The sequence below is a fragment of the Paenibacillus sp. FJAT-26967 genome (genome assembly GCF_001541095.1).
Classification (GTDB): Bacteria; Bacillota; Bacilli; order Paenibacillales; family NBRC-103111; genus Paenibacillus_F.
Genome location: NZ_LMXH01000001.1, coordinates 807,319 through 864,989, shown reverse-complemented (window position 1 = coordinate 864,989; position 57,671 = coordinate 807,319). Strand labels below are relative to the sequence as shown.

Below are 57,671 nucleotides of genomic sequence, written 5' to 3'. Positions count from 1 at the left end.
GCGGCAGGGCCGCCCTTCTTAGTCTCTATTTCCGTTTTGGATATCACCGCATCACCGCGTTTCTTGCTCCGTTTGGATTCCTCATCCAACCAGTTGAGTTCGTTCATGCTGGCGTTATATTTACCTGAAGCGGAACGCTTGCCGCTCCCCGCCGCATTTTTCTGCTTCTTCATCTACATCTTCCTTTCCGGATCATCTCACTTCTATATCATATGCAGGCATCTACTCCGGTGTTTACGCCTGTTATTGAAAAATACCGCAGATTTCTCTCTTCCCCCTGGACCTACAGCCGATAATGACATTTGTTAAGCTCCTGCAAATACATTTTTCGGACCATCCAAGAGATCGGTTACGCGCATAAAAAAGAACCGCACGCATGTTGAACTGCTCCTCCAATTGTTAGACATCACCTAACAATTGGAGGTCAGTTCACATGTGCGGCCCTTTTCCTGTAGAACGCATTCCTTCAAAATAACTGACTTTCCGTTTCGTTTAGTTCAAAAGCTCATACAGAGCACGCTGCCGCTCCGCCATCCGCTCCCACGTATACAGCTCCGAGGCGCGCAGAAAGGCCTGCTCGCCCATCCTGCGTCTAAGTTCTTCATCCGCCAGTATACGGCTGATCGATTCCGCAAGGCCCGCTTCCACTGCATGAGCCGGCACGAGAAGTCCTGTCGCTTCGTGCATGACAATCTCGGGAATCCCCCCGATCTCCGTAGCTACCACAGGCACTCCGCAGGACATCGCCTCTACGTTTACGAGGCCGAAAGCCTCGCTGCCCAGCGAAGGAACCGCCACGACATCTGCCAGCCGGAACCAGGCCGGAATCTGATCGTGGGATACATAAGGGATGAAGCGGATCCGGCCCGGATACCCCGATGCAAGCCGCTTTAACCGCTTCACATAGGCCGTTTGCCTGGAACTGCCGTACCCTGCGCCGCCGATCACGAGCAGCACCGCATCCGGGTGGGCGGCGAACACGGCAGGCATCGACCGCAGCAGCGGCTCGACGCCTTTCATCGGAAGCAGTCTCCCGGCGAACACGATGATTTTGTGCCCGGCAAGTCCCAGGGAAGCCAGCATCTCCTGCCGGGCTTCTTCCTGGCTCCAGCGGGGAACGAAGCTGGCCGGGTCTGCTCCCAGAGGGTTGACCACCACCCGGTCTGCAACGGAGGGTACACGCGAAATGACCTGCTGCCGCAAAAATTCGCTGTTTACGAAGATGAGATCGGCGCACCGCAGGCATTCCCCCACTTCCCTGCGCCCGATGTGCGGCTTCGAAATAAACGTGATCGAATGCAGACCCAGGCAGATCTTGGCCCGCTTCATCCGTTTACGCAAGTACCGGACAAAACGGGGACGATTCTCAACCTGAATGACGTCCGGCTTCAGCTTCATCAGCTTGCGGCAGACGGCAGCGATGTAAGGCTGCCCCCCCTTGAAGCTCGGCCTCACGTAAGCGACCCCGCCTATTTGTTCACGGGCGGGCCTTAGTCTTGTTCTCCTGCCAAGAACGGTTACCCTGGCAGCTGAACTAAGCCTGTCTGCGAGCCGTTCCACAACATGTTCAACCGAGCTGCTCGTTCCCGAAGGAAGTGCAAACGAACCCGGCGACACAATAGCGATTGATGTCCCGTTCATTACACACCTTCCTTCCCTCCTACGGATGAATGTTTACGACCGTACCGATCGGCACTACTTTCGCCAATGCGAGCACATCGGGATTCTTCATCCGGATGCACCCGTGCGATGATCTTTTGCCGATTGAAGACGGATCGTTCGTCCCGTGAATGCCGTAATGCCTCTTGGAAAGACCCATCCAGAAAGCTCCGAAAGGCCCTCCCGGATTCGGCTGTTTGTTGATAACCGTGTACGTCCCGACCGGTGTCTGCGTTACGAGTTTCCCGACCCCGACCGGATAACTGTTGACCGCTTTGTCATCCTCATAGAGCGTAAGCTTGAACGCCGATATATCGATATCGATCTTATAGGTCACTTAAGCGCCCACCTCCGATTCTGCCTTCCGCAAATCTCCCTGCACTAAGATATGTCGGTATGACACGCCCCGTATGGGTAAATGGACAATAATGAACGCTTAAGCTTGTGTGGTTCCTCTTTTGCCGCAAAAAAAAGAAGACACCGTACGATTTGTACGAAAGTCTTCACCCGAACTCATTTGTTTACATCTGCGAAGGATACTTCTGAAAGAGCAGATTCATTCAAATAGCAAGGACGGAATCTCCCCTGTAACGAACCAGGATTCCAGAGTTTTATTAAATAGTTCAGGAGCCGCCAATGAAAAGCCGTGTCCGATTCCCGGAACAATCAGACATTGGGCGTTAGGATGGCTGGCGGTAATTTTGAGGGCCGATCGCTTCATGATCCCTCTTTCTTTTTCCCCGGCCGTCACTAAGATTCTGGCCCTGCTGCTGCCCAAATTCCGGGGAATCTCGTAGGACATATTCTCCCGCAGTATGGTGATCAGCGCATCCGCGCTCAATCTCTTGCTGTCCGCGTAATAAGATTCCCAGTATTCCGTTCCTATGGACAACTGTTTGGCCTGCAGCTTGGAGAACGTCCGGTTACGAGTCAATCCGTGCGTTAATCGAATAGAAGGTGCGATCAGGCTGCGCATTACCGGCATCGGAATGACCAGAGCACTGTCGATCACGGCGTAACTGATCAGGGTTGGAGCTAGTCCCAATATCTCAAGAGCAATCTGGGCGCCCAGTGAGAATCCGACTAGATGAACGGCCTTGCCGCCCGCTTCCAGGCGAATGAGGCCGACCAATTCTTCCGCACACCCGCGTATGGAGAAAGAGCCCTCAGAACGCGCTCCGTGGCCTTGCAGCGCAGGAACCATACAGCGGTATTGCGTAAAATAACGGACCTGCTTCTCCCACATCCAGCCCCCAGCACCGCCGCCGTGCAAAAAAACAAGAAGCGGAGCATCCCGATCGCCATGTGCTTCGTAAATCTTATAAGTTTCGTCAGCTTCATACGTAAAAGTCACAAGCTCCCCAGCTTCCCCTCATTCAAGATGCTTTTATTCTAGCATGAAAGGAGGAACGGAACGGTCTTCATTCGTTACTTCATGCCGGACTGCATGAAACTGTTCATGAACCGGCGCTGGAACAGTGCGAATCCCGCCAGCAGAGGCGCCATGACGATCAAAGTAGCGGCGCTTACTTCGGCCCACTGGGCTCCTGTCTCGAATGGCTGGGCAAAGATCGCCAGACCCGCAGTGAGCGGACGGTTCTCAGACGTGCCGTAACATAGGCCCGCCGGAACCTCCGCGGGTTCTTGCCGATCCTATCTATGGTGATGACGCATATAGAGTTTTCTCCTCGTCTCAACCCTTGCCCATTCAGTTGGTTACCAGCCGATATCTATCTGTGCAGTGTTACCCCTGTGTGTTGGCGGATTGGAGAATTTGTAAAAACGTGTGTATCCGCCGTCCCGGTTAGAACTCTGTCGTTTGCCCATAAAGCCCGGCTGCCCATAGAAACCGCAGCCGCACCAGCCTCAAGCGCCGCCTCCACCTCTTCATGGTGATGAATCAGCCCCCCTGCAATAACCGGGATCTGCAGCCGCGAACTAACCTCGGCAATGACACGCGGAAGCAGGCCCGGCATGATTTCAACCGCATCCGGTTCACTCTGCTGAACGTTGGCAATCCCGTTATCCAGAGCCGCCGAATCAATGAGAAACATGCGCTGGATCGTAAGCAGGCCCTGCTTCTTCGCATGCTTGATCAAGTGCGATTTCGTTGAAATGATACCCGTCGGCTGAACCTTCTCCGCCAAATATTTGACGATAATCGGATCATTGCCGAGCCCGTTAATAAAATCAACATGCAAGAAAACCTTTTTGCCGGCATCCAGTACCTGCCTGACGTAATCCTGCACGGTAAATAAATCGCCTACCAGAAGAAACACAACCGGAAGGTCGCTTGCACAGGCAGCTTTTAAGTCTTCGGCCCTGCGGACCGCTGCAATGATTCTCTGCGAACCAAAATCACCTATACTTCTTCTGCTCATAGTCACCCTACTTTCTTAACTTGCTTCTATCGTACAGGCCCGGTGTTTCGTCCGTATTATCGTAATGTTTTCCCTTTGTAAAAAAGCCGCAATGAGTACGCTTCCAGTTTCTCCTATTGCCTGAAAACGACTTTTTCTCTATACTTGACGTAGCCTGTCATTATACAAATTTTATAGCAGAAATCCTCATCCATTCCGATGAGGTAGAGGTTGCGGATGCTATCAGTAACCCGGGGGAGACGAACAGAGACGTCTGCGAAGCCGGGAGAAAGGAGCAGCCGCCGAAATTCGGGACATCTTCTCAGATACCGGATTGGGTCCGCATTCGAATAGAAGCGGAACTGTCACTACTGCCCTTCCAAGCAGCGGTGATGCGCTATCTTCATGGAAGACGAGATAGAAGCAGCAGCCGCCGGAGAACCTTTCGGCGGCTTTTTGTTATCACATCTTATTAACCGCCGGTCAAGTAGCGCACCAAATTAAATTTGAAGTACAGAGGTGTTCATTATGAAACAACCGTCCTCCAGCCACTCTTCGGGAGAATTAAGACGGGGCCTGAAAGCGCGTCACTTGACGATGATTTCACTCGGCGGCTCGATCGGAACGGGACTATTTCTGGCAAGCGGCGGAGCCATTGCCTCTGCCGGACCTGGCGGAGCCCTGCTGGCCTATGCGGCTATCGGCATTATGGTTTATTTTCTCATGACGAGTCTTGGCGAGCTGTCTGCCTATATGCCCGTATCCGGTTCCTTCTCCACGTACGCTTCCCGGTTCATCGATCCGGCCTTCGGCTTCGCACTCGGGTGGAACTACTGGTTCAACTGGGCGATTACTATTGCAGCGGAATTATCGGCAGCTACGCTGATCATGAAGTTCTGGCTTCCGGACAGCCCTTCGATTATATGGAGCGTGCTGTTCCTGCTGCTGATGTTCCTTCTCAATTACTTGACTGTCAAAGGGTATGGAGAATCCGAGTATTGGTTCGCCCTGATTAAAATCGTGACGGTCATCGTGTTTATTATCGTAGGGATTCTCATGATTTTCGGCATCATCGGCGGCGAGGCCGTCGGTTTCAGCAACTTTACACTAGGCGATGCACCGGTTAACGGAGGCTTCATGGCCATTCTCGGCGTCTTCATGGCAGCCGGTTTCTCATTCCAGGGAACCGAAATTGTCGGGGTTGCCGCAGGTGAAAGTGAAAATCCGCGTGAGAACGTGCCCAAAGCCATCCGCACCATTTTCTGGCGCATCCTGCTGTTCTACATCCTGGCGATTTTCGTGATCGGCCTGCTCATTCCGTATACGAACCCGAATCTGATCAGCGGCGACATCGAGAACATCGCGGTCAGTCCGTTCACACTCGTGTTCGAGAAAGCCGGACTAGCATTTGCCGCTTCCGTGATGAACGCAGTCATCCTGACGTCGGTTCTGTCTGCGGGCAACTCCGGCATGTACGCTTCTACGCGTATGATCTTCACCCTGGCACGCGAAGGCAAAGCCCCTCGTTTCCTGGGCAAGCTCGACAGCCGCGGCGTGCCTGTCTTCGCCCTGCTGGCAACGGCAGCGGTCGGCATGTTCGCTTTCCTCGCCTCCCTATTCGGCGACGGGGTCGTCTACATCTGGCTGCTCAACGCTTCCGGTATGTGCGGTTTCATCGCATGGCTCGGAATCGCGCTCAGCCATTACCGCTTCCGGCGCGCCTTCAATCTTCAAGGGCGCAGCCTGCAGGAGCTGCCTTACCGGGCCAAATGGTTCCCGTTCGGCCCGATTTTCGCTCTGTTTATCTGTATCGTGGTTATTCTCGGCCAGAACTACTCCGCTATCTCCGAGAACGGCATAGACTGGCCGGGTCTGATCGCCTCATACATTGGAATCCCGTTGTTCCTCTTCGTATGGCTGGGTTATAAATTCACCAAGAAGACCAAGGTGATTCCGCTGCAAGATTGCAAGTTTGATGAATAGCAGATGTAAGCAAAGAAAGAAGCCAGTCCCGCATAGGCGGGTCTGGCTTCTTTTGTTCGAAGGTGAGGCTGCTTCGTTACATATTCATATTGCCCACGTTCGCTTTAACGACAATCTCGTCAAACTTGGCGCCGGATGACTTGTTCTTAGACAAGATCGTGCCCAGATACGCCCCCAGGAAGCCCAGCGGAATCGAAATAATGCCCGGATTGGTCAGCGGGAAGATCGGATTTCCTACGAAGATCGCCTTGCCCGCTTCCGGGCTCCAGACGCTCGGACTGAGCGCTACGAGAACCAGTGACGAGATTAAGCCGACGAGCATGCCCGTAACGGCGCCTGTGGTGTTGAACCGTCTCCAGAACACCGTGAACAAGATAACCGGCAAGTTGGAGCTTGCTGCGATCGCAAAGGCGACCGAGACCAGGAACGCCACGTTAAGCTTGGATGCGGCAAGAGACAGAATAATCGAAAGAATCGACACGCCCACAGATGCCCAGCGTGCCACCTTCATCTGCTCCGTCTCGCTCGCCTGCCCCTTGCGGAGAATGTGGCTGTAAAAATCATGCGCAAAGGCCGATGCGGCCGACAGAACGAGCCCTGTGACAACGGCCAAGATGGTGGCGAACGCAACGGCGGCAATGAAAGCGAAGAAGAAATCGCCGCCCAGAGCCCGCGCCAGCAGCGGAGCAGCCATGTTGCCGCCCTTATCTTCGGCGATAATGTTGTCATAGCCGACGAAAGCGGCCGCTCCGAAGCCCAGGAACAGCGTCAGCACGTAGAAGATCCCGATGATCCACGTCGCATAAACGACCGAGCTGCGCGCAGTCGGCGCGTCTTTTACCGTGAAGAAACGGATCAGGATGTGCGGCAGGCCGGCGGTACCCAGCACAAGCGCAAGATTAAGCGACAGCGTATCCAGCGGAATTTTATATTTATTGCCCGGGTCCAGGAACTTTTCTTTGAGCGGTGTCGCGGCCTTCAACTGGTCGAACATTTCTGTCAGACTGAAGTTGAATTTCGAGAAAACGACCAGCGACAGGACGAAAGTTCCCCCCATAAGCAAAACAGCCTTAACAATTTGTACCCAGGAGGTGGCTGTCATGCCGCCGAACACGACATAAACCGTCATCAGGAGGCCTACGATCAGGACGGACGTGGTGAAGTCGAGGCCAAGCAGCAGCTTGATCAGGGCCCCCGCTCCGACGAGCTGGGCAATCATGTAAAAGGTCGAGATTGTAATGGTATTCAGAGCGGCCACGCCGCGGATTTTCTTCTCATTGAAGCGGGCGGCAATCATATCCGCCACTGTATATTTCCCCAGGTTTCTCAGCGGTTCGGCAACCAGGTATAGAACGACGAGATACGCCACAAGGAAACCGATACTATAGAAGAAACCGTCAAAACCGGCGAGAGCGATCGTACCTGCAATACCCAGGAAGGATGCGGCCGACATATAGTCTCCTGCGATAGCCATTCCGTTCTGCCATCCCGTCAGACCGCCGCCTGCGGTATAGAATTCTTCCGTTGAATTCGTTTTTTTGGCCGCAAAATAAGTAATTAACAGGGTCAGCGCTACAATCCCCAGAAACAACCAGAATGCCATCAAATTCACTGGACTTCCCTCCAAAAGTAGAAATGAATGCGGATTAGCCTCTCATCTGTTGTTTGATTTCCTGAACCATGACATCGAACTTCGCAGCTCTCCGGGAATAAAGGATGCACAGCACCCAGGTCATAATAAATTGAGCAAACGCAAATACCCAGGCCCACGAAATAGGGCCGATTGCAGGAGTGTTAAGCACGGTAGTGTACGAGGTAAGAACCGGCAGCGTAAAGTAAAACGCAAAGAAAAACAAAGAGAGCGGCAAAATAAACTGCCTTTTTTGTTTCAACAGCTTTTTAAACTGGCTCGACTGCACAATCTGGGTGTAATTAATCTCCTTAGCCTTAGTCCTTTTTTTCATTCACTGCCTCCTCCTATCCTATGTTCAATTAAAGTAAGCGCTTTCAAATGCTCCTTTTTTATTATAAACTAATCTTGACATTTTGTACCAGTTATTTTTTGAGGTATACCCCCCTCCGGCCAAAATCCCTTCCTGTAAACCAACAAGGATAACAGTCGGCATCCTGCTTGGCCCTTTGAGATATAACGAGCCGCACACCCTGTACGATCCAGCCATTGTGGCTCTGCCCCCTGTCTGCAAAAGGTGAACAAAGGGAAATTTCGATGAGATTACGAATATTAACTATAACTCCACCAACATAGGAATGAAGGTGCTCATAATGAATAGTCTTATTGAAGAATCGGTGATACAACTTGCTGAAAAATTTCAGCTGCCGGAACGAATTGTTAACATCGAAGAACTGCCCTGGGTTCCGTTCACGGAGAATCATTCCTGTTATTTCAAACCGCTGCGTTTTGATCTCAGCACAGGAACATGGATTTACTTATTCAAAATTAAGAGTCATCAGGTTTTGGGCAGACATAGACACACTGGCGGATCGGTGATCGGGTATAATATTCACGGTAATTGGAGGTATGAAGGGCGTGAATGGGTGGCTGCTCCAGGCACCTTTATATTTGAGCCGCCTGGCGACATTCATACCTTGATAACAGAAGACGAAGAAGTGGTGACTCTTTTTATATTAGCGGGTTCGCTTCAGTATTTTGATGAGAACAATCAAATTATCGGACAAGATGATATTTATACCGTACTAAAGAAGTATAGAGATTTTTGTGAGTTACACGGGATTCAAATAAGAGATGATCTTATTTATTAGCCGCTAAAACCGGCATTTCCGGCTCCATCCTGGCCTAAAACAGCGGTTTCCGCAATTGTCAAAACGTTTATTCTATGGCAAGATAAAGCGAAGAGAACGATCAACCATAGATAGGAGCACTTGAATTAGCATGAAACCATTGTTTCGACTTCTAACGGAACTCTCATCCCGCAAATGGATCTCCCGGATGACTGGTTCGTTTTCCAAATCCGCTGCCAGCCGTCCGCTCATTCCCTGGTTTGCCAGGACTTACGGTATTCCGGTCGAAGACGCAGAGAAGGCTATCGCGGAATACGCTACCCTTAATGAATTTTTCACCCGTCGCCTGAAACCGGGGCTGCGATTGATCGAACCTGATCCGAGCGCGCTTGTCAGTCCGGTCGATGCCGTTATCACCGGTATGGGACCGGTAGATTCGGGCCAGATGCTTCAAGTGAAGGGGCAGGACTACACGATTGAGGAGCTGCTCAACCGTTCACCGCGCACCATCAACTATGACAGAGGATTTTTCTTCGTGCTCTACTTGAGCCCGACCGACTATCACCGGATTCACTCACCGATTACAGGTGAGGTTCTCGAGAAAGAACACGTTCCCGGCAAAGTATATCCGGTTAACGAATTCGGGCTGCGCCATATGAAACGCGTTCTCAGCCGCAATGAGCGCCTCATCACCGTCATGGAACATGACGCCGGAGAAGTTGCCGTCGTGAAGGTTGGAGCCATGAACGTAAGCAGCATCCAATACGTAGATGCGCTTCCTTCTATCCTGAAAGCCGGCGATGATCTTGCCTACTTCGAATTCGGCTCCACAGTCGTGCTCGTCACGGAGAACGATATCCTGACTCCGCGTACCGATCTCACTGTCGGAAGCAAAGTACGGATGGGAGAACGTCTGGGTACACTGAAGCGTCCGGGTCACTAAGATTTGAAAGGAGTGCCGTCCCTATGTCAATCCCTGGGGCTGTTAAAACCGGCACTGTAAGGCCCTCAGCAGGAGTACCAGTGTCCAATCCGACCGTATACCGGGTGCTGTTCGCCATTAGCCTGGTCCATTTATTCAATGACTCGATTCAGTCGGTCATTCCCGCTATTTATCCGATTCTCAAAGAAAGCATGCAGCTCAATTATTCGCAGATCGGCTGGATCTCGTTCTACTTTAACTTGACGGCATCGATTATGCAGCCGGTAATCGGCATCTATACAGACCGGAAGCCCAAGCCGTACATGCTTCCTCTGGGCATGGCCGCCACGTTCCTCGGCATGCTCCTGCTCGCATACGCGCCGTCCTACGGCTTCGTTCTGCTCGCCGTATCGCTGGTCGGCCTCGGCTCGGCCGCGTTCCATCCGCAGGGCTCCAAGGTCGCGCATCTGGCTGCCGGTTCACGCAAAGGACTCGCCCAGTCGATCTTCCAGGTCGGCGGCAACGCCGGCCAGTCGCTGGCTCCGCTGCTGACCAAGTGGATCTTCATCCCGCTCGGCCAGTTCGGCGCGATCTGGTTCACGCTCGTTGCAGGCGCCGCCATGCTCGTGCAGACCTACATCGCCTTCTGGTACCGGGGTCTGCTCGCAGCAGGCGCCACTACCGCCAAGAAGACCGTCCAGCGCACAATGGACCCGACCAAGCGGAAGCAGATCGTCTCCGCTATTATTGTCCTTGTGTTCCTGGTCTTCGTCCGTTCCTGGTATTCCGCTGCCATGACCAGCTATTACGCGTTCTATTTGCGCGATGTGGTCGGCACCACACTGGAGCAAGCGCAAATCTATATTTTCTTATTCCTTGCAGCTGGAGCACTCGGCACATTCTTCGGCGGTCCGCTTGCAGACCGGTTCGGCCAGAAAACGATCATTCTCGGCTCCATGCTGGGAGGCGCACCGTTAGCTGTACTAATCCCTTATGTAAGCTTGGAATGGGCAGCCATACTGCTGCCGCTGATCGGATTCATCGCCTTCTCCAGTTTCTCCGTCACGGTGGTGTACGCCCAGACCCTCATACCCGGCAAAGTCGGCATGGTCTCCGGACTTATTACCGGATTCGCCTTCGGTATGGGCGGCTTAGGCGCACTCGTGCTGGGCAGTCTGATTGACGTCTACGGCATCAGCCTCATTATGAAGCTCTCCGGCTACCTGCTCATTCTGGGCATTCTGACGCTGCTGCTCCCATCGGACCGCAAACTCAAGGAATGGTCGTCTGAAATCTAGATCCAGCCTTTGCATTACGTATCAGTAAGACCAGACAAGCCGGCACGATTCTCCTGTGCCGGCTTGTTTTGTTGTATGCAAAAATCACCATTGTTCCTCCAGCCGTACCCCCATCCCGGATATATTGTCCAACCTCTTCCTCATACACTAATCTAATCCGAATCTTACTATCTTAAGGGAGGGTTCATGAATGGGGTTTTATATACCGGTGGAACGGGGCGTTAATATTTATGTCGAAGATTTGAATCCGGGCGGGGCGCAGACCGCTTTGTTCATTCACGGGTGGCCGGTCAATCATCAGATGTATGAGTATCAGTTCAATCAGCTCCCCAAAGCGGGAATACGCTGCGTTGCCATCGACCTTCGCGGTTTCGGCAAATCCGACAAACCTTGGGAGGGCTATTCTTACAATCGGCTTGCAGACGATCTGCGAATAGTGATTGACGCCCTCCAGCTGGACAAAATCACGCTGATCGGATTTTCTGTAGGAGGAGCGATCGCCATCCGGTATATGGCCAAACACGCGGGACACCGGATTGAGAGGCTTGCTCTGCTTGGAGCGGCCGCCCCTTCTTTTACACAAAAGCCCGGCTTTCCCCACGGCATGAACCCGGATGAAGTAAACCTGCTTATTCAGGCCTCTTATACGGATCGTCCGCAAATGATCAAGGACTTCGGGAGCCGTTTCTTTGCACGCTACATATCTGTGCCTCTAGAGAACTGGTTCCATAGTCTGGGCCTTGAGGCATCCGGCCATGCAACGGCTATGGTAGCAGCTTCGCTGCGTGATGAAGACCTGCGGCAGGACTTATCCAAGATTACAGTTCCAACCATTATTTTACACGGCCTGCAGGATCAGATCTGTCCTTTTCCTCTAGCGGAGGCTACCCGGGCCGGGATCAGAAATTCTCAGCTCATTCCTTTCCAGTACAGCGGTCATGGCTTGTTTTACTGTGAGGTTGGCAAGGTTAACAAGGAACTGATCCGATTTATTACGATGCAATCAGGAAAATAATAATTTTCCATTATATAGGAACTTTCCGGATGTTTTAGGATTCCGTTCTCATTGTCAAACCTCGTCCTGCCTGATATACTTCATAGACAACTTTCAAGGACGGGGTGTCTTACGTGATCAGAATCGGTTGTTTTCATGCCCATTATTCCAACATTGAATACATTGATAAAGCGCTCAGCTCTTTTAATGTAGAGCTGGTCCATTTCGTAGATCCGGGACTGGACCGGATTAAACAGGATGCCGACTTCTCCGAAGAATTAATTCAGGACAAAATAAAGGCAGCCTTGGATTGGATCTCCCGCTGCCATGTGGATGCTATTTTAATTACGTGTACGTTTTTTACATCGCATTTGCCTGAATCTCTTCCTTACGGGATTCCTGTGATTAAGATCGATGATCCATTGTTCCACAAAATGTGCCAGCTTGACCGGCCGACGACACTTGTATTTACCAACCCGGATACAGTCGAGGGGACGATGCGCCAGCTGACTGCCTATGCGGATAAAGCAGGCAAAGAAATCAGCGTCAAACCCGTTCTTCTCGAGAACACCTTCCAGCTCCTTATGCAGGGCAAGAAGAACGATTATATTGATACGGTTGCACGGGGACTCACTCACATGCTCGAGGAGAATCCGCGTCAGCTGGTATTTACCGCCCAGTTATCCATGGTGCCGGCAGCACAGCGCGCTTCCAAAGATCAGGATTTCTTTATCGGCAATCATCTCGATTCCTTATCTTCCTACCTCAAAGAAGTCCTCAATCTCACGCCTGTCAACGCTTCTCGTAATACCCGCTAAGTTCAAAGACCCCACCGCTTCTCTTATAAAAGGCTTCATCCAGCAGGAACCGGCCGCTATCGGGGATTGTCCAGACAGCGCCGGCAGCTGGATGATAGCTCTCCAGGCGGTCCCATCCGCTGTAGTTCTGCCGGCCGTTCGATTCCATGAGACTGTGGCTCATACCCGGCAAAGGCTGCAGATGCGCAGCAAGCACGCGCGTCCATTCTACCAGCAGCGGGCTAGCCGTCAAATCGGCGCAGAAGCAGGGTACTCCGCGCTCAGATGCAAGCGCTGCCACCTGAATGCTGAGGCTCATTGACTTGGCAGCCGGTTTCAGGGCGATCGCTCCGTATCCGAGGTCCATATAGTGCCGTGCGTCCTCTTCGGACTGGATGCTTTCATCGGCTGCTATACACGCCGGCACATCATCCACCGTTATTTCCCCGCCGCTCAGGAACGGCTCTTCGACCAGCACAACCTTCGGCAGCGAACCGCTGCGTTCCGAATCCTCCAACAGCCGCAGCAGATCATCCTTAGCTTCGTAACGACCGTTAAGGTCGAGATAATAGCGGATAGGCTCCGGCATGTGTGCACGGTCCTCCAGGGAAGTAACCAGCTTGTGGATATGACGGAAACGCTGCATGTCCCAGTTCAGCATATCTTCACTGCCGGACGACCCTTCCGGTGCCGATCCCAGCTTGATCTTAAGCACGGAATATCCGTCCATGAGCAACTCCGTGATTTCCTCGTCACTCGTACCGTAAGCAACTACAGGGACGGTCATGACAGCCGGGGCATCCGGCTTAAGGATGGACGTGCAGGACTCAGGCAGCAGATCAACGAAGCGGGAAGTCCCCTTCTCACGCGCGTACAGCACCCAGGCTGCGAAATCAATCGCTGCAAGCGCATTCAAAACAAAGGTCGGACGAACGGATTCGAACCCTTTATCAGCGAACCAGGTATCCGCTCTCAGCGAGCGAAGCTGCCCGAACAAATCGACCGGATGCTCAAACGTGACCCCTTCCAGACGGGAAGCTGCTTCCTGAGTCCACTCCATCATCAGCCTGTTGGCATCCTGCTCACCCAGAGTCGCCATCAAACGGGTATCGGACCAGAGCGGACTTTGAACACCAACCCCAGTCCCCCTGTATCCTCTGTCGCCTTGCAGCTTAACGATAGGCTGCCAAAGCTCGGTTAACTGTCCCCCCTTGAAACCAAACGGATGAAGCAGCGGTTCCCTGTCCATCTGTACATTTACACCTGTAATAGTAGGCAATCTGTGCACCTCATTTTCCAATCCTGATTCCCGGATATTAGTTCCACCGGTACCCATATCTTAGGAATCCATCATCCGATTTGTCAACAGCCCGCGATTTATCGTAACTTTATAGACAAAGGAACGTATCTTTATCCACACAACCAAAGAGCTAAGATGTGTGCAGCTCACTGCAAGCAAAAGTATTTTCTGCTTGGAAGATTCGCTCTGCTTTTCACCGATCTTTCGGGAGGAACAAGCATCATGAATATGCCGGAGGTATATATGCGCAAGACAGAAGTGATCGGAGGGTTGGTCGATCATAAGCTGCTGCTTAGGAAGTATTTGATTAGTCCAGTTCCTGAAGCCCTCTGGTCCAAACCTTCTTCGTCCGCCCCTCATATGAACAAAAAAACCTCCGCACCTTAAAGCGCGAAGGTTTAATAATCTTACAGCTGAGCGGTCAGCTCCGCAACGAATCGTTCCAGCATGCTGCGGTCCACGGAATCGAACCTGGCCAGCTGAGGGCTGTCGATGTCAAGAACACCGAGCAGCTCATCGTCCTTAACGATCGGCACGACGATCTCTGACCGGGAAGCGGCATCACAAGCAATATGGCCCGGGAACTGCTCCACGTCTTCGATCACCAGCGTCTCGCGCCGCTCTGCAGCCGTTCCGCATACGCCTCTGCCAAGCGGGATGCGGACGCAGGCCGGCAGGCCCTGGAAGGGCCCGAGCACGAGCTGCTCCCCTTCCAGCAAATAAAAACCAACCCAATTTATATCGTGGAGAAATTGGCCGAGCAGCGCCGAAGCGTTCGCCAAGTTCGCAATGCGGCTCGTCTCTCCGTCAATTAGTGCTTTCAACTGCGCGATGACCAGATGATACTGCTCTTCGCGGGTTCCTTCATAAGAAGCGGTTTGAAACAAGAGGATCGCCTGCTTTCGGATGAACTTTGAATCTGGTGCTAATTATAGCATACCCGATCCCCCGCCGGCCGGCTTCTCTCCATTCTCTTCTTCGCCGCGGATATCGGCGCTTTTACGGCGGGCGACTCCCGTCTCGAAAGCAGCCGCTATTACGGCTTCACGTACTTTCTTGGCTACGTGCGTATTGAATACGCTCGGTATTATATAGAATTCGTTCAGTTCGTCATCCGAAACGACCGAAGCAATCGCTTTGGCCGCAGCCAGCTTCATCTGCTCATTCACCCGCGACGCACGGCAGTCCAGCAATCCGCGGAAGAGACCCGGGAAGCAGAGTACGTTATTGATCTGGTTCGGATAGTCGGAACGGCCCGTCGCCATTACTCTTACGTATGGCTCTGCTTCCTCGGGAGAGATTTCCGGCGTAGGGTTCGCCATAGCAAAGACGATCGGATCTGCAGCCATGCTGCGGATATCGTCCACTTTCAGGACACCCGGACCGGACAGCCCGATGAAGATATCCGCATTCACGATAACTTCGGAGAGCTTACCTTTCTCCCCATGAGGATTCGTGTGCCCGGCATACCAGTTCCACGGCTCGTAAGGATACTCTTCTCCGCGGACCAGGGCTCCTGCCCGATCCACGCCGATCACATTCTTCACCCCGGCCGCAAGGAGAATCTTGGTGCAGGCTATACCTGCGGCTCCGATGCCGCACACGACCACCTTGCAATCCTCCAGCTTCTTCCCGGCAACTTTGACCGCGTTCAGGATTCCGGCGAGCAGGACGACCGCCGTGCCATGCTGATCATCATGGAAAACCGGAATATCGAGTTCTTCAATTAACCTTTGTTCAATTTCAAAGCAGCGAGGAGACGAGATATCTTCCAAATTGATACCGCCGAACCCCGGTGCAATCGCTTTCACAATAGAGATGATTTCTTCCGTATCCTGTGTGTTGAGACAGATCGGAAAAGCATCCACCCCAGCCAATTGCTTGAATAGCATAGCTTTACCTTCCATAACCGGCATAGCAGCTTCCGGTCCGATATTCCCCAGACCCAGCACTGCTGTTCCATCCGATACAACCGCTACCGTATTTCTTTTGATGGTGAGCGAGTAAGCCTTGGAAGGATCTTCATGAATAGCCATGCAAACATTTGCGACACCAGGTGTGTACACACGGGACAGATCATCGCGGTTTTTGATCGGTATTTTGGGAGTGGTCTCGATTTTACCGCCCAGATGCAGCAGGAATGTCTGATCGGACACGTTAACTACTTTCACACCGTCCAGCGCGTTCAACGCTTTGATGATAGCGTCGTGCTGAGTCTGATCGCTTACATTAACGGTTACGTCCCGGACCGTAGTCGTCTTCGTGGACCGGTTTACGTCGATTGCCACCACATCTCCGCCTGCATCGCCTATCGTGGTTGCAATTTGCCCAAAATTCGTACGTTCTTTGACGATTTCAAGACGCAAAATAATACTGGTGCCTCCAATAAAACCTGCCATAATCGTATCACTCCTACGGAAGTTTCTTTTAGCCTAACCATCATCGACAAGACCCTGAGAGGCCTGTCTCTATTTCTCATCATAGCATAATTTAGACGAGATTCCTTCCGGTGTACCTTTCTGTTCATAAAAATTACGGAGCACTTCGGCCATCAAAGCCGTCCCTCTGCTAATTTCTGCGGCACTCAAATGGCTGAAGCCCAGACAGGCCGCAGCTCCGGAACCATTGCCGAGATAGGGCGCCGCATCTCGCCAGATCACACCCCGACGCCCGCACTCCGCCATAAAGGCTGCGTAGTCAGAAGGGGCGCCCTTCCACCATCCGAATATGTGGATACCCGCCTCGTTGGGCAGCCACTCGAACGCAGCCGACAATGGCTCCAGCTCTAAGCGGAGCTGTGCCGCTTTGGCTCCGTAGATCCGCTGCATTCGCCGCAAATGCCTTTCATAGGAGCCGCTGTTCATGAAAGCCGCCAGTGCGCGCTGCTCCAGAAGAGCTGCCGGATGAGGCTCATACAGCTTCTTGGCCACTCTGAAGGGCTCTGCCAGCCAGTGCGGCAGCACCACGTAGCCGAGACGGAGCCCGTCGTACATCGTCCGCGAGAACGTGCCGATGAAGACGACACGGTCCTCCCGGTCGAGCGCCTTCAGCGGCTCGATCGGCCGCCCCGCGTAGCGGAACTCGGTGTCATAATCATCTTCGATGATGATGCCACCGCGCTTGCCCGCCCAGCGCAGCAGCTCCTGCCTGCGCGCCAGCGGCAGCTGGACCCCGGTCGGGAACTGCCGGCCGGGGGTGACGAACAACAGCCGGGCTTCCCATGGCTGCGGTACAATCCCCTGTTCGTCGATAACGGCATCGACGGGCACCCCTCCCACGGCTGCCGCGGCCCGCCGCGCTCCGCCGTACCCGGGCGATTCCACGATGACGGGATCGCCCGGGTTCACAAGCAGCTGCATCGTCAGCGCGATCGCCTGCATCGAGCCGTTCACGATCGCGATGCGGTCCGGATCGGCATCGATGCTGCGGGAGCGCCGCAGATGCAGCGAAACCGCCGCGCGCAGCGCAGGATCGCCCAGCGGGTCCTGCAGAGGCCTGCTCGTGTAATCGCTGCTGCGCACCTGCTCGTGCAGGCAGCGGTTCCACGCCTGCCGCGGGAAGGCAGCCGCGTCCGCGCCCGCCAGCTCGAACTCGATGCGCTCTGCGGGAGCAGCACCCGTCTCTTGCAGGCTAGCGCCGACTGGTGCACCTGCATCGCCTGCATGCGCCTTTACCGGCTCACGAATCGCCTCGGCCAGCTTACTTCCCCAAACAGACAGTTCTACCTTATTATTAGAAATAGAAGGAGTTTTGCCCGGTCCACTCCGGTAAGCAACATACGTGCCTTTTCCCGGGACCGCTTCTACAAATCCTTCCGACATTAACATTTCATACACTTGCGTTACCAGTCCCCGGGATACTCCATAGGTGCTTGCGGCCTCTCGGCTGGAGGGCAGTTTGGTCCCGTAAGTGAGCTTCCCCTCAATCATACTGTCCCGGAGCGCATGATAAAGGGCTTCATTTTTATAAGAAAACTGTTGTGCATCCGGGTTAAATGGAATTAAAATTTTCACAGAAACCTCCAATGTCCCGTACATTCCTGTCTGCAGGAACCGTTGTATCTCCTCATTGCCTGTTCTTACCTTCTCACAGCTTCCAGCCAGAAATCAACGCTGAATTGCCAAAGACCATGCATATGCCTTATACTGTGGTCTGATTTGGGGTTCTGAGTACGAATCCTTATAAAGAACAGCCAAGGCTCCCGGCTCACATAAGCTTGATTCGATCAGGTCTGCTCGCGGGTAAACAGATACGACCGTCTGCCTGGCTTACTTCTTCTTAGTTACCGGGTGGCGGTTTCTGTTTGGAAACGGCTGCAAAGAAAGGAAATACGTCTGATGATTTTCTCTGGGTTACGGTTTAAAATACGATCGGCTGCGGACAGAATCCTTCTCTTATGGAGAAAGAGCGTCACAAAATCTCCGCGTCTTATACAAATGTATTCGCTGTTTGCCTGGGTCGCGCTTGCCGCTTTCATTCTCTCTTTCTTTTTAATGAAGGAGAGCCGGCTCATACTTTTCCAGGCACTCGCCGCATTCTACGTCATTTGGCAGCTATGGATCTTAGCCCGTTCCAAAACACTCAGCTGGGGCGCCTACGCAGGATTCCTGCTTATAGGAGCATGGATTATTGCCCCGCTGAACACGATGCTCGTCTCCGTCATCTTCGTGCCGCTGGATGCGGCTGCATTCGCCAGATGGAATGCAGCGCTCGTTGCACCGATTACGGAGGAGATGATGAAGCTGTCTCCGCTTCTGTTGTTCCTGTGGATTTCCCGCAGAGCCACGTCTTTAAGTCTGACCGATTATGCACTGATCGGCGGAGCAACCGGGGCTGGTTTTCAGTGGGTCGAGGAAACCTTGATGAGACTGCAAGCCAATGCCGGACTGCTTAATCAGGATGAAGCTTCCGGCGGCTATCTGGTCTGGAAGATCCTTCGCTTTCTTCCTTCCGCCGATCAGGAGCTTGCCCTGTCCTGGGCCGGACACGCGGCAGCTACAGCGCTATGCGCACTGGGCATCGGTTTCGCCGTCCGGTTACGCCGGACCATCGGCTCATCGGCTTATGCGCTTCCCGTATTTCTGCTGCTATGGGCCATTGCCGATCACGCCGTACATAACGGCAGTCAGACTATATGGCTGAATGGACTGCATACGACACTCGGCAGCGGGTCTTCCATGAAAATCCTGTTCGTGCTGATGTTTATTGCCGCAATTATCCGGGATTATTATGATCTCAACCGTGTCCGAAACGGCCTGACGCTGCTTCCTGATGAGACGCGTCTGAAGCCGTCCGGTGAAATTTACCGATCTGCGAAGGCATTTCTTGACGGGCCTGAACGTTATATCAGTCTGATTCATTTCTACCGGACCCGCCGCAGGTTAGCTTTCACCCTGCTCTATGGCCAAAAAGAAGCCAAAAGGCGCCTCGGGGAGCTTCAAGACCGGATGAATACTCTGCAGTCCCTCGCTTCTGTCACCGGGGTCATCCTCTTAGGTACGGTTAGTCTTACAGCGGCTGGAATGGCATTCTTGGAAGCGGCAGCCGCCGGATCGGGCGCTTCAGGAACAGCTTGTGTGTCCTGTCTGCAAAGCGCAGGCTCCATCTGGTGGGACAGTCAGTCAGGATGGGCCAAGTTAGCCTTCTTCTTCGGCGCGTTCATCCTATCCTGCTCCTTCTTCCCTTTCTGGAGTACGGCTGGAAGAGCATTCGCAGGAGGAAGGGCAACTTCTATTAAGAGCACCGGGGCTGCGGAAGGCGCTTCTTTTTCACTTTCCGGCGGGCTTGACTACTTGCTGAATCATTCCCCTGCACATGCAGCCGCCCTGGCTCTTAAGCAAGGAATGAAACGGCTCCAGCAGTCTCTTCATCGTGATGAGACTGCGGGTACAGCATCTTCCATGAGCAGTGAATTCGAAAAGGATCAGAGAGATGAAACGGAGGAACCTCAGGAAGAGGGGGGAACCCCTCCGACTAAAGAAAAAGAGAACGCATCGCCCGCTCCTGAACATGTTCTCCGTTTCACAACGGATCTTACCCGCAGTCATGTCCATGATGGCGGAATCACGCCTCCTGACTCCGCCTCCCCTTTCCGGGGGAAATGGAATTTTCAAGGCCTGCACAACTGGGCGGAGCTGATTCACGTGCTGGAACGTGACAGCTACACGCTTCTTACAGTAGAAGAATTACCGGAGAACGGAATCCGCAAGGTAGCGGTCCAGAGGACCGCGGATAACCCCCTGACGGGCGAAATTTTCTCTTCCGTCACCTACAGCAAAACGATCTATCCCAAGCATTACACCTCTGCTGAGATTGATCTGCTTGGTGAACGCGCCCTTAACAAATCTATTCTGGGCAATCGGCTGGAAGCCTTAACCGATCCCAAGGGTCAACTTCTCACCTATCTCTTCCGGGAAGAAGTTGTCGGACCGGACGGCAAGATCATCGGCGTTGCAGGCAGAGTTCAGCCGGATGCGCAGGGAAATCTGGCGGCTATTCATTCTCACTGCCCGTACAACCATCGTAAATCCGTGTCGTTCAGGGAAATCTCCAGTACGGATTACTAATGGCCGCTTCGGCTGCACGATAGCTGGGCGCCCAATCAATAAGCTTGTAGCTTACAGTAATCAGCTGTGCCCGTGCTAATGGAAAGGAGTGCAAGGATGGAAACGAACATAGAGCTGCTTCGTCATCTTGCTCAAATCCACCGCCCCATTGATCCAGAAGCGGATGAAATGTGGCATTATATGATCCTCAACATGGAAGAGGATGCTCTGGACCCTGACGCTCTCCGCTCTGTAGCTGATGCTATGGAGCGCGAGTCTAACCGCGGAATCGGCTTTCGCGAGATCCAGTTTGAGCGCGTTACCGAACATCCCGAACTGATCGAGATGGAATACTACGAAGTGAATCTGGTCTGCTCACGGGAATCGCTTGCTGCGCATATCCGTAAAGTTCTTCTGCTCTACGATGCAGCAATGGAGTCCTGACCGATCTTCATTTCCGCATTTCCCCGCTGCCTGTAATCAGGCAGCGTTTTTTTTAATTAACGAAGTGACGCAATCGGGCTATCAGTGCTATAATAGTTGCTAAAAGAAATTCCAAAACCCCGGAAGGATGGAACGGAATGAATCCCCTTGCTAAGCAGTTAAATGAAACGATCGAGAAAGAAAATCCCTATGTGTACGCTATGCTGTCTTCACTAGGCAAGCAGATCTATTTCCCTAAAGTAGGCATTCTGAGCCAATCGGCCGAAGCCAAAGCCAAAGCCGGGAAATACAACGCGACAATCGGCACCGCAATTGAGAACGGCCAGCCCATGCACTTGAAGGTTATTCAGGACACGCTGTCCGCGTATGATCCCAAAGACATTTATGAATATGCGCCCCCAGCCGGCAAACCGGCTTTGCGTACCGCTTGGCGCAGCAAAATGATAGATGAAAACCCTTCGCTCGCCGGTAAAACATTCGGTGTGCCGATTGTGACCAATGCGCTGACACACGGTCTGAGCATCGCCGCCGACCTGTTCGTAGACGCTGGCGACAGTGTCATCATCCCGGATAAGAACTGGGAGAATTACGAGCTGACTTTCGGAATCCGCCGCGGCGCCGAAATGGTCTATTACCCGCTCTACAACGAGGAAGGTACCTTCAACGCCGACGGTCTCCGCGCGGCTCTCTTTGCCCAGCAGGGCAAAGGCAAAGCGTTTGTCGTGCTGAACTTCCCGAACAATCCGACGGGCTACACACCGAACCAGCAAGAAGGCAATGAGATCGTGTCTGCCATCCGCGAAGCGGCAGAAGCAGGCATCAACGTGGTCGTCGTAACGGACGATGCGTATTTCGGCTTATTCTTCGAGGATTCCCTGCAGGAATCTCTGTTCGGCCAGCTTTCCGATCTGCATGAGCGGGTGCTCGCTGTCAAAGTCGACGGCGCTACCAAAGAAGAGTATGTCTGGGGCTTCCGCGTCGGCTTCATCACTTATGCAGGTAAGAATGAAGCAATCCTGAGCGCTCTGGAGCAGAAGACGATGGGCATTATCCGTGCTGCCATCTCCTCCTGCTCGCACCCTGCTCAAACCTTCGTTCTGCGTGCACTGAACTCACCTGAGTTCCATGAGCAGAAGATGGAGAAATTCGAGATCATGAAGGGCCGCGCCAATAAAGTCAAAGCTGTACTCGACAGCGGCAGGTTCGACGAGTCTTGGGGCTACTACCCGTTCAATTCCGGCTACTTCATGTGCCTGAAGCTCAAGACCGTTCATGCGGAAGACCTCCGTCAGCGCCTGCTTGAGGCTTACGGCGTCGGCACGATTGCGCTGAGCGATACAGACCTGCGCGTAGCGTTCTCCTGTATCGAGGAAGAGAATATCGAAGATTTGTTTAACCTGATTCACCAAGGCGTGGAAGATTTGGAGAAAGCCGCGGTTAAATAAACAGCTCATCATACAAGGAGCACGTCCTCTGGTTTTCATACCAGAGGACGTGCTCCTGCTCTTTTACTAGTGGGATAAGTATAACGTGCCTTTCTATCTCTATCTCTATCTACTATGAATAGAAACAAATTTGCGGCATCCTGCCTTCTCTTATTGCAAGACCCTCCGCCGTCCTATTGACCTACAATTCATGTACGTTCACTTCACTGCAGATCAGAAAACGGGCATTGGGCCCCGCCTGGCCGATTCCACGGGAGATATAGAACATTCCGCCCGCTCCTGTATGAAGTCCCTTGTAAATGCCGCTGGCAGCCAGCGGGCCTTTATCGATAAACCGGAACAGAAAAGGGATATTAAACTGCATCCCATGGAAATGCCCCGCCATCAAATACGTGTACTTGCGTTTCATGGCAAGAACCAGATTCGGATCGTGCGTCAGTACCACAACGGGTTTCGTCCGGTCTGTTACGTGCCTGAAGGCTTTGGATACCCTGCTTTTGTTGCTGTCATAATCATCAATGCCGACGATATAGAAGCTTCCGGTATTCACCGATTCGTTGCAGAGCACGCGGATCCCTGCTTGCTCCAGAATCTCCACAAGTTCCTGGAGCTCTTCCCTGCGCAGCCGGTGATCGTGGTTGCCCAGCACGGCAAAAGCCGGAATGCCATGTGATCCGATAGCCTCCGCATAGCGTCGTACCTTGTTCAAATGCATGGATTTTCTCGTGAAATCGCCCGTCAGAACCAGGTAATCCGGCTGTTCTTCATGAATGACCCTGGAAATTCTACCCGGGCGAATCCGGAGCTTCTCCACATGAAGATCACTAATTTGAAGCACCTTAATTCCCAGATGCTGATTACAACGAATACGCTCTACTTTGAGCCACTGGGTAGGAAAAATCAGGAGGAAATAAATTACGGCGGCGGTTAAAAGGAACCCTGCATATACATAGATCATTTCCGTCATCCTGTTCATAAAGGGGATTCCTTCACCATAGAACACGTTCACGCAAACGTCAACTATGAAGCGGCTGTCGGCATTAATAAAGCCTTGTCCAGACACAGGAATGCCATCCCCGCCTGCCTTGTACATTTAACTATTCGCGGCTATAATGGAAGAACATAATGGTAGTTTATACCTACTTGATAGAGGGAAGGAGGATGTAGAGATGAAACGTTGGGTTTTTGCTATCATAACGGTTGCGGCATTGGTATACTCATCTGGATTGGCCTACCCATGGGGTCCATGAGTCACTAAGAGGAGCGAGGCTGAGCCTGGTTCCTTTTTTTATTTTTGGAGGATACTATGATTACTTTCATCTTGTTGGCCGTCATTCTGACGGTCTCGCTGCGGAGAAACCCTCTTACCCTTATTGAAAATGTCAGCTTTAAATGGCCTTACCTGCTGCTGGGAAGCTTCGCCGCCCAACTGTTGATTTTCTTCGTCACAACGCAGACAAACCGGACTTACCCCTACTTGACCGAAATCGCCATCGGTGCTGCCGTTCTGTTTCTATGGTTGAACCGGCGCATTCCGGGGGTCGCTTTTATTTTCATTGGTGCCCTGTGGAACTTGACAGCACTTGTGATTCACGGCGGCCTCATGCCTGTGTCAGAGTCTGCACTTCAAATGGCGGGCTTATCCGGGCTACCTGAACTTGAACCGCGGCATCAGCTCATGTCTACCTCTTCTTTTGGATGGATGGGCGATTGGATTCCTTTCATCCGCAGAGTATTCAGCATCGGAGATCTCTGGATTGGAGCCGGCATTATCTGGTTCCTGGCCGGTAATTCGTTAAAGAGGGAAAAGAATGAAGGATAAAAACACCTATACTTCCCTGCTCGCAGTTGTCGGGGTCGCTGCGCTCGTCCTGGCGGCTGTTTTTATAGCAGAAGGAGCCTATGACCTGAAAATCCTGCTGCCGGTCGCCTTTATGGTCATCGCCTTCGAGCTTATGCCGATCAAGATGCCCAGCGGCGCTTATTACAGCGGAGTCACCATCGGCTTTACCATCGCGCTGTTCAAAATGGGTTTATGCGCCGGTTCCTTCTTTATTACACTGAACACGGCTACCTTTTTTGTTATGCAGACAAGGCCTTTTCTGAAAATCCGCTGGTTCCGTTTTTTCACGACGCTTGGGATGTATTTCATCAGTTTGCTCGCCGCTTGGGGAGTAATTACCCTGACGGAGCGTGTCCCGCTGCTGGTCTCTATCATTGGTGCATTCCTGGCCTTCGAGGGCGTCAATCTGCTGCTGCGTACCGGCATTATCCGGTCGATCACACAGGCTCCCGTTCCTGCCGGCAAAATGATTTATGAAGCAAGGAGCCTTCAGCTCGGGATTATCATTGCATCCATTGTGCTTTATAAAATGCTGCTGCAGACCACTTATGAACTTTTTATCGTTGAACTCGTATTCACCGTCGTCGCGATTAAAATCATCCATTATTTTGTAGCCGGTTACGTCAAGCAAATTGACATCATCGAAGAGAGCAATCAGCGTTACAAAAGGATGGCCTATTATGATTCGGTAACCGGACTGCCCAACCGCGCGCTTTTCAACGAACGGCTGACAGACCACATTAACGAGGCAGAGCTTAACAACTCCAAGGTCGGACTTCTATTCCTCGATTTGGACCAGTTTAAAACGATTAATGACACCATGGGCCACTTAAGCGGGGACGTACTGCTCACTCAGGTTGCAGACAGATTACGGACCTGCATCGATGAAAGATATACCGTATCCAGGCTGGGGGGCGATGAATTTACGATAATCATTCAGGATATTGAAGAATCGGAGGCATGCATTCAAGCGGCTGAAACGATTCTGAAAGCCCTGAAGAAGAGGTTCTTGTTAAATGGAAAAGAAACCTTTATGACCCCGAGCATCGGAATCAGTTTGTACCCTGATCACGGAACTGACGCGGAGCAGCTGCTCAAAAATGCAGATACCGCTATGTATAAAGCCAAAGAATTCGGCGGAAACACCTATACCGTTTTCGTCCCTGACCATCAGGAAGCTGTCGAGAAAAAGCTGGTTTTACAGAGAAACCTGCGCACTGCGCTGGAACGGGACGAATTCTATCTACTGTATCAGCCTCAACTGGACCTTAAAAGCGGTACCGTGCAAGGGATTGAAGCTCTAATCCGCTGGAACAATGAAGAACTTGGCGAGGTTGCGCCTGCTGAATTTATCCCGCTTGCAGAAGGAAGCCGGCTCATTCTATCAATCGGAGAATGGGTTCTCCGTACCGCATGCGCCCAGAATAGGGCCTGGCAGGAGGAAGGATTTCCTCCTGTTAACATCTCTGTGAATTTGTCCTCTGTTCAATTCCAGAGCGAAGAACTGCCGGTAACGATCCAGCGCATTCTTCAGGAAACCGCACTGGATCCTAAGTGGGTCACGCTTGAAATCACCGAGAGCCTGCTCCTGCAGAGCAGATCGCGTACCATGCGGATGTTAAATGAGCTGAAAGCGACGGGAGTCAGCATTGCTATCGACGATTTCGGAGTGGGATATTCTTCTCTGAGCTATTTGAAGGATTATCCCTTTGACTGTCTTAAGATCGACAAATCGTTTATTCAGCACATGAACGAAGAACAGGGAGACGAGCTGATTGTCCGCACGGTCATCGGTTTGGCACACGGTCTGAATATGACGGTTATTGCGGAAGGAGTCGAGAGCGAAGAACAGCTCCACTACCTTCATCAGCAGAGCTGTGACAGCATTCAAGGCTTTCTGATCAGCAAACCGATTTCTCCCGATCAGCTCAGTAAACAATTATGGGTGGATCAGTCACTGGGCCGCAAGCTGCATTGACCGGTGCACTCAAGTCATTAATCCTCTCTATAAACTAAACCCATACCTTGAATAAGGTATAAGCAGACAGAGAAGCCCTCCCGGATACTAATCATCCGGGAGGGCTTCTCTGTGCTTCTTGCCGGGTTACTCAACCTGGCTTATCAGCTGTACCAACCTGATCAATACAATGAGGACCCCGGCAGTACATGCGCAGCTGCGGCTTTAAGAGATGAAGCCCGCTGCCTGTTCCCATGGGGATCGTTTACTTGATAACGATAGATTGGACGGTTTTGTCTTTGCCTTTCAGTTCAACCACGGTTGGCGGAACCAGCTTGTTGACATCACCTTGGATGGAGACGTTCGAGGCCACCTGATAAGTGGATTTCTGAACGGATCCATTCACATTCGTTGTGACCGTAATCGTCGCAATCCGCCCTTCTTTATTCAGGGTCATCGAATCGAAGAATCCGGTTGTAAGCAGCGTTCGGTCGGCCTCAGCCGCTTTGGTCACCTCAATGAATACAACCGTATTGTTATACGAGCGCAGCTTAACCGTATCGCCATTCTGCAGCGCAGAGGCGTTTACTTTGGATCCGTTGCGGTATACAAAAGCGTCGGGATGAAGCACATACGTCTTCAGCGTCCCGTTCTGGTCAAGGACCAGCGTGTTCTGGCTTACCGTTCCCGCTACTTTACCGACAGCGGTGTTCGGGTCCTTGTCAGGAATCTGAGTATCCGTACGGTCCAGAAGTGCGGCAAGCTGAGCGCGCGTTACAGGTGTGTTCGGACGGAATGTGTTGTCTTCGAATCCGTCAATCAGCCCTTTCTCGACAGCAACGGCCACATAACCGACGGCTCCTGCCGGGATCTGCTTCGCATCTTTGAAAGAGAGCTTCGTGTTTACTTTGGCTTTGGCTTCTGCATCAAGCTTCATAGCCTTGACGAGCAGAATCGTTGCCCAGAGGCGGTCGGCAGGCTTCGATGGCTGAACCATATCGTCACTTTCGGTAAACAAATCGTTCTCCAGTGCAACCGATACATATCCTACTGCCCAGCCGGGAATTTTATCCGCATCCTTGAAATTCAGCTTAGTATTCTTCTCTTGATCGGATTCCGCCTGATCACGCAGCCCCATTAAACGAACGGCTGCTGTAATCGCCTCAATGCGGGTGATCGTATTGCGCGGCTTGAATGAACCGTCTTCATAGCCTTCAAATACACGCTTGGAAGCCAGGCTGGCTATATATTTGAGCGCCCATTCCACGTCGCTTCCCTTTAGGTCGTCGAAGTCCAGCTTGAGATCGTCGTCATCATGCTTATCCCCGCGCTTCTCCTCTTTCCAGTCTTTGCTGCGGTCCTTATCTTTCTCTCTATTTTCATGTCTCTCATGTCCGTTGTCACGATCTTTCCCATCGGCAAATGCTGCCGAGCCTCCTCCAAGCGCAACCGCCAGTACAAGCGTCGATGCAATCGTTTGTTTCAACTTCAACTTTTTCATCCGCAAAACACTCCTTTGTTGTTAGTAGACCCGGGTCCTGGCCTGGACCGGAAGAACCGTTTAACGCTTCGCGAAGTTGTTCGGTTTATACTATAGCAATTCTGCCGGGAGCTTCAATTTGGGGGGGTCAAGAGGACATGCTTGGTAAAAATAAGCAATCCCTCCCTTTTTTCGCATAAAAAAGTCTCACTCTACAAAAGAGTGAGACCGATAATGACATAAGCCGGATCAAACCGGACACCGCTAATATGAACGGCCCGGGGCAAATAAGATTCGAGCGGAAGATCTATCGGGGATACGGTAACAAGACTTAACGGCACGTCGATATCACGTATCTTGGTGCCCGTATGGGTTACACGAAGCTGGCTTCCCGTCCAATCCAGCTTAAACAGCATCGCAGCTCCAACCGGAACCCGGTCCTTCCACACCAAATTAACATTGGCTGTCAGGTCCTGCCCGTTCAAGCGGAATTCCGCGCCTGTTATCTTAACATCAGGATTCGGAAGCGTCGCTTCTGCAATTCCTTTCTTGCCGAGTTGATTAATTTCATATTCGGACAGCCGAACCTCCGGCTTTTTGGTTCGCAGCAGGTCAATCGCCTGACTTTCGAGCGATATTTCCTTGTAATTCAAATTAAGCGGCTGCTGCGGCTTTATATACGTAAGCAGCCCCCAGCCCGCCAGCGCGAGCAATAAGGCCAGAATCAGCAGGGTAATCACGGTCCGCCGGATAACTTTCATAGTAACCCTCCTTGGAGTATGGAGTCTGCTAGCTTTACTTACCCCCAGTAAAGGAAATCAAAAAGCCGGTTCTTCATGAACCGGCTGTTGTCTGGTCTAGGATGTGTTTACCGGTTTGCAGCGGCAAACAAGTCAGCCTTCGCTGCCTTCTTCCTGCTGCTTTGCTTTCAGCCACTTAGGTGCGCCCTTGTTCTTGCGCTCCTTCGCAGTCTCCGGCTTCCGTCCGCCAGCCTTCCTGGACGGCTGCTGCACGTTAGACGGCGCCCCAGGCTTGTCCTGGCGGCGGCGTTGCGCTCCTCCGCTTCCAGCAGCCGTACCCGCGCCGCGCCCTGCGCCGCTGCGGCTCTCACCGGCGCGCTCGGAAGCGCCGCCAGCGCGCCCCCCGCCTGTGCGGGCCGCTCCGCGGCCTGCTTCACTGCTGCCGCGGAGCGGCCGCTCGCCTTCGGCAGGGCTCCGGCTTCCGGCATCACGCGGGCCGGACGTACGGGCGCCGAAGCCGCCGCTGCGCGGAGCATCCTGGCTCTCGCTGCGGCGGAAACCTCCGCCGCGCGGCGCTTCGCCCGCGTCTACCACCTTGCCCTCATACATCTCCTTCTCATCAATGGAGATGCGGAGCGACTTGCGGAACTTGCTGATGATGAAGCGTTCCTTGGGCGCTACGATCGAAATGACCGTTCCGCTGCGTCCCATCCGCCCGGTACGTCCGGCGCGGTGCAGATAGGATTCCGCATTCAGCGGCATATCCAAGTTAATGACGTGAGTTACCTGGTCAATATCCAGTCCACGTGCCGCTACATCCGTCGCAAGCAGCAGCTGGAACTTGCCGTCGCGGAAAGACTGCATCACATTCGCCCGCTGCTGCTTACCCGCTTCGCCGTACAAGGCATCTACGGACAAGCCGAGATGCTGCAGTTTGGACACGACGTCTGAGACATCTGCGGTTGCGTTGACAAACACCATTGCCTTCGGCGGATTGTACAGACGCACAATTCTTCGCAGCGTATCAATCTTATCCCTCGCTTCGCAATTAAACGACAGATGCTCCAGCGTCGAAGCCGTCCGCTGATCCGGATTAATACGGATTTCAACGGGATCTGTCATCCAGGCATCTGCCGCTTCCGTAATCTCTGACGGAATAGTTGCCGAGAAGAAGAGCGATTGAGTGGAGCGCTGCAGCGCTTTGAAGATCGAATATACTTCCTTCATAGAACCGAGCTCGAACACATGATCCACTTCATCCACGACAAGCGTAGATACTTTATGCACATTTAACTTCCGTGCTTTAATCAGCTCATTGATTCTGCCCGGCGTCCCCACCACAAGATGCGGGGAGCTCTGCTTCAGCTTCTCGAGCTGCCGCGAAAGCGCCGCACCGCCAATCAGAGCCTGGCAGCGGACCCTGCCATCGCCGATCAGATCCTCGGCGACTCTCATGATCTGCATCCCGAGCTCCCGCGTTGGCACGATGATCATCGCCTGTACATGCTTAGCGGCAGGATCTATCTTCTGCAAGATGGGCAGCAGGAATGCCAATGTCTTGCCCGTACCTGTCTGCGACTGCACGATAGCGTCCCGGCCCCCGAGAATAACCGGGATCGATTCGGCCTGCACAGCAGTCGGCTGGCCGATTCCCCGCTCTCCCAATTTCACCGTCCAAGCGGGATCTATCTGCAGCTGTTCAAAAGTGTCGTACATGAAAAACCTCTTTTCTGTTCACCGTTGTTGTTTGTCTTCATTATACGTTACGAAGCGTTCCTGAACAAATTCCTTTCACCCAAACGCCAAAAGGATGGACTCTTACGGCTTAATGAAAGCCTGGCCCATCCCCTTATCCGGGATCAAAATTTCAGTCTCTATCACTTTGAAAATCCCATTCCTCCAGCAGCTTCTGCCGGATCGCTTCCCTCGCCCGGTAAAGACGCTGCCGGATTACACCCTCCGTTACATTCATTTCCTCCGCCATTTCTTTATAGGACATATTCTGAAGCCACTTCATAGCCAGAATCTGCCGATAAGCGGGCGTGAGCTGATTAACGTAATGAATGATCGCTTCCTGCATGAGCTTCAGCTCAACTTCTTTCTCAAGCGGGGTTGCTCCCGTTTCATAGGCCGGGGCGCTTTCGCGGACAGTGAGCGTAATTTCCGAATCGAGTTCATTGCGGTTGCGCTTATGCTTCTGCAAGTAGTTCAGCGTCACATTGCGGGTCAGCTTCTTCAGCCAGCTCTCGTACTTATCGGTTTCTTTAAGCTGCGGAGCTTTGCGGATCGCTCTCAGGAACGACTCCTGAATAATATCTTCCACCAAATTATGATCCTGCAAAATGAAATAAATGGATGGATACACCATGACGTGAAATTCCTTATATATTTTCTCCTGGAGAGCATTATCCAGTTCATAGTAGTTCGATGTAAACAAATGAATCATGTGCTTGGACATGAGACATCCCCCTTATGTAAACCAATATTTCCTAAAACTCATATTAGGCTATCACAAGGGAGTTAACAATATTAAACTGCAAAATAATTGATTATTATCACAGAAAATAATAAAAAACTGCGATTCTGTATGTTTTCTCCACGAAAATGGCTCCAAACGAATATTCAGGAGGAACAAGAACCTTTTAAGGAAGTTGTTTTTTGAAGATTGATTCCTTCTAATAAGAAAATAAAGGAAATTATTTCCCGTATTTATCCACTACTAATTTTTACATTTCCTTACGTTTTTCCTGAATCCACTGAAAAACTTCATCCAGCGCTTTTTCGTCCATTTCTCTCGGGAAACGGTGCTCCAATCCTTCGTAGAATAACTGCGTGTAATCTTTATCCGCCCTTTGGAGTGCATCCGCAAGCTTATGCGCATGCGAAATAAGGACCATCGGGTCCGCAGTGCCGTGCACAATCAGAACCGGAGTATCGATACGATCGGCCCAGCGCGACGGGGAGCGCCTGATGTATTCATCCGCCTGCTTAAGAGGGTGACCCACCACGCGTTTGAGCATACGCCGTAAATCTACCCGCTCCTCGTAGGTGTCATGGAGATCGCTGACCCCGCCCCATACCACGACCGGACCGACATCCTCGCAGTCTCTTGCAGTGAGAAGCGCCATGATCGCGCCGCGTGAAAACCCGATCAGCGCGATCCGCTCCGGTGCCACTTCCGGTAGCTTCCTCAGCATCAGCAGCGCATGGTATACATCATAGCGGTCTTCGCCCGCGAAGTCTTCCCGGCCCTCGCCTCCTTCATTGCCTCGATAGAACGGGGCAAAGACAACATGCCCCCTCCGCGCCATGGAGATCACGCGGCGAATCCGGACCATCCCGACGCCGCGGATTCCTCCCCGGCAATAGATAACGGCAGGAAGCGGCCCCTGCCCTTCAGGAACGGCGAGATAGCCTTTTACACGAAGCCCTTGCGCCGCATAAGTTACGATATAGAGCGACACATTCCGTGCATGGCGGGACAGCAGCTGACGATCCAGCAGTTGTCCGTCTTTGAGCTTGTCCGACTGTGGTGCTGGTGTGTGTGCTGCCGGGGAGAGCGTACTTATTTTTTTGCCGGATTGGATAGAATCAGACATAATGAAATTTGACCTCCTTATACCTCGGGATCGAACCCTAACTTGGCAACTTCTCTTATTTTCATTCCAAAAGGAAATTAATATGAATGCGAAACATCTGTCCACTGCTCTTTGCTGCCCGAACATCAAACCTGGTAAGAGCCTTCCGCATTAACATAAAGCCTGGAAGCCTCCTGCGAATCATAGGAAGCGCGTTGAGTGTGTTACAAGGTCTGTCCAACCACACAGATAACCTGAATAAAATGACCGCGCATCAGCCACAATAAACCGGAAATCCCTAATTAAGGAGCGAAGCACAATGGCTAAAATCGCAGTTGAGGAAAGTTTAACAAGCATTAAACAGGCGCTGGCGGACAACGGGTATGAGGTTACTTCCATCGAACAGTCCCAGGACGCAGCATGTCTGGTGATTTCCGGTCAGGACCAGAACATTATGGGCATCACCGCTGCCACTACCCCCGCTCCCGTCATCAGCGCTCACGGACTAACGGACGAGGAAATCGTACAGGCTGTTAATAAACAGACTGGTCTGCAGAGCTACTGAAGCGGAAAAGGTGTACAGAGGATTCTAAAACCTCTGCCGGATATACAAAAAAAAGCGATTCTCCGGACTTACGGGGAGCCGCTTTTTTATTCTTATTTTTTGTTCAGCAGACGTTGTGCGGACTTGTCCAGCAATCTGGGAAATAACGAGTACAGCTTCGTTCCCAGTCCTGCGATGAAGGGAAGGTCAATCTCCGCCTTGTTCTTCTCAATGGTCCGGACAATAGCTGCCGCAACGCGCTCAGGTTTGAGCATAAACCAGCTCACATTCTTAACATAGGTGCCGCTGGGGTCCGCACGGTCAAAGAACGGCGTATCGATAGGTCCGGGATTAACCGCGCTTATATTCACTCCGCTTCCTGCAAGCTCCTGCCGCAGAGAGTTGGTCATGCCCAAGACGGCATGTTTGGTGGCGGAGTACCCCGATGATTTGGCGGAGCCCATCTTGCCTGCCATAGACGCTATATTCACAATATGACCGGAGCGGGCTTGCAGCATCCCAGGCAGTACGGCTTTGGTGCAGCGGACAATTCCGAAGTAATTCACGTCCATCATCTCTTCGAAGCTTGCCAGAGGTGCATCGGTGAATTTCTCAAACAAGCCGAAACCTGCATTATTTATGAGGATATGGATTTGTCCATACGCCTGCTCCACTTCGGCGAACACACGCCGGACAGCTTCCGCGTCCGTTACATCGAGACTGTATGCCCTGCAGCCGCCTCCCAGCTCCTCCGCCAGCTTTTCCAACTTATCCGTCGAACGGGCCATAAGAACAGGCACAGCTCCGCGCTGTGACAGCAGGCGCGCCGTCTGGGCACCGATGCCGCTTGACGCTCCCGTAATGACGACGACTTTCCCCTGAATGTTCATCCTATCCGCTCCATCCGTAGTTTTTCGTAAATCCAGTATACCTTACCTCTGTAATGCGATTCAAAATGAGGGAGGCCGAACATCCCGGGCGGCATTCCATTTTCTCTTCGGGTAATGAACCGTGCTGACGGTCAACCATTTCCTTCCTTACAAAAAGAAAAAAACGGAGTGCTTCCCCTTGAAGCGTTCCGTTTTGCCTTTTACTAGCCCTCAGACATCGACATCATACGAGGAGCACTTGAATATCCAGTTCGCCGATCCCGTCCATCAATAGAGGAACGGTAAGAGCTTTGGCAGCATCTGTGAGCTGGGGATCAGTGTCCCTGATAACCTTGGGCGGGGTAATATCTACCCGGATCCCCTGGTTGTACAAGATCGTGCTCGCATTGCCGCTGATCATGTTACCGAGTTCGGAGATTGCACTCTGGCCCATCTCGTCCATTTCGGTGAGCACGAACCCTCCCATCATGGCGGACACCATGCGCAAAGCGGTGCTTTCCTCTAATCCAAACCGGATGTCCCCCTGCATTTGACCGGTCATCCCGATATGAATCCATACGTAGCGTTCGATGAAGATAACTTCTTTGACTGACAGTTTGCCGGTAGTCGGACGAACATTCGCGACCTGCTCAATAACGATTAGCGCGGACTCCAAAAAAGGATTGATGTACTCCGCTTTCATGTGTCATTTATCCCCTTTGTTTACGAATTGTAACGAAATGGATACTGGGTGCTTTCCAGGAAAATCAGGAGACATTGTCGATGGCTACGCTCTCCAGATCATCTTCCAGAACCGACCATTTACATGTTTCTACATTATAGCGAAAAAATCCTCCGGCGTATACTTCTTTCGTCCTACGGTTTTCACAAAAGCACAACTAAGGTCCTATGAGCTTCTGTTACTCCGCCTAATAACAAGCAATGATAAGCGCAAATTAAACTTATCCCTTATGCTTGTAGGCCAAAAGTTCCTTTGATACGATAGATCATGAGGTGAACACGCACATGACTGCATTTTTGATTGATCTTGATGGAACACTTTACAAAGGCCGCCAGCGTATTGAGGGGGCCGACGCTTTTCTCAGCCTGTTGGATACGAAAGAGATTCCCTATCTGCTTGTTACCAATAACTCTACCCGTTCCCCGGTTCAAGTAGCCGGGCATTTGTCGGACATGGGAATCCGGGTGCATCCTGAGCGGATCTACACAACAGCCATGGCTTCCGTGAAGTATCTGCAGGAGCACGCTCGCAGCAGCCGGATCTACTGCATTGGCGAAGAGGGTTTGAAGTCAGCTCTGACCGACGCCGGGTTCGAGCTGACTGAGGAGCGGCCCGACTATGTCGTACAAGGGCTTGACCGGCACCTTACTTATGACAAGCTGGCGATTGCCGTCCAATCTATCCAGAGCGGAGCCCGTTATCTTCTGACAAATCCCGATCATCTTCTTCCAACAGACGACGGATTTATTCCAGGTGCCGGGTCCATCAGCGCCTTAATCTGCAAAGCTTCCGGAGCCGTACCGGTCGTGATTGGCAAGCCTTCACCGATCATTATGAACTTCGCTCTTGAAAAGCTTGGCACGCCGGCGCAAGAAACCTGGGTTGTCGGCGACAATGTCGTCACTGACATCGGCGGCGGAATAGCGGCCGGATGCCGGACAGCACTTGTCCTTACAGGTCTGGCAACCGCGGACAACGTGAAGGAGCAGATTAAGGCCTCCGGCAATGAACCCGAACATATCAGTCAAGACCTTCTCCAGCTGTGGGAACATATTGTTTCGCTATAAAAATTAAGCGGGCTCAAGCGAGCCCGCTGTTTAATATCCGTACCATCCTTGTGCACAAATCCCCTGACGTTTCCTCATTATGGAATCCATCCGGTGTTAAACTCCTGTAAAAGTCATCCTCCGACATGGTTTTAATGGAATTTACTAGCAGCCATTCATTGATCTCTGATTACGCATCCCTTATAATATAAGAAACTATCTTTATCCGGATTAAAGTTATGATAAATTTTACTTATGATCGGAGACTGCTTAATGAATCTCAACCAATTGGAGACACTACTGACGATTTCCAAGACGATGAGCTTCCGCAAGGCAGGTGAGCTGCTTAACTTGACGCAGCCAGCCGTATCCGCGCAGATCAGGAGCCTCGAAGAAGAATTCGGAACCATTCTGATCGACCGAAATCAGCCTGTTACGCTGACGGACAGCGGGAAGCTCTTTCTCGAACATGCCGAGAGAATTCTGCGGACCGTCGAAGACCTCAAGCAGCGTCTTGCCGATTTGAGCCAGACCCCCCAGGGGCACATTCATATCGGGACGACCACATCGATCGCGATGCAAATTCTGCCGCGGGTCCTGTTTTATTTTCAAGATCAATTCCCGCTCATTAAAACAACCATTCACTCTATGACCTCTTCTCAAATTATGACAAGTGTGGACAACGGCAGCGTCGATATCGGCATTTCTTATTTGTACGAGAAATACCCTTCCCTCGAAACATCCGTTCTTTATTACGACACCTTTGAGCTGATTGTAGCAAGCAGCCATCCTCTCAGCCGTTACTCTCACATCTCGATCGAGAAACTCCGTAACCTGCCTTTTATTATGTTGTCGCCTGAAACAGCAGGGCGGAGATTCGTGGATCAGGTGTTTAGGACATTCGATATCAATCCTCAAATCGTCATGGAACTGTCGAGTAGTGAGGAAGTCAAGCGAATGGTCGAACTTAATCTGGGTGCCGCTATTATTTCCAAACTCTCCGCCGTAAACGACCTTCACCATGGAACGCTCAAAATGGTAAAAGTCGATGAACTGGAGATGACGCACCCGGTCGGTGTTGTGTATAAGTCCGGGCGGTATCTGAATTCCGCCATGCACCAGTTTCTGCAAGATTTAAAAGGAATGCCTGAAACTCAATTTCTCGGTTCCGAATAGGAGGTTATTTATGAAATTTGATCTTCATACTCACAATGAACGATGCGGACACGCTACGGGCACAATCCGTCTTTATGTTGAAGCTGCCGCTCAGGCAGGGTTATCCGTCATCGGCATCTCCGATCATTCTCCTTACTTCTATAGCGAGCAGGATCAATTATTTCCAGGCATCGCGATGGCGCGCAGCGCTTTTGCCGGATATGTAGAGGAAGTGCTCCGCCTCAAACGTGAATATGAAGGCAAAATCGAAGTCCTTCTCGGGGTCGAGTCCGATTTTTTCCCGGAACATCTGGAGCTCTACCGTTCTTCCTTTGAACCTTATCCCTTTGATTACATCATCGGGTCCGTTCATCAATCCAGCGGCGTCAGCATTTTTAACAAGAACCGTTGGAAGGGACTGGATGAGGCCGCACATATTCTACATAAAGAAACGTATTATGATTTGATTCAGCAGTCTGCCAGAGCCGGGTTATTCCAGATCCTCGGACATATTGACGCGATGAAAGGGTTTTACCCCGCTTTTTCTGAGATTCCTACTCCCAAAGTCGATGAAACGTTAAAAGTTATCGGTGAAGAAGATCTCGCCATCGAAATCAATACGTCCGGAAAAACGAAAACAGTCGGCGGCTGGTACCCCTCGGATCTTATTCTCGAAAGAGCGCTCCACTACGGTGTAGCCGTTACTTTCGGTTCTGATGCCCATGTTCCCGAGCGTGTCGGGGATGAATTCGAGCTGGTCAGTAAGCGGCTGAAAGAAATCGGATACAAAGAGTGGTGCTATTTCCGCCAAAAAGAACGGATTAACGTTCCTCTCTAAAGCTGAAACCTGTAGATTGCACCAATAAACCGACCGGGATGAACCGGCCGGTTTATTGGCGTTGACGATTAAAGTACGACTGATAACGGCAGCTTTCAAATGGTTTATCCTGCTCAGAGAAGAAGGGGATGCTGTTAATATCCTGTACGATTTGTCCGCAGACTATGGAAATGATGCGTGTGGCGAGCGGCATTCCGAGGTTTTTGCAGCGCTATTTTAATGAGTTCCAGACAGCTGCACGCCCCCGCTCAATCAATGGTTCTGGATGCGGAGAGTTCTGCTGCTCTTGCTGGAGCAATTGCCAGTCTACGGAGCTTACTATGTTTCCAGACAAAAAAAGCAGGCTTACCAACGGGGTAAGCCTGAAACGTTGTATATTAAAAAGGGGGTCTTGCTTATTATAATACCTCCCTTATATTATGAGATCGTAACAGTAATGTTTCATTTATGTAACAAAAATGAAAGCGTTATACTAAATTTACTGTAAAGAGGCTTCTCCGGAACCAACTTCCCCATTGCGTGTTAGGGGCAGGTGACGTATAATTCCAACAAAACCGGTGTCGATAGCCGCGAGGAAATCGATTATCCCGTCAAGGAAAGCAGGTAACCCCATGTACGATTATCATCATCTTCACCATGTCAAAGAGCAGTCGACTTCCAAACGAACGCTTTGGATTACGCTTATGCTCACTTTGTTCTTCACCATCGTTGAAATAGTCGGCGGCATTATGTCCAATTCTCTCGCGCTGTTATCCGACTCTGCACATATGGTATCCGATGTCATTGCGCTCGGCCTGAGTATGACAGCTATTTATTTGGCTACACGGGAACCGAACCCGCAATATACCTTTGGCTACTTGCGGTTTGAGATCATCGCGTCGTTCCTGAACGGCCTTGCGCTTGCGATCATTGCGGTCGGAATCTTTATCGAAGGAATCCGCAGATTCTTAAACCCGGAACCGATCGACTTCAAGCTCATGCTGATCATCGCGTCAATCGGTTTCGTCGTGAATCTCGTGCTCACTCTCGTTCTGCATCACAGCGTCAAGGAAGAGGAAAATTTGAACGTCCAGAGTGCGCTGTGGCATTTTATCGGAGACCTTCTAAGCTCCGCGGGTGTCATTATCTCGGCCATCCTGATTTATTTCACGGGATTGCTCTGGTTCGATCCGCTTATCTCCATGGTCATTGGCGGTATTATTTTTATCGGAGGAAGCAAAATCATTAAAGAATCGTATCTGATTCTAATGGAATCCGTACCGCGCAAATTCAATCTGGAAGAAATCCGCAAAGATATCGGACTGGTTGAAGGCGTCGAGGATGTCCACGAAATGCATTTGTGGGCGATTTCTACGGATCACTATTCTCTGACTGCGCATGTATTTATCGATGATAATATTCAGCCGTTCTGCATTATCCTTGCTATTAATGAAACTTTAAAAGATAAGTACGGGATCTCGCACTCCACGATCCAAATGGAGCATGCGGGGATTCATCCCCATGGTGAATATGGCAGGGAATTTTTAAAGCATAAGGAAGAGCAGCTGCAGATGGAATCGGATAACAAGGCTCAGGGCCAAGAATAACGGATTCTGATCAATGGCAGATTGTCCATTTCCCCGGCCAGCAGACAGAGCTGCAAAAAGCAACCGTTTCTCGGGGTTTTCATCCGGGAACGGTTGTTTTTGGGATCTGTCAGATCACAAGCCGTATGTTCGTCCTTCACCTGTTTTTTACAAGAATACGGGGCTCCCTTATAATAAAAGCAGTTCAAGGAAGAGACTTCACTTCACGGAGGTGCTTATATATGAATATGAAAGCAGTCGTTATCGAATCGTTCGGTGCACCGGATATGTTTACCGTTCAAGAAGTCCCGAAGCCGGCCGTTAAGCCCGGCCATCTGTTGATCCGCGTGGCTGCCAGCGGAGTCAACCCTATTGACACGCGTATCCGGCAAGGCCTGATGCCCAGCGTGGCCCCCGATACGCCGGCAATCCTGCACGGCGATGTCGCAGGCATCGTCGAGGCCATCGGAGACGGCGTGACGCGCTTCTCCCCCGGCGACGAAGTCTACGGGCTCGCAGGCGGCTTCAAGGGCTTCGGCGGTGCCCTCGCCGAATATATGCTTGCGGACGCCGATCTCGTCGCCCACAAGCCCGCCTCGCTCTCCATGAGCGAGGCGGCGGCCCTGCCAGTCGTGGCGTTAACCGCCTGGCAGGGCCTCTTCGACCGCGCCCGGCTGCAGCCCGGGCAGCGGGTGCTGGTACACGCCGCGGCGGGCGGCGTCGGCCACATCGCGATCCAGCTCGCGAAATGGGGCGGCGCCGAAGTGTTCGCGACTGCATCCAGCGAAACGAAGCTCGCGATCGCTTCGAAGCTCGGCGCGGACGGAGTGATCAACTACCGGGCGGAAGCGGTAGAGGACTACGTCCGCAGATGCACCGGTGGCAGCGGCTTCGACGTCGTGTTCGATACGGTTGGCCGTGAGAACCTCGACCGCTCCTTCGCTGCCGCAGGGACAGGCGGCCATGTCGTCGCCATTGCCGCGCGTTCCACGCATGACCTAAGCCCTCTTCATGCGAAGGGATTGACGCTGCACGTCGTATTCACCGTGCTGCCCCTCCTTACCGGCGCCGGCCGCAACCATCATGGCGAGACACTCGCGCGCCTCGCCAAACTGGCCGACGAAGGACACCTGCGCCCGCTGCTCGATGAGCGCAGATTCACGTTCACCGGTGCGGCCGATGCACACCGCCTCCTCGAATCGGGCGAAGCAGTCGGCAAGGTCGTGCTCACAAACGATCTCTAAGGCTCTAAGGCTCTAAGATCAGTGGCAGCACGCTCGGGGCTGAATTCTTGTTCCAGAATAGAGCCCCTCCGCTGCTTCTATACCTGTTCTGCACTGCGTCTCCAGCAGATAGATGGTCACTTCTGCACGAAAATAACGGCCGAGCTACCAGCCGGTTTTTGTCCCCCGGATCTTCATAATTAAATAACGCAGCATCTATCCGCCTTCTTACATCTAACACTGCATCTAACACAAAACGCGTCAGTGTTATCCATGGATAACACTAACGCGTTTTATTTTTCTGCCAGAGAATAGCCTTTACTTTTCACTCCGCATGATTGAACCCGGCTTTCGCCTCAAATGCGGATATGCGATACCAAACAGGATCACAAGCACACCAGCCCACTGCAGCGGCGAGACGCCCTCATGAAGCAGCACCGCCGACATAATAACCGCAACAGGAAGCTCTGCAGCCCCGATAATAGCTCCCAGACCCGTGCCCAGTTTAGGTATGCCATAATTAAAGCATAGCGTCGGGAGCACAACGCCCAGAATCCCTACAAGCAGCGCATACTTCCATAATCCTTCCCCAAGAGCCCCGTTCCATAGAAAGCTTGGTGTATGATAAATGGATACAAGTATAAACCCGCCCAAATTCATGAGAAAAGTCCGATTGAGTGCAGGAACCTCTGTGCTGACTTTGCCGCTGAAATATATGAAGCCGGTATAGGTCACGGCAGACAGCAAACCAAGAGCAACCCCCATAACGGGCAAGTCCAAGGTCCCGACTCCGGCAATCCCCGAAGCCAGCCCCGTCCCTATGAGCAGCAGGACAATGGAGATCGCTTTCTCACGGCTGGGTCTCTTCCGGTTCAGAACCGCCTCAAGAATAACGCCCATCCAGGTAAACTGGAACAGCAGTACGATGGCAATAGAAGCAGGAACTGTCTGCAAGGAATTATAATAGAAGATCCCCGTGGAACCAGTCGTCAGACCGACGAGCAGCAGCGCAATCCATTGGCGGGGGCTCATCTTCTTCCGGGATATCAACAGCACCAGCGCCAAGGAGATAAGAGTACCGAATAAATTCTGCGCTCCGACAACTTCTCCCGGTTCGAAGCCGGCCTCATAAGCAAATTTCACAATCGTAGAGAGCATTCCGTAACTACAGGAGCCCAGAAATACAAGCAGAATCGCTTTCCACATTTTTTCTCCTCATTTCTCTATCTGGTTGCAGTCGGAGAAAATAACTTCCCGCCAAGTCTACCCGGTTAACAGTTTCAAAACAAAAGCACTCCCTCGTCTTAAACAGACGAGGAAGTGCCGTATTCTTTTCAAAGCGGTTAAGAACAGTCAGGCTTATCTGCCCAGCCATTTCTTAAACAGGTGTTTTGTCGTATCTTTATTCATTTCAGCAATGGAAGTAGTAAGCGGAATACCTTTTGGACAAGAGCGTACGCAGTTCTGTGAGTTACCACAGCCTTCGATACCGCCATCTTCCATCAGGGTATCCAGTCGGTCATCCTTGTTCATTTCACCGGTCGGGTGGGAGTTGAACAAGCGCACTTGGGAAATGGCTGCTGGACCGATAAAGCTTGTCTTGTCGTTGACGTTCGGACATACTTCCAGACATACGCCGCAAGTCATACATTTCGACAGCTCATAAGCCCACTGGCGTTTGGATTCCGCCATACGCGGCCCAGGACCCAGGTCATACGTACCGTCAATCGGAATCCATGCTTTCACTTTCTTCAAAGCATTGAACATCCGGGTACGGTCGATAACCAAGTCTCTTACAACCGGGAAAGTACGCATAGGTTCTACGCGAATTGGCTGCTCAAGCTTGTCGATCAGAGCAGAACACGCTTGGCGGGCTTTCCCGTTGATCACCATCGAGCAAGCGCCACACACTTCCTCGAGACAGTTGGATTCCCAGCATACAGGAGTTGTATCCTGCCCGTCAGATTTCTTCGGGTTCCGCTGAACTTCCATCAGAGCGCTAATCACGTTCATATTTGGACGGTAAGGAATTTCAAATTCCTCTTTATATGGCGCGGACTCGGGATTATCTTGGCGGGTGACGATAAACTTGACCGTTTTGCTAGCTGTTTGCACTTCGGCCATGATCAGTTCCCTCCCTCTTTCGCTTCTTTCTTTTTCTTCTTGTCCGTCGTGTAATCGCGTTTACGCGGCGGGATGAGCGATACGTCTACATCCTCATACTCGATAACCGGACCTTCAGGGGTCCACTTAGCTTTGGTTGTTTTCAGGAAGTTCTGGTCATCACGTTCAGGGAACTCCGGCTTATAGTGAGCACCGCGGCTCTCGTTACGGAGAAGAGCACCCAGCGTCATCGCCTCGGCCAGCTCAAGCATGTTCCACAGCTGTCTGGTGAAAGCTACGGTCGGGTTGTTCCAGCGGGCTTTGTCCATCATGCCGATGTTCATGTAACGTGCTTTAAGATCTTTGATCTTGGTAATCGTTTCTTCAAGCGTTTTATTGTAACGGACAACGGTCATGGTAGAGTTCATCAGGTCGCCCAGTTCTTTGTGAATCACATAAGGATTCTCCGTACCATTCATATTCAGCAGGCTCTCGTATTTCTCCTCGTGTCTTTTCTTCTCACGGTCAAAGATTGCGGATGACATATCTTCAACGTGCTGGTCAAGACCTTGGATATACTCGATTGCTTTAGGACCCGCCACCATACCGCCGTAAATAGCGGATACGAGGGAGTTCGCGCCCAGACGGTTTGCACCGTGAACGGTGTAATCGCACTCACCGGCAGCGAATAGTCCCGGTACGTTCGTCATCTGGTTGTAATCCACCCATAGACCGCCCATGGAATAGTGGACTGCAGGGAAGATTTGCATCGGAAGCTTGCGAGGATCGTCGCCTGTAAACTTCTCGTAAATTTCGATAATACCGCCCAATTTAACATCGAGCTCTTTGGGATCTTTGTGGGAAAGGTCCAGATATACTTTATTCTCACCGTCGATGCCGAGCTTCAAGTCATTACACACATGGAAAATTTCCCGCGTTGCGATATCACGCGGTACCAGGTTTCCGTATGCCGGATACTTCTCTTCAAGGAAGTACCAAGGCTTACCGTCTTTATACGTCCATACCCGGCCGCCTTCACCACGCGCAGACTCAGACATCAGGCGCAGCTTGTCGTCACCCGGGATCGCTGTCGGGTGAATCTGGATAAACTCACCGTTGGCATAATACACGCCCTGCTGGTAAACAGCACTCGCAGCGGTACCTGTGTTAATAACGGAGTTGGTTGTTTTGCCGAAGATAATACCAGGACCTCCGGTTGCCATAATAACCGCATCCGAAGAAAACGTCTGGATTTCCATGTTGCGCAGATCTTGAGCGGCGATACCACGGCACGTGCCATCTTCGTCAATGACTGCCCCTAGGAATTCCCAGTGCTCGAATTTCGTTACAAGGCCCGCTGTCTCGAAACGGCGTACCTGCTCGTCTAACGCGTAGAGCAGCTGCTGGCCTGTCGTAGCACCTGCAAATGCCGTACGGTGATACTTCGTGCCCCCGAAACGGCGGAAGTCAAGAAGTCCTTCCGGTGTCCGGTTGAACATAACGCCCATCCGGTCCATCAAGTGAATGATACCGGGAGCGGCATCACACATCGCTTTGACCGGAGGCTGGTTAGCCAGGAAGTCACCGCCGTAAACTGTATCATCAAAGTGCTCCCATGTAGAGTCACCTTCACCTTTTGTATTAACCGCTCCGTTAATACCGCCTTGCGCACATACGGAGTGGGAACGTTTAACAGGAACCAGGGAGAAAAGCTGAACGGGCACCCCAGCTTCCGCTGCCTTGATCGTTGCCATGAGTCCGGCCAGACCGCCGCCTACGACAATTACTTTTGAATTAGCCATTGCTGTTCATCCTCCCAATCAATTTTCGCTCAGTACAGGAAGCTCCTGGAACTGCGGATCCATAAACGCCACGAGCGAAGCAATAAACATTGCTGCCATTGCTACAAACAGTACCATCCAAATAATAGATGAAATACGCTGCGCACGAGGTCCTACCGTAATACCCCAGCTTACAAGGAACGACCACATGCCGTTTGTAAAGTGGAAGGACGCCGCCAGTACACCAATTACGTACACCGTAAGCAGAACGGGATTCGTTACGATGTCATGCATCGTTTGACCCAGGCGCTCATGCTCGACGTTGCCGATTGCCACTTGAAAACGGGTCTCGAAGAAATGCCAGGCTACGAACAGGAACGTAAGAACTCCGGTGATACGCTGCCACAAGAACATCTGATTACGGAAATATCCATATTGACTAACATTGTTGCGGGCTGTGAACGCTACGTACAGGCCGTAAACGGCATGGTACAGAAGCGGAATCCAAATGCCGAAGATCTCGAGTAAAAGTACGAGCGGCAAACTGTTCAGCCAGTTAATTTGGTCCACAAACGCTGCAGGTCCCTTAGTTGCTTCAAAGTTGGTCAGCAAATGCTCAATCAAGAAAAAACCAACCGGAATAACACCAAGCAAGGAATGCAATTTGCGGTTAAAATAAGAATTCTTGCCCATTGGTAATGCGTCCCCCCTCAAATAATTCGCCTAGACTTATTATGTCTCGACAATTCCAGACAAAACCAAATTCAATTGTACTCCCCTGTCCGGGGACCGTCAACCGCCAAAAAGGCGCTTCCATCGCATAATCCTGCTTTCTTTTAGCGACGAAGGCCTGAAATTTTTGTGAACAAGTGGTGACATATACATCGTACCTCTTTATCGCTTATAATGGAATTGCTGTTTTCTTATATTCATTATAATTATTTTGCATATAGAGATGAAATTCGACCTACGGAGGGTTAATTATGGAACATCTCGACGTCTTTGCGATTGTTGTCGAACAAGCCAGCCTCAATAAAGCGTCGCAAGTTCTGAACTTGTCTCAGCCCGCTTTGTCCCGCAAAATCATGAAACTGGAAGAGCAGCTCGGCATTAAGCTCTTCACCCGCAAAGGCAAGCGCCTTGACCTCACCCGTGCCGGAGAGATCACCTACGAATACGCCTTGGAGCAGCGTCAGGACGAGCGCCGCTTTCTTCAGACTCTGCATGAGCACAAGACAGCGGGGAGGCATATGAGCCTGACCATCGGAGCCAGCCTGACGACTCTGCAGACTACCCTGCCCGAACTCGTTACGATGTATTTGGCCGAATACCCTTATACCGACATGAAAGCTCTGACAGGCAAGACCCATGAAATCGTCATGATGGTCAAAGAAAAAAAAGTCGATATCGGACTCGTCGCTTCCTCAATCGACCAGCCCGGCCTGGCCTGCGAGCCGCTGTTCGATGACCATTTGTGCCTGGTCCTCCCCCAAGGGCATCCTTATTTGGAGCGGGAATCCTTGACGATTGCGGATTTGAACGGACTCTCTATGATTCTGTTCTCCAAAGGGACGTGGTACAGGGTCCTCACGGACGAACTGTTCCACCGTTATTTTATTTTTCCGGATGTCAAAATGGAGATCGATTCCTTCGAGGCGATCATGCGCCTTGTCGTCACCTGCCAGGCCGCTACCCTGCTGCCCAAATCCTATTTGCACGACAAGCATCAGGATCACAGCGGGTTATGTGTCCGCGAGCTTCCTGAACTTTTGCAGACACCCAGGACGACTTCGCTTATTTTCGTAAAAGAAACTCATCAGAATGACGCGGTCACTCATTTTATACAAAAGGCCAAGGGCCATTTCTCCGGAGAATCATAGAGCTGGGCCCGCCATTCAATTCTCATTGCATTGAGAATCCCTATATAGATGAAGGAAAAATTCACCGCCCCTGAAATAATAAGAAAATGAATCACGCATTAACACCAATCAGCTTGAACTTTCATCAGCATACCTGCCAAAAAGCCGTCTTCCCGTGTATCGGGAAAACGGCTTTTCTAACGGATGGCTTCGCTCTCGAAATCATCAATCTGGTCTTTGCGTCCGATAACGACCATCACATCGTTCTCTTGCAGAATATCGTCCGCGGTAGGAGCGATAATCATGTCTTCCGATTTATTAATCGCTACAATACTGCAGCCGTATCTGGCTCTGGGGTCAAGCTCTTTGAGCGTAAGCCCGGCAATCCGCTTCGATACGACGAGCTCCGCAATGGTGTAATTCTTCGAGAGCTCAATAAAATCGAGGAGATTCGGGGATACGAGCTGGTGAGCGACGCGGATGCCCATATCTCTTTCCGGGAAAATAATCCGGTCCACCCCGATTTTCTCCAGCACTTTGCCGTGCTGATCGGTCAGGGCTTTGGCTACAACCGTTTTGACCCCAAGTTCTTTGAGCAGGATCGCAGCCATGATGCTTGCCTGGATGTTGTCGCCGATTGCCACAATGGCACAATCGAAGTTACGGACGCCAAGCGAGCGGAGCACCTCTTCATCGGTAGCGTCCGCCACCACACTATGAGTGAGAATGTCACTCATCTCATCGACCTTCTCCTCGTCTCTGTCAATTCCGAGCACTTCATGGCCTAGTTCTGTTAATTCTTTGGACAAGCTGGAGCCGAATCGCCCGAGCCCGATAACTGCGTACTGAATAGATGATGCCATCTTCTTTTATCCCCTAACCTATCGTGATTTTACCTTCCGGATACCGATACAATTCTTTTTCTTTCTTTGGCTGTAGTGCATAGGCGAGCGTGAGCAAGCCAAGCCGGCCTGCGAACATCGTCAGCGCGATCATGACCTTCCCGAAAATCGTCAGCTGTGTCGTTAATCCCAGAGATAATCCCACCGTACCGAATGCGGAAACGACTTCAAACAAGATCATCAGAAAATCGTGATCCTCCGTCGTCGATAAGAGCATCGTAACGAGAATGACAAATAACAGGGCGAACATCGTCAAGGTAATAGCTTTGAGAATCCGGTCTTTACCGAGCCGGTTACGGAAAAACACAATATCCTCTTTGCCCCGGATCATCGCAATAATCGCTCCTACAAGTGTAGTAAACGTCGTTGTCTTGATACCGCCCCCCGTAGAACCCGGGGAAGCTCCGATAAACATGAGAACAATAATAAAAAATTGCGTCGCCTGACGCAGTGCAGGCAAATCCAGCGTATTCGCTCCCGCCGTGCGGGGCGTAACCGACTGGAACAGGGAGGCAAGCAGCTTTCCTCCGAATCCGAGAGATCCCAGCGTCTTCGCATTCGAGTATTCGAAGATAAAAATAACGAGAGTGCCCAGTGCGATTAAGATTCCCGTTGCGCTTAGCACAAGCTTGGAATGAAGCGAGAGTCTTTTCTTACTGGGGTATTCGATCAGATCCGAAATGACAATAAAACCGATACCGCCGAGTATAATAAGAGAAACAGAGACCATATTGATGACAAAATCATCGGCATAGGCGGTGAGAGAACTAAACTTGCCCGTGATCGGGCCGAACAAATCAAATCCCGCATTGTTAAAAAAGGAGATGGCATGCCAGATGCCGTAGTAAAGCCCTTGGGCGAAGCCCAGGTCCTGCGACCACCTCAGCGTAAATAACACAGCGGCGATTCCTTCGATGGTCATGGAATAAATCAACACCTTGCGGAACAGGCGGACAATGCCCTCTACACTCCCCTGGTTAAGCGCCTCCTGCAGCAGCAGCCTTTCTTTCAGTGAAATTTTCTTGCGCAGAATAAATGCAAACAGCGTGGCCATACTCATAAACCCTAACCCGCCTATCTGAATCAGTAAGATGATTACGATTTGCCCGAAGAGCGTAAAATGGGTCCCGGTATCAACGACGACGAGTCCGGTCACACAAGTGGCCGAGGTCGCTGTAAAAAACGCATCAATGAAGGACAGGGCCTGTCCGTTCACAGAGGATACAGGCAGCATGAGCAGCAGTGTGCCAATCAGGATAATACCCGCAAAACCAAGCACGAGAACTTGGGGCGGCTTGAATTTCACCTTTTTCAACAATACGGGTTCCTCCTAAAAATGTTAACGCAAAAAAGACACTGGAAACCCACTGCCTTTCGGTATGGTTCCTGCTCTTCGCCTGCGAGGTTAGCTGTCGGATTCGGATGTACAGGCACCCTATTCGCCCCGGCCTTTTCAGGCTTTGCGGCAAAATTCACCCCATGGATATGGTTCCCCCGCTTTCCTATGGAAATTCGGCGTATGAAGTTAATCGAGCTTGAGAATCATCAGAATTATATATCTGTTGTTCAACGAATACAATTCCCTTTTATCCTGGTTTTGGAGGGGGAAAAGGCCTGAATCTACTTACAGCTAGCTGGCAGACACCATTTGGCATCCTTGCATAAACTATGTTACGTTTAGAAAAACAAGAGATCGCGGAGGCTTGCCTATGAGAAAAACAAGAGTTGACAGGTCCCTGCTGCTGTTAGCCGGAATCGGTATCATTCTGTATATCGCCGCTTTATTGGCCTACAACCTCAGCTCAGATTCTTCTGAAACGGCCCCAACTGATGCAATGAAGAGAATAACCAAAGCCCAAGCGGCGGAATCCGCGGTACACTGGCTGCAGCAGCAGGAATTAACAGCGCCCGGAACCTCGTTAGATACCTTCGTCGTCTATCAGTCAGACAAAGACATGAGCGGGTACCTGGAGAAGGAGAAGCTTCAGCAGACCTACAAAGATACATACGGCAGCAAGCTGCCGCTGGATTTCTACCGCGTTGAAGTCGCGGAGAAATCACCCGGTAGCAAACGTTGGACGGTAGATATCCATCGTGAGACTAAGGCCGTACTCGGGTGGAAACAGCTTCAGGCGAGTACAGCGATGCAGCAGCCAGGCTCCCTCTCCGAGGCGCAGCGGGTCTCCTATGCACGCAGTGCCATATCCTCCCTCGGGTATGAGCCCGAGCAATTCCGCCAGCTTCCGGGGGAAGCGGGCTCTTCGGGCCAGCTGGTATTCAAGCGGACCCAAGACACGGTCGGCAAGGCTGCGATGGAGATCACCGTACAGCTGGAAGGCAGCCGTGTTATCTCACTCCAGCAAGGTTTTGACCTTCCCCAGTCGTATTCTTCCTGGCTTAATCAGCAGGATGATGCCGCTGCCTTCATGACCCGAATTTCCCTATGGGGAAACGGTCTTATGGCACTGGCCGCCCTAGCCTATACAATCGTAAGGCGCAGAACGGTTCAGTTTGGCCGGGGAGTGCTGCTAACGGCTGTTTTTATCGTGATTTACGTGATGAATAATATCAATTCCTACCCGGCATACAAAACAATGAGTCCGATGACGGCAGACGGTCAGGACACGATGGCGGCCTTGCTGCTCATGAACTTCGTAACGCTGCTGATGGGCGCAGCCGTCTACTTCTCCTTTGTTGCCGGAGAAGGCTTGTGGCGGCGTGCAGGGAGAAGCCTGTGGCCCCGCTGGAGCGAAGAAGACTTTGGCCCGCACGTCAAACGAAGCATGCTCCAGGGTTATCTTCTCTGCCTTTTCCTGCTGGGGCTTCAGCAGGTGCTCTTCCTGATATTCGAGAGAGGACTCGGGGTCTGGTCCATCAATGATCCGTCCACATCGCCCGAGAACCTGCTCCAGCCCGGTCTTCTGCCTCTTATGGCATGGGCGGCTGCCATCTCGGAAGAAGCGACATTCCGGCTGCTCGGAATCGCTCTCTTCCTGACGCTATTCCGCTTCCGGCTCCAATGGCTGGCGGTGCTGATTCCCAGCCTGATCTGGGCCGCCGGGCATACGGCCTATCCGATCTATCCGGTATACACCCGGCTGATTGAGGTAACCCTGCTCGGCGTGGTTTTCGGACTGGCCTTCCTGAGATACGGCCTGCTCACCGTAGTATTCGCCCATACCGCAATGAACAGCATTCTCATGGGGCTGACACTGCTGACGCTTGGCCCTGAGAGCGAGCCCCTGCTGGGCATCGCCTACATCTGGCTGCCCGCTTTAATCGGGTATGCCGCTTCCTGGCTGCACGGCAAAAAAAAGAAGCCGCCTAGTTCTGCGGCTCCCCCTCCACTTCTCCCCTGAGGGATTGAAGAATAACTTCGGCAAGCTTCTCGCCGATTCCAAGAGGCCTAAAGTCTTCGACTGCGGCCTCTTTTATTTTTTTAACCGAACCGAAATGCTTCAGGAGCAGCTTCCTGCGCTTCTCGCCGATTCCCGGAATGGCGTCCAGCTGAGAGACGACCATGGACTTCGCGCGGCTTTCCCTATGGAATGTAATGGCGTAGCGGTGGACCTCATCCTGAATCCGGTGGAGCAGATAGAACTCCTGGCTGTCGCGCGGAATCGGCACGACCTGGGGAGGATCGCCTGCCAGAAGCATCGCCGTCTTATGCTTGACGTCCTTGGAGAGGCCGCATACGGGCACGAACAAGCCCAGCTCGTTCTCCAAGACATCGACTGCGACGGATATCTGCCCCTTCCCCCCGTCGACGATGATCAGATCGGGAAGCGGAAGATTCTCCTTCAGCACCCGCTCATATCGGCGGCGTATCACTTCACGCATGGACTGGTAATCGTCCGGTCCCTTCACGGTCCTGATCTTGAACTTGCGGTATTCCTTGCGGTCAGGCTTACCGTCGGTGAAGACGACCATCCCCGCAACCGGGTCTGAGCCCTGGATGTTCGAGTTGTCGAACGCCTCAATCCGGCGCACCGGCCCGGTTCCCAGCCAGCTGCCGAGCTGCTCGACAGCCAGTACGGTCCGCTGGGCGTCACGCTCGATCAGCCGGAATTTTTCTTCCAGACCGACACGCGCATTGTCGGTCGCCATCTCGATCATCTGCTTCTTCAGTCCGCGCTGAGGGAAGTAGACCTTCACCTTCAGCCAGCTCTCCAGGGCGGCTTTGACGTCCTTCTGGTCGCTGTCGGAAGGCCCTGCCGCGGCGTGAAGATCGGCCTCTTCGGCAGCTGCATGGTCTGCAAGCTCCGCGAGGGCGGCTTCCCTGCGGCTTCTTCCGCCGGCGTCTGCAAAGCTGCGTCCAGATGCTCCTGCCGCAGGCGAGATGCCTTGCCCCGCACCCTCAGCGGCTTCCGGCAGCGCGGCGGCATCCGAAGGATCCGCAGGTTGTACGGCTGCCGATTCCACCGGCAGGGCGGTGTCTGCAGCGGCTTGCGAACGCCCCGGCAGGAAGATCTCCCTGGGCAGCGCCGGGTTCTCGCTGTACACTTGCATGACGTACGACACGAAGTCGTCGTATTCGTCCCCGTAGAAAGGGAACATCGTCACATGCCGTTCGATCAGCTTCCCCTGCCTCATGTACAGAATCTGTACGCACATCCAGCCCTTATCCACGGCATAGCCGAAAATATCCCGGTCGACCACGTCGGTCGTCGTGATTTTCTGCTTCTCCATCACCGCATCGATGTTAATCAGAAGATCGCGCAGTTCCTTGGCGCGCTCGAAGTTCAGTTCTTCAGCCGCGGCATGCATTTTGGAGGAAAGCTCCTTCTTGACCTGGTCATGTCCTCCACTCAGGAAACGGACGATTCCCTGCACCATCTCTTCGTTCTGCTCCCTCGTTATATCATGCACACAAGGAGCGAGGCACTGCCCCAAATGATAGTAAAGACAGACCCGGTCCGGAATCGTCTTGCACTTGCGGAGCGGATACAGACGGTCCAGGAGTTTCTTCGTTTCCTGCGCCGCAAAAGCATTCGGATAAGGTCCGAAATATTTTCCTTTGTCCTTAATGATTTTGCGTGTAACTTCCAGACGCGGCTGCTCTTCATTAGTGATTTTGATATAAGGAAACGACTTGTCGTCTTTGAGCAGCACATTATAGCGGGGATAGTACTGCTTGATCAAGTTGCACTCCAGAATAAGCGCCTCGATATTGCTGGACGTTACGATATATTCGAAATCGCGTATTTCCGATACGAGCCTCTGCGTTTTACCGTCATGGCTGCCGGTGAAATAAGAACGTACGCGGTTTTTAAGTACTTTGGCTTTCCCAACATAAATGATTTTACCTTCGGCATTCTTCATGAGATAGCATCCGGGTTTATCCGGCAGCAGTGCGAGTTTATTGCGGATGAGCTCCTCGCTTTCCTCACGGGTCCTCATGTGGAGAGGTTCCTCTCCCCGTTCTTCCGTCACAGCCTCTCCCTCCCTTACTTAACAGCTTCCCTGCCTGCTAACGACAAAAAAAGCTCTTTTCCAGCATAGCAGAAAAAGAGCTTTTTCTCATTCATTATCCCATCAAATCTTATTGATGGCGGGAAAGTACATTCTTGAGCGCGTCTTTGGACTGGAAGCCCACGACTTTATCAACCGGTTGACCATTCTTGAATACGATCAGAGTCGGGATGCTCATCACGCCAAAGCGGGAAGCGGATTCCGGATTGTCATCCACGTTCACTTTTGCAATTTTGAGGCTAGTCTGTTCTTTGGACAGCTCTTCAAGCACAGGTGCTATCATCTTACAAGGTCCGCACCATGGTGCCCAGAAATCAACAAGAACCGTTCCTTCTGCTTCTACTTCACCTTTAAAGGATTGGTCCGTTACGTTTACGATCGCCATGATTTCTTCCTCCTTAATAATCTAAAAGTTCATCGAAATCCTCAGCGGATCCGGATATGTCAACATGTAAAGTATACCACAATACGAGTCTTTTTCAAACGAAGTCACCCCCCAGTAAAAAATGGCAGTCCACTTCTATGTTACAAGTTTGTCACGGATTCCACTTTAGGATGCTTTACAAGTTTCTTGAAAAATGGGTATACTGGATCATAAGCCTAAATCTGCACTTTTAAGCAGATAAGCAAGGAGGAACATGCGTGAGCGATCCTAGAATTCATGTAAATGAAGAGCCCCGCAACGATTTTATGGATGTCGCCCTTGGTTTTGGTGGATTCTTCATCGTTCTGATGGGTATCTTCACCATTGGAGTTGTTATCAAATTGCTGGTGGGCTGATACAGAGTCCGGAAGGAAACCTGCGCTGCTATGCGGACAGGTTTTTTTCTTGCGTTTTGCACGCTATCGCGCTCCTATATTGAACATCAACTCACAATGGTAAGCATCATTTTGGACCTAAGCTCCCTTTAAGAAGGATTTTCCAACAGAAATGTAGAAGAATAGTTCGGGGGCAACATGTCCCATAACAGAAATTAGCAAACTCGAAGAAAATGGGGTGCCCTTCTTGATTCAATTGTCTGACAAAAGATCGCAGCAGGTTCGTTTTACCGGGATCACCGAGAAAGACTTGCAGCTGCTGAAGTCACATGAAATGGCTTTCAAAGAAATTGTGGATGTCATGGTCGAGGAACTTTACGATCAGTTGGTTAAAGAGCCCGCCTTAAAACAAATTATTGAGCGCCACAGCACACTGGACCGTCTGAAGAAAACGCAAACCGACTATTTTCTTTCGATGACAGCCGGTGTGATTAACGAACGATACATTGAAGATCGTCTGATTGTCGGAAGGGTCCATTCGCGGATCGGTCTCACTACAGACTGGTATCTCGGCACTTATATGTTGTATCTGGATCTGTCTCTGGTTCATTTCCGCCGGATTATGCCGGATGGTCCTTGGATGGAGATCGTACATGCTTTGACCAAGATGTTCAATCTTGATTCCCAGCTCGTCCTCGAAGCATATGAGAAAGACGAGAAGGCTCAAGTGCAGAAGCTCGCGGATGATCAGGCCTTGATGCTGACCGGTATCAATAAAGCCGTACAGGACCTCGCCTCTATGATGGTCGAACTAAGCAGCAGCAGCCAGATGGTAGCGGAGACAGCTATCTCCACCGCCGAATCCCAGGACAAATCCCATCAACTGCTTCAGCAGTTGAATGAAGAAGTAACTCATATTGAAGGCATGGGATCCCTGATGAAGGAAATTTCGGATCAGACCCATCTGCTCGGCCTCAATGCGGCGATCGAAGCTGCACACTCCGGTGAATACGGACGCGGATTCGAGGTTGTCGCCAACGAAGTGCGTAAGCTGGCATCGCGTTCGCGGGAATCTCTGGAGCTTATCCAAGACAAGCTCGAAGCCATTAACGCGATTCTGGATAAAGTTCACTCCGAGTCGGAGCAGACGACTAACTATGCGCGTACGCAAGCGGCAAGCTCCCAAGAGCTGACTTCCTTTGCCCAAATGGTGGAGCGGGTCACCCATGAACTTGAGCAGCTTAAGAAGTAATTCTTCTACAAATACAAATGACTAAACCGGACGCATGCCGGATACATACAGTCTGCCCGCCGAAGGATCCGGTGCGGGCGGACTGTTTTAATTTAATTCCGCTGCCCGGTTACGACACGGCAAAAACCGCCAAGGACGCCCTTGACGGTTCTGCTTATTGTTCCGGATTCCTCCAGCTAAACTGCCGCTCGCTCAGGCTCCCCGCTTGTTCTTCCCGTCTATAACCAGCACCTCTACATAGGGACGAATCCGGTCCATAATACGCTGGCCTTTGAATTCCTCATCGCCGTCCTTATTCGTAAAGCTGAAATGCTTCTCAAGGGCATTAAGATCATAATTTGACGTGAAAAAAGTCGGTTTGCGGTTCATGCGGTAATTAAGGATCGCTCCGATTACATGGTCACGCAGCCACGGATTTAAATTCTCCGCACCGATATCATCAAACACAAGAAGATCGGTCTCCTTAAGCAGTTCAATCGTTTCTCTCAGCTTCTGAGGGTCTCCGAACATTCCCTTCAGATCCTCCGCAAAGTCCGGCATATACACGATAGCGCCGGTAAATCCTTTCTTTGCCAGCTGATAGAGCATGTAGCACATAAGGAACGTCTTCCCCGTTCCAAAGGAGCCTTGAAGATACAAGCCCTTCTTAAGCGGACCCTCCTCCGCTGTACGGATCACATAATCGTTCAATTGATCCACCGCTTTGGCCCGCTGCAAGTCCGTCCGCAGGATATCCGCATAGGTATGCTCGCGGCTCAAAGCCTGCTCATCGATATGAAAAGTCCGGATCCGGCTGCGGATCGCATCCTGCGTCTGCTTGGCGATAAACTTCCGGCAGGCTGTTTTTTCCTCATGGATATACGTCTGCTCGCCTGTTTCTTCGACATTCAGTACCGTATAATGGCCCGTCATATCGTTGGGACAGTTCTCAAGACCGGGGCAGTTTGCACAGTGATTATACTCTCTCACATACTGATACAGCCGGTTCATATTCACCTTTAAGGTACGGTCATCGAGTGCCGGATGCTGTTCCCGGAGCTTGAGGATCATCGGGTCCTCCAGCACAAGCTTGGCCTGCTGCTCCGCTCTTTTCATCCAGTCGGTTTTGGGCATCTGCTTCAGCATATCAGACAACGACTCCAACACGGTTCCTCCTCCCGCCATAGGCATACTTGCTAATATGAATGAGAACCATCATCAGTTCTGCGTAATTAAGAATTGAACATTTCATCCAGCCGTTTGGCCTTACTGAGCATCTCTTCGAGCTCTTCATCCGTCACGCGCGTGGTCTGTCCGCTGTTCTGGACAATTGGAATCTGAGGCTTCTGCGTCTTGCTTGCAGGTGTACGTGTCCGGCTCCTGCCGCTGTAAGTTCCCGCTCCCGAAGCTTTCGCTGCCGCAGCTTTGGCCGCTGCCTGCTCGCGGAATTTGATCCGCTGACGCACATAGTCGACGGCCTCTTCGAAGGTAGCTATATGTTTGCCCAGCATATCCGAGGCTACCGCTTCAATGGACGACTTGGCCCAGGATCGTTTGTCTATATGAATGTAATGAATAAGGACGTTAATGACTTCCTCTTTCAATTTATAATTGAGATCGATTTTCTCGAAAATATCCAGGACGCCGTTCGGAACGGGTCCTTGCGTAAAAAAGCTTTGCAGAACACGCGTGTAAGGCTCGTTCTTGAGAAGCGTATTATACTGGTGTTCATTATTAGATGCCTGCAGGAACGCAGGCACTTCCAGATAATACTGCATCTCAACCTCCCGTGAAGCCGCTTCAGCAGCTTCCGGCGAAGAATCGGCCGAATTCGCTTCGGCTCGTTGAAGAAACCGCTCGCGTTCTTCCTCTCTCTTCTTGCCTTGACGGAAATACAAATTCGCCTTGTATTGGAGAGAATCAATCTGAAGCTCGCCATCCTCATCGAACATACCGTCTTCATCCAACAGCCGGCATGTTTCCTGAAGCGTAAGACTGTATTTCCTTGCGACCATATTAATGGAGATCATTATCTCCGGCTTATACTTCAGATTCTCTACGTGAATCCGGTTATAAGATCCCCGGGGGAACCGGGTAATCAGATCGGCATACTCGTATCCTTTGGTCGTTACGTCCATAGGCTGGCCTGTCTGCTTGCCGGCCGAAGCTTCGTAGAGCGCCTGTTCCAGCTCGTAATCGATCACATGCGTGTTCAGGCTGAACAGCTCATAAAAAGGAACGGACAGATTCTCGCTGTCGGCACCGGTTAATTCTTCAGGCTCCGGTGTAGTCAAATCATCCCGCAGCGAAAGCAGCATGAATTTGCCTATTTTGTCACGAAGCAGCAGGGTCAGATGTTGATTGCGGAAAAATTCATTGGGCGACAGAGGACAAAACAGCGTGTATTCGTAGATGTAATCTTCTTCTTCCGGAACATAAATCCGCGAAGTCTGCAGCAGTCCTACCGCTTCAAGCCTGGACGTCTGCTCGATAAAGAGCTTGCGGCTGCGTTCACCGGGGTCCAGTTCCATGGATAAGAAAAGCTTGCGCTGCTGCTCCAGCCCCGCATAGCCCGCTTTGTCGGCGGACAGCTGCTGGAAGAGCGTATGGTATAAACTGATGGCGCAGCCCCCGATCATCGGCTGATAGATCGAAGACAGCATCTTATAATCAAGACTGCTGAGCGCAAAATCCCGGTAAACGCAGAACCGGTGGTTTTCCGTAAAATGCAGTAAATTGGTCAAACGCATAGCATCAAACTCCATCCGTACCTAAAAAAGGTCTGGGCTTCATTTTACCACAATTATCGACAAGGAAGGGAATGAAAAAATATCCCTTTCGTTTTCAATCCGCTCATAAATTCCCTGTGAATCGCAATCCTGCCTTCTCCAGGCAGCATGCTTCCCCGTCTTTATAAGGTGACGCCTCCCCGACCAAAGTCTAAGAAACAAACCGTCTCAAGGCCGTTTTGACCGGCTCCAATCTTCTATACAATAAAGACATGAAAGAAAGAAACGGCAAAGAGCTGACGAAGAAGAACATGATTGAAGAAAACACGAACTCATTCAAGGGAGAGATTAAGATGAATAAATTATTTCGTTCCAGAACAGACAAAAAATTGACCGGATTATGCGGAGGAATCGCGAATTACCTGGGTGTGGATTCCACCGTTGTGAGGCTGATCGCCGTGGTCTGTGCGTTATTCAGCTTCGGAGCCTTCACTGCGATCTACCTCATTGCGAGCTTCCTGGTTCCAAAAGAGCCGGTTAACGCTTACGATTACCCGAATTCTTACCACTCTTACTAAGTCTCGCAAGTATAATCTCGAATGAAAAAAGCCCGCGGGGTGCTCCCCCAAGGGCTTCTTGCCGTCCATTTATTAATCGTTCCCGCCATCCTGCTCCGGATGCCCAGCAGGCAGGATGGTTTTTGTAGTGTGAGGCAGCTAGAACATTTTGAAGCCTTTAATGCGCAGGG

General features: G+C 51.6%; 53 protein-coding genes, 1 pseudogene and 2 riboswitches (2 of these 56 only partly in view). Of the genes and pseudogenes, 23 read left to right on the top strand and 31 right to left on the bottom strand.

Going from position 1 to position 57,671, the window contains the following annotated elements; genetic code table 11:
- The 6 genes and pseudogenes from AR333_RS25590 to AR333_RS03775 form a co-directional block, all read right to left on the bottom strand.
- Positions 1-173, bottom strand: partial view of a WIAG-tail domain gene (locus tag AR333_RS25590; protein ID WP_068773986.1) — the beginning only. Its footprint begins 5,440 nt before the window's first position; only the first 173 of its 5,613 coding nucleotides appear in the window; it begins with the start codon at positions 171-173; its stop codon lies off the left edge, out of view.
- Positions 174-492: 319 nt separating this feature from the next.
- A complete protein-coding gene (locus AR333_RS03795; RefSeq protein ID WP_068773985.1) occupies positions 493-1,641 on the bottom strand; it encodes a glycosyltransferase family 4 protein in 1,149 nt (382 codons plus the stop codon).
- Between the two features lie 19 nt (positions 1,642-1,660).
- On the bottom strand, positions 1,661-1,996 hold the full coding sequence (locus AR333_RS03790) for a L,D-transpeptidase (protein ID WP_068773984.1): 336 nt from the start codon (positions 1,994-1,996) through the stop codon (positions 1,661-1,663).
- 219 nt (positions 1,997-2,215) lie between these two features.
- Positions 2,216-3,013: an alpha/beta fold hydrolase gene (locus AR333_RS03785; protein WP_068773983.1), complete on the bottom strand. Its 798-nt coding sequence runs from the start codon at positions 3,011-3,013 to the stop codon at positions 2,216-2,218.
- A gap of 74 nt (positions 3,014-3,087) precedes the next feature.
- Positions 3,088-3,267 (bottom strand): annotated as a pseudogene (locus AR333_RS25270) (carbohydrate ABC transporter permease); the annotation flags it as partial.
- A 122-nt stretch (positions 3,268-3,389) separates the two neighbouring features.
- Positions 3,390-4,040: a glycerol-3-phosphate responsive antiterminator gene (locus tag AR333_RS03775; protein WP_084783488.1), complete on the bottom strand. Its 651-nt coding sequence runs from the start codon at positions 4,038-4,040 to the stop codon at positions 3,390-3,392.
- 196 nt (positions 4,041-4,236) lie between these two features.
- Positions 4,237-4,427: riboswitch (Lysine riboswitch) on the top strand.
- A gap of 120 nt (positions 4,428-4,547) precedes the next feature.
- On the opposite strand from AR333_RS03775, the gene AR333_RS03770 reads away from it, so the two are divergent.
- Positions 4,548-6,002 (top strand): amino acid permease, encoded by a 1,455-nt coding sequence (locus AR333_RS03770; protein ID WP_068773981.1) that lies wholly within the window; start codon positions 4,548-4,550, stop codon positions 6,000-6,002.
- Positions 6,003-6,078: 76 nt separating this feature from the next.
- Here the strand turns inward: AR333_RS03770 and AR333_RS03765 are convergent, their stop codons facing one another.
- Entirely contained in the window at positions 6,079-7,614 is a 1,536-nt protein-coding gene (locus AR333_RS03765; protein ID WP_068773980.1) for a cation acetate symporter, read from the bottom strand.
- A gap of 34 nt (positions 7,615-7,648) precedes the next feature.
- Complete coding sequence (locus AR333_RS03760) at positions 7,649-7,966, bottom strand: DUF485 domain-containing protein (RefSeq protein ID WP_068773979.1); 318 nt, start codon at positions 7,964-7,966, stop codon at positions 7,649-7,651.
- Between the two features lie 319 nt (positions 7,967-8,285).
- Here AR333_RS03760 and AR333_RS03750 point away from each other — a divergent pair, with 319 nt between their 5' ends.
- The 5 genes from AR333_RS03750 to AR333_RS03730 all read left to right on the top strand — a co-directional run bounded on the left by AR333_RS03750 (position 8,286) and on the right by AR333_RS03730 (position 12,794).
- Positions 8,286-8,783, top strand: a complete 498-nt coding sequence (locus AR333_RS03750; protein ID WP_068773977.1) for a 2,4'-dihydroxyacetophenone dioxygenase family protein — start codon at positions 8,286-8,288, stop codon at positions 8,781-8,783.
- 130 nt (positions 8,784-8,913) lie between these two features.
- Entirely contained in the window at positions 8,914-9,705 is a 792-nt protein-coding gene (asd, locus tag AR333_RS03745) for an archaetidylserine decarboxylase (RefSeq protein ID WP_068773976.1), read from the top strand.
- Positions 9,706-9,728: 23 nt separating this feature from the next.
- The gene (locus AR333_RS03740) at positions 9,729-10,982 is read left to right on the top strand and encodes an MFS transporter (RefSeq protein ID WP_068773975.1); all 1,254 of its coding nucleotides are present in this window, start codon (positions 9,729-9,731) and stop codon (positions 10,980-10,982) included.
- A 190-nt stretch (positions 10,983-11,172) separates the two neighbouring features.
- Positions 11,173-11,997 (top strand): alpha/beta fold hydrolase, encoded by an 825-nt coding sequence (locus tag AR333_RS03735; protein WP_068773974.1) that lies wholly within the window; start codon positions 11,173-11,175, stop codon positions 11,995-11,997.
- A 113-nt stretch (positions 11,998-12,110) separates the two neighbouring features.
- Complete coding sequence (locus AR333_RS03730; RefSeq protein ID WP_068773973.1) at positions 12,111-12,794, top strand: hypothetical protein; 684 nt, start codon at positions 12,111-12,113, stop codon at positions 12,792-12,794.
- Here the strand turns inward: AR333_RS03730 and AR333_RS03725 are convergent.
- Complete coding sequence (locus AR333_RS03725) at positions 12,769-14,061, bottom strand: enolase C-terminal domain-like protein (RefSeq protein WP_253735781.1); 1,293 nt, start codon at positions 14,059-14,061, stop codon at positions 12,769-12,771. The genes AR333_RS03730 and AR333_RS03725 overlap by 26 nt on opposite strands.
- A gap of 234 nt (positions 14,062-14,295) precedes the next feature.
- Here AR333_RS03725 and AR333_RS03720 point away from each other — a divergent pair, with 234 nt between their 5' ends.
- Complete coding sequence (locus AR333_RS03720) at positions 14,296-14,460, top strand: hypothetical protein (protein ID WP_156430823.1); 165 nt, start codon at positions 14,296-14,298, stop codon at positions 14,458-14,460.
- Between the two features lie 20 nt (positions 14,461-14,480).
- Here the strand turns inward: AR333_RS03720 and AR333_RS03715 are convergent, their stop codons facing one another.
- From AR333_RS03715 to AR333_RS03705, 3 genes are all read right to left on the bottom strand, one after another.
- Positions 14,481-14,960 carry a GAF domain-containing protein gene (locus AR333_RS03715; RefSeq protein ID WP_068773971.1) on the bottom strand — a complete coding sequence of 160 codons (480 nt, stop codon included), beginning with the start codon at positions 14,958-14,960 and terminating at the stop codon, positions 14,481-14,483.
- Positions 14,961-15,002: 42 nt separating this feature from the next.
- On the bottom strand, positions 15,003-16,472 hold the full coding sequence (locus AR333_RS03710; protein ID WP_068773970.1) for an NAD-dependent malic enzyme: 1,470 nt from the start codon (positions 16,470-16,472) through the stop codon (positions 15,003-15,005).
- Positions 16,473-16,541: 69 nt separating this feature from the next.
- Positions 16,542-18,086 (bottom strand): PLP-dependent aminotransferase family protein, encoded by a 1,545-nt coding sequence (locus AR333_RS03705; protein WP_084783561.1) that lies wholly within the window; start codon positions 18,084-18,086, stop codon positions 16,542-16,544.
- Positions 18,087-18,509: 423 nt separating this feature from the next.
- Here AR333_RS03705 and AR333_RS03700 point away from each other — a divergent pair, with 423 nt between their 5' ends.
- The 3 genes from AR333_RS03700 (at position 18,510) to AR333_RS03690 (ending at position 22,507) form a co-directional block, all read left to right on the top strand.
- A complete protein-coding gene (locus AR333_RS03700) occupies positions 18,510-20,639 on the top strand; it encodes a PrsW family glutamic-type intramembrane protease (protein WP_068773969.1) in 2,130 nt (709 codons plus the stop codon).
- Positions 20,640-20,735: 96 nt separating this feature from the next.
- Positions 20,736-21,062: a hypothetical protein gene (locus AR333_RS03695; RefSeq protein ID WP_068773968.1), complete on the top strand. Its 327-nt coding sequence runs from the start codon at positions 20,736-20,738 to the stop codon at positions 21,060-21,062.
- 137 nt (positions 21,063-21,199) lie between these two features.
- Positions 21,200-22,507 (top strand): aminotransferase class I/II-fold pyridoxal phosphate-dependent enzyme, encoded by a 1,308-nt coding sequence (locus tag AR333_RS03690; protein WP_068773967.1) that lies wholly within the window; start codon positions 21,200-21,202, stop codon positions 22,505-22,507.
- 181 nt (positions 22,508-22,688) lie between these two features.
- On the opposite strand, the gene AR333_RS03685 is transcribed toward AR333_RS03690, so the two are convergent.
- A complete protein-coding gene (locus tag AR333_RS03685; protein WP_253735704.1) occupies positions 22,689-23,483 on the bottom strand; it encodes a metallophosphoesterase in 795 nt (264 codons plus the stop codon).
- 330 nt (positions 23,484-23,813) lie between these two features.
- On the opposite strand from AR333_RS03685, the gene AR333_RS03680 reads away from it, so the two are divergent.
- Positions 23,814-24,329 carry a DUF5317 domain-containing protein gene (locus AR333_RS03680; RefSeq protein WP_068773966.1) on the top strand — a complete coding sequence of 172 codons (516 nt, stop codon included), beginning with the start codon at positions 23,814-23,816 and terminating at the stop codon, positions 24,327-24,329.
- On the top strand, positions 24,319-26,328 hold the full coding sequence (locus AR333_RS03675; RefSeq protein WP_068773965.1) for a bifunctional diguanylate cyclase/phosphodiesterase: 2,010 nt from the start codon (positions 24,319-24,321) through the stop codon (positions 26,326-26,328). Before AR333_RS03680 ends, AR333_RS03675 begins: the two co-directional genes overlap by 11 nt.
- A gap of 244 nt (positions 26,329-26,572) precedes the next feature.
- Here the strand turns inward: AR333_RS03675 and AR333_RS03670 are convergent, their stop codons facing one another.
- From AR333_RS03670 to AR333_RS03650, 5 genes are all read right to left on the bottom strand, one after another.
- Positions 26,573-27,808, bottom strand: coding sequence for an S-layer homology domain-containing protein (locus AR333_RS03670; protein ID WP_068773964.1), 1,236 nt, complete (start codon positions 27,806-27,808; stop codon positions 26,573-26,575).
- Positions 27,809-27,999: 191 nt separating this feature from the next.
- A complete protein-coding gene (locus AR333_RS03665; RefSeq protein WP_068773963.1) occupies positions 28,000-28,548 on the bottom strand; it encodes a hypothetical protein in 549 nt (182 codons plus the stop codon).
- 132 nt (positions 28,549-28,680) lie between these two features.
- On the bottom strand, positions 28,681-30,243 hold the full coding sequence (locus AR333_RS03660; protein ID WP_068773962.1) for a DEAD/DEAH box helicase: 1,563 nt from the start codon (positions 30,241-30,243) through the stop codon (positions 28,681-28,683).
- A gap of 151 nt (positions 30,244-30,394) precedes the next feature.
- A complete protein-coding gene (locus tag AR333_RS03655) occupies positions 30,395-30,985 on the bottom strand; it encodes an RNA polymerase sigma factor (RefSeq protein WP_068773961.1) in 591 nt (196 codons plus the stop codon).
- 268 nt (positions 30,986-31,253) lie between these two features.
- Positions 31,254-32,126 carry a S9 family peptidase gene (locus AR333_RS03650; RefSeq protein WP_068773960.1) on the bottom strand — a complete coding sequence of 291 codons (873 nt, stop codon included), beginning with the start codon at positions 32,124-32,126 and terminating at the stop codon, positions 31,254-31,256.
- A 298-nt stretch (positions 32,127-32,424) separates the two neighbouring features.
- On the opposite strand from AR333_RS03650, the gene AR333_RS03645 reads away from it, so the two are divergent.
- Complete coding sequence (locus AR333_RS03645) at positions 32,425-32,670, top strand: YkuS family protein (RefSeq protein WP_068773959.1); 246 nt, start codon at positions 32,425-32,427, stop codon at positions 32,668-32,670.
- 92 nt (positions 32,671-32,762) lie between these two features.
- Here AR333_RS03645 and AR333_RS03640 read toward each other — a convergent pair whose 3' ends face one another.
- Entirely contained in the window at positions 32,763-33,539 is a 777-nt protein-coding gene (locus AR333_RS03640) for an SDR family oxidoreductase (RefSeq protein ID WP_068773958.1), read from the bottom strand.
- A gap of 223 nt (positions 33,540-33,762) precedes the next feature.
- A complete protein-coding gene (locus AR333_RS03635) occupies positions 33,763-34,221 on the bottom strand; it encodes a chemotaxis protein CheX (RefSeq protein WP_068773957.1) in 459 nt (152 codons plus the stop codon).
- Between the two features lie 323 nt (positions 34,222-34,544).
- Between AR333_RS03635 and AR333_RS03630 the strand changes: the two genes are divergently transcribed.
- From AR333_RS03630 to AR333_RS03605, 5 genes are all read left to right on the top strand, one after another.
- Complete coding sequence (locus tag AR333_RS03630; RefSeq protein WP_068773956.1) at positions 34,545-35,327, top strand: TIGR01457 family HAD-type hydrolase; 783 nt, start codon at positions 34,545-34,547, stop codon at positions 35,325-35,327.
- Positions 35,328-35,579: 252 nt separating this feature from the next.
- Positions 35,580-36,482, top strand: coding sequence for a LysR family transcriptional regulator (locus AR333_RS03625; RefSeq protein WP_068773955.1), 903 nt, complete (start codon positions 35,580-35,582; stop codon positions 36,480-36,482).
- 10 nt (positions 36,483-36,492) lie between these two features.
- Positions 36,493-37,299, top strand: a complete 807-nt coding sequence (locus AR333_RS03620; protein ID WP_068773954.1) for a histidinol-phosphatase — start codon at positions 36,493-36,495, stop codon at positions 37,297-37,299.
- A 611-nt stretch (positions 37,300-37,910) separates the two neighbouring features.
- On the top strand, positions 37,911-38,885 hold the full coding sequence (locus AR333_RS03610) for a cation diffusion facilitator family transporter (RefSeq protein ID WP_068773952.1): 975 nt from the start codon (positions 37,911-37,913) through the stop codon (positions 38,883-38,885).
- A 227-nt stretch (positions 38,886-39,112) separates the two neighbouring features.
- Positions 39,113-40,108 (top strand): zinc-dependent alcohol dehydrogenase family protein, encoded by a 996-nt coding sequence (locus AR333_RS03605; RefSeq protein WP_068775106.1) that lies wholly within the window; start codon positions 39,113-39,115, stop codon positions 40,106-40,108.
- Positions 40,109-40,405: 297 nt separating this feature from the next.
- On the opposite strand, the gene AR333_RS03600 is transcribed toward AR333_RS03605, so the two are convergent.
- From AR333_RS03600 to AR333_RS03585, 4 genes are all read right to left on the bottom strand, one after another.
- Positions 40,406-41,293, bottom strand: coding sequence for a DMT family transporter (locus AR333_RS03600; RefSeq protein WP_068773951.1), 888 nt, complete (start codon positions 41,291-41,293; stop codon positions 40,406-40,408).
- A gap of 153 nt (positions 41,294-41,446) precedes the next feature.
- Complete coding sequence (gene sdhB, locus AR333_RS03595) at positions 41,447-42,211, bottom strand: succinate dehydrogenase iron-sulfur subunit (protein ID WP_068773950.1); 765 nt, start codon at positions 42,209-42,211, stop codon at positions 41,447-41,449.
- A gap of 2 nt (positions 42,212-42,213) precedes the next feature.
- A complete protein-coding gene (gene sdhA, locus AR333_RS03590) occupies positions 42,214-43,992 on the bottom strand; it encodes a succinate dehydrogenase flavoprotein subunit (RefSeq protein WP_068773949.1) in 1,779 nt (592 codons plus the stop codon).
- A gap of 18 nt (positions 43,993-44,010) precedes the next feature.
- Entirely contained in the window at positions 44,011-44,664 is a 654-nt protein-coding gene (locus AR333_RS03585) for a succinate dehydrogenase cytochrome b558 subunit (RefSeq protein WP_068773948.1), read from the bottom strand.
- A gap of 290 nt (positions 44,665-44,954) precedes the next feature.
- Here AR333_RS03585 and AR333_RS03580 point away from each other — a divergent pair, with 290 nt between their 5' ends.
- A complete protein-coding gene (locus AR333_RS03580) occupies positions 44,955-45,851 on the top strand; it encodes a LysR family transcriptional regulator (protein ID WP_068773947.1) in 897 nt (298 codons plus the stop codon).
- 176 nt (positions 45,852-46,027) lie between these two features.
- On the opposite strand, the gene AR333_RS03575 is transcribed toward AR333_RS03580, so the two are convergent.
- On the bottom strand, positions 46,028-46,693 hold the full coding sequence (locus AR333_RS03575; RefSeq protein WP_068773946.1) for a TrkA family potassium uptake protein: 666 nt from the start codon (positions 46,691-46,693) through the stop codon (positions 46,028-46,030).
- Between the two features lie 13 nt (positions 46,694-46,706).
- Positions 46,707-48,050 carry a TrkH family potassium uptake protein gene (locus AR333_RS03570; RefSeq protein WP_068773945.1) on the bottom strand — a complete coding sequence of 448 codons (1,344 nt, stop codon included), beginning with the start codon at positions 48,048-48,050 and terminating at the stop codon, positions 46,707-46,709.
- Positions 48,051-48,112: 62 nt separating this feature from the next.
- A riboswitch (cyclic di-AMP (ydaO/yuaA leader) is annotated at positions 48,113-48,260 on the bottom strand.
- 181 nt (positions 48,261-48,441) lie between these two features.
- Between AR333_RS03570 and AR333_RS03565 the strand changes: the two genes are divergently transcribed.
- Positions 48,442-50,091 carry a CPBP family glutamic-type intramembrane protease gene (locus tag AR333_RS03565; RefSeq protein ID WP_068773944.1) on the top strand — a complete coding sequence of 550 codons (1,650 nt, stop codon included), beginning with the start codon at positions 48,442-48,444 and terminating at the stop codon, positions 50,089-50,091.
- Here the strand turns inward: AR333_RS03565 and uvrC are convergent.
- Positions 50,057-52,132 (bottom strand): excinuclease ABC subunit UvrC, encoded by a 2,076-nt coding sequence (gene uvrC / locus AR333_RS03560; RefSeq protein ID WP_172798821.1) that lies wholly within the window; start codon positions 52,130-52,132, stop codon positions 50,057-50,059. The two genes, AR333_RS03565 and uvrC, sit on opposite strands and share 35 nt — an antisense overlap.
- Positions 52,133-52,274: 142 nt before the next feature.
- On the bottom strand, positions 52,275-52,589 hold the full coding sequence (gene trxA, locus AR333_RS03555; protein ID WP_068773942.1) for a thioredoxin: 315 nt from the start codon (positions 52,587-52,589) through the stop codon (positions 52,275-52,277).
- A 257-nt stretch (positions 52,590-52,846) separates the two neighbouring features.
- On the opposite strand from trxA, the gene AR333_RS24500 reads away from it, so the two are divergent.
- Positions 52,847-52,984, top strand: coding sequence for a YqzM family protein (locus tag AR333_RS24500; RefSeq protein WP_156430820.1), 138 nt, complete (start codon positions 52,847-52,849; stop codon positions 52,982-52,984).
- A gap of 217 nt (positions 52,985-53,201) precedes the next feature.
- Positions 53,202-54,215 (top strand): protoglobin domain-containing protein, encoded by a 1,014-nt coding sequence (locus AR333_RS03550; RefSeq protein ID WP_367583831.1) that lies wholly within the window; start codon positions 53,202-53,204, stop codon positions 54,213-54,215.
- Between the two features lie 192 nt (positions 54,216-54,407).
- Here the strand turns inward: AR333_RS03550 and dnaI are convergent, their stop codons facing one another.
- Together dnaI and AR333_RS03540 are read right to left on the bottom strand one after the other, a co-directional pair.
- Positions 54,408-55,358 carry a primosomal protein DnaI gene (dnaI, locus tag AR333_RS03545; RefSeq protein ID WP_068773940.1) on the bottom strand — a complete coding sequence of 317 codons (951 nt, stop codon included), beginning with the start codon at positions 55,356-55,358 and terminating at the stop codon, positions 54,408-54,410.
- Positions 55,359-55,426: 68 nt separating this feature from the next.
- Positions 55,427-56,944, bottom strand: a complete 1,518-nt coding sequence (locus AR333_RS03540; RefSeq protein ID WP_068773939.1) for a DnaD domain protein — start codon at positions 56,942-56,944, stop codon at positions 55,427-55,429.
- A 332-nt stretch (positions 56,945-57,276) separates the two neighbouring features.
- Here AR333_RS03540 and AR333_RS03535 point away from each other — a divergent pair, with 332 nt between their 5' ends.
- On the top strand, positions 57,277-57,501 hold the full coding sequence (locus AR333_RS03535; RefSeq protein WP_068775105.1) for a PspC domain-containing protein: 225 nt from the start codon (positions 57,277-57,279) through the stop codon (positions 57,499-57,501).
- A 138-nt stretch (positions 57,502-57,639) separates the two neighbouring features.
- Here AR333_RS03535 and AR333_RS03530 read toward each other — a convergent pair whose 3' ends face one another.
- Positions 57,640-57,671, bottom strand: partial view of a YuiB family protein gene (locus tag AR333_RS03530; protein WP_068773938.1) — the end only. The gene runs 232 nt beyond the window's last position; the window shows 32 of its 264 coding nt (coding positions 233-264); its start codon lies off the right edge, out of view; it ends in the stop codon at positions 57,640-57,642.

Excerpts from the sequence above, each read along its gene's own strand:
- AR333_RS03795 (WP_068773985.1), bottom strand. The coding sequence starts at position 1,641 with ATGAACGGGACATCAATCGCTATTGTGTCGCCGGGTTCGTTTGCACTT.
- AR333_RS03775 (WP_084783488.1), bottom strand. The coding sequence starts at position 4,040 with ATGAGCAGAAGAAGTATAGGTGATTTTGGTTCGCAGAGAATCATTGCA.
- AR333_RS03770 (WP_068773981.1), top strand. The coding sequence starts at position 4,548 with ATGAAACAACCGTCCTCCAGCCACTCTTCGGGAGAATTAAGACGGGGC.
- AR333_RS03760 (WP_068773979.1), bottom strand. The coding sequence starts at position 7,966 with ATGAAAAAAAGGACTAAGGCTAAGGAGATTAATTACACCCAGATTGTG.
- AR333_RS03750 (WP_068773977.1), top strand. The coding sequence starts at position 8,286 with ATGAATAGTCTTATTGAAGAATCGGTGATACAACTTGCTGAAAAATTT.
- asd (WP_068773976.1), top strand. The coding sequence starts at position 8,914 with ATGAAACCATTGTTTCGACTTCTAACGGAACTCTCATCCCGCAAATGG.
- AR333_RS03740 (WP_068773975.1), top strand. The coding sequence starts at position 9,729 with ATGTCAATCCCTGGGGCTGTTAAAACCGGCACTGTAAGGCCCTCAGCA.
- AR333_RS03735 (WP_068773974.1), top strand. The coding sequence starts at position 11,173 with ATGGGGTTTTATATACCGGTGGAACGGGGCGTTAATATTTATGTCGAA.
- AR333_RS03720 (WP_156430823.1), top strand. The coding sequence starts at position 14,296 with ATGAATATGCCGGAGGTATATATGCGCAAGACAGAAGTGATCGGAGGG.
- AR333_RS03710 (WP_068773970.1), bottom strand. The coding sequence starts at position 16,472 with ATGGCAGGTTTTATTGGAGGCACCAGTATTATTTTGCGTCTTGAAATC.
- AR333_RS03700 (WP_068773969.1), top strand. The coding sequence starts at position 18,510 with ATGTATTCGCTGTTTGCCTGGGTCGCGCTTGCCGCTTTCATTCTCTCT.
- AR333_RS03695 (WP_068773968.1), top strand. The coding sequence starts at position 20,736 with ATGGAAACGAACATAGAGCTGCTTCGTCATCTTGCTCAAATCCACCGC.
- AR333_RS03690 (WP_068773967.1), top strand. The coding sequence starts at position 21,200 with ATGAATCCCCTTGCTAAGCAGTTAAATGAAACGATCGAGAAAGAAAAT.
- AR333_RS03685 (WP_253735704.1), bottom strand. The coding sequence starts at position 23,483 with ATGAACAGGATGACGGAAATGATCTATGTATATGCAGGGTTCCTTTTA.
- AR333_RS03680 (WP_068773966.1), top strand. The coding sequence starts at position 23,814 with ATGATTACTTTCATCTTGTTGGCCGTCATTCTGACGGTCTCGCTGCGG.
- AR333_RS03675 (WP_068773965.1), top strand. The coding sequence starts at position 24,319 with ATGAAGGATAAAAACACCTATACTTCCCTGCTCGCAGTTGTCGGGGTC.
- AR333_RS03670 (WP_068773964.1), bottom strand. The coding sequence starts at position 27,808 with ATGAAAAAGTTGAAGTTGAAACAAACGATTGCATCGACGCTTGTACTG.
- AR333_RS03665 (WP_068773963.1), bottom strand. The coding sequence starts at position 28,548 with ATGAAAGTTATCCGGCGGACCGTGATTACCCTGCTGATTCTGGCCTTA.
- AR333_RS03660 (WP_068773962.1), bottom strand. The coding sequence starts at position 30,243 with ATGTACGACACTTTTGAACAGCTGCAGATAGATCCCGCTTGGACGGTG.
- AR333_RS03655 (WP_068773961.1), bottom strand. The coding sequence starts at position 30,985 with ATGTCCAAGCACATGATTCATTTGTTTACATCGAACTACTATGAACTG.
- AR333_RS03650 (WP_068773960.1), bottom strand. The coding sequence starts at position 32,126 with ATGTCTGATTCTATCCAATCCGGCAAAAAAATAAGTACGCTCTCCCCG.
- AR333_RS03645 (WP_068773959.1), top strand. The coding sequence starts at position 32,425 with ATGGCTAAAATCGCAGTTGAGGAAAGTTTAACAAGCATTAAACAGGCG.
- AR333_RS03640 (WP_068773958.1), bottom strand. The coding sequence starts at position 33,539 with ATGAACATTCAGGGGAAAGTCGTCGTCATTACGGGAGCGTCAAGCGGC.
- AR333_RS03635 (WP_068773957.1), bottom strand. The coding sequence starts at position 34,221 with ATGAAAGCGGAGTACATCAATCCTTTTTTGGAGTCCGCGCTAATCGTT.
- AR333_RS03630 (WP_068773956.1), top strand. The coding sequence starts at position 34,545 with ATGACTGCATTTTTGATTGATCTTGATGGAACACTTTACAAAGGCCGC.
- AR333_RS03625 (WP_068773955.1), top strand. The coding sequence starts at position 35,580 with ATGAATCTCAACCAATTGGAGACACTACTGACGATTTCCAAGACGATG.
- AR333_RS03620 (WP_068773954.1), top strand. The coding sequence starts at position 36,493 with ATGAAATTTGATCTTCATACTCACAATGAACGATGCGGACACGCTACG.
- AR333_RS03610 (WP_068773952.1), top strand. The coding sequence starts at position 37,911 with ATGTACGATTATCATCATCTTCACCATGTCAAAGAGCAGTCGACTTCC.
- AR333_RS03605 (WP_068775106.1), top strand. The coding sequence starts at position 39,113 with ATGAAAGCAGTCGTTATCGAATCGTTCGGTGCACCGGATATGTTTACC.
- AR333_RS03600 (WP_068773951.1), bottom strand. The coding sequence starts at position 41,293 with ATGTGGAAAGCGATTCTGCTTGTATTTCTGGGCTCCTGTAGTTACGGA.
- sdhB (WP_068773950.1), bottom strand. The coding sequence starts at position 42,211 with ATGGCCGAAGTGCAAACAGCTAGCAAAACGGTCAAGTTTATCGTCACC.
- sdhA (WP_068773949.1), bottom strand. The coding sequence starts at position 43,992 with ATGGCTAATTCAAAAGTAATTGTCGTAGGCGGCGGTCTGGCCGGACTC.
- AR333_RS03585 (WP_068773948.1), bottom strand. The coding sequence starts at position 44,664 with ATGGGCAAGAATTCTTATTTTAACCGCAAATTGCATTCCTTGCTTGGT.
- AR333_RS03580 (WP_068773947.1), top strand. The coding sequence starts at position 44,955 with ATGGAACATCTCGACGTCTTTGCGATTGTTGTCGAACAAGCCAGCCTC.
- AR333_RS03575 (WP_068773946.1), bottom strand. The coding sequence starts at position 46,693 with ATGGCATCATCTATTCAGTACGCAGTTATCGGGCTCGGGCGATTCGGC.
- AR333_RS03565 (WP_068773944.1), top strand. The coding sequence starts at position 48,442 with ATGAGAAAAACAAGAGTTGACAGGTCCCTGCTGCTGTTAGCCGGAATC.
- uvrC (WP_172798821.1), bottom strand. The coding sequence starts at position 52,132 with ATGAGGACCCGTGAGGAAAGCGAGGAGCTCATCCGCAATAAACTCGCA.
- trxA (WP_068773942.1), bottom strand. The coding sequence starts at position 52,589 with ATGGCGATCGTAAACGTAACGGACCAATCCTTTAAAGGTGAAGTAGAA.
- AR333_RS03540 (WP_068773939.1), bottom strand. The coding sequence starts at position 56,944 with ATGCGTTTGACCAATTTACTGCATTTTACGGAAAACCACCGGTTCTGC.
- AR333_RS03535 (WP_068775105.1), top strand. The coding sequence starts at position 57,277 with ATGAATAAATTATTTCGTTCCAGAACAGACAAAAAATTGACCGGATTA.